At 64.4% G+C, this 55,962-nt stretch carries 57 protein-coding genes (2 of these 57 running past the window's edge); 42 read left to right on the top strand and 15 right to left on the bottom strand.

The window, feature by feature from the left end:
- The 4 genes from CVS48_RS17050 to CVS48_RS17065 form a co-directional block, all read right to left on the bottom strand.
- Nucleotides 1-988: the 5' portion of an acyl-CoA dehydrogenase family protein gene (locus CVS48_RS17050; RefSeq protein WP_050446573.1), read on the bottom strand. The gene continues 179 nt to the left of window position 1, outside the view; the window shows 988 of its 1,167 coding nt (coding positions 1-988); it begins with the start codon at nt 986-988; the stop codon falls past the left edge of the window.
- Nucleotides 988-2,220 (bottom strand): CaiB/BaiF CoA transferase family protein, encoded by a 1,233-nt coding sequence (locus CVS48_RS17055; RefSeq protein ID WP_100855466.1) that lies wholly within the window; start codon nt 2,218-2,220, stop codon nt 988-990. The genes CVS48_RS17050 and CVS48_RS17055 overlap by 1 nt, the downstream gene beginning before the upstream one ends.
- Complete coding sequence (locus CVS48_RS17060; RefSeq protein ID WP_172616190.1) at nt 2,217-3,191, bottom strand: Bug family tripartite tricarboxylate transporter substrate binding protein; 975 nt, start codon at nt 3,189-3,191, stop codon at nt 2,217-2,219. Before CVS48_RS17060 ends, CVS48_RS17055 begins: the two co-directional genes overlap by 4 nt.
- A 68-nt stretch (nt 3,192-3,259) precedes the next feature.
- Nucleotides 3,260-3,676, bottom strand: a complete 417-nt coding sequence (locus CVS48_RS17065; protein WP_100857710.1) for a cupin domain-containing protein — start codon at nt 3,674-3,676, stop codon at nt 3,260-3,262.
- Nucleotides 3,677-3,839: 163 nt separating this feature from the next.
- On the opposite strand from CVS48_RS17065, the gene folC reads away from it, so the two are divergent.
- Genes folC through purF form a run of 4 tightly spaced genes read left to right on the top strand, consistent with a single transcriptional unit; the run spans nt 3,840 to nt 8,083 of the window.
- On the top strand, nt 3,840-5,150 hold the full coding sequence (gene folC / locus CVS48_RS17070) for a bifunctional tetrahydrofolate synthase/dihydrofolate synthase (protein WP_100855467.1): 1,311 nt from the start codon (nt 3,840-3,842) through the stop codon (nt 5,148-5,150).
- Nucleotides 5,151-5,204: 54 nt separating this feature from the next.
- The gene (locus tag CVS48_RS17075) at nt 5,205-6,044 is read left to right on the top strand and encodes an SPOR domain-containing protein (RefSeq protein WP_100855468.1); all 840 of its coding nucleotides are present in this window, start codon (nt 5,205-5,207) and stop codon (nt 6,042-6,044) included.
- Nucleotides 6,044-6,532 carry a CvpA family protein gene (locus tag CVS48_RS17080; protein WP_088588337.1) on the top strand — a complete coding sequence of 163 codons (489 nt, stop codon included), beginning with the start codon at nt 6,044-6,046 and terminating at the stop codon, nt 6,530-6,532. The genes CVS48_RS17075 and CVS48_RS17080 overlap by 1 nt, the downstream gene beginning before the upstream one ends.
- Nucleotides 6,533-6,562: 30 nt before the next feature.
- Complete coding sequence (purF, locus tag CVS48_RS17085; RefSeq protein ID WP_100855469.1) at nt 6,563-8,083, top strand: amidophosphoribosyltransferase; 1,521 nt, start codon at nt 6,563-6,565, stop codon at nt 8,081-8,083.
- Nucleotides 8,084-8,178: 95 nt separating this feature from the next.
- On the opposite strand, the gene dld is transcribed toward purF, so the two are convergent.
- The 6 genes from dld to map all read right to left on the bottom strand — a co-directional run bounded on the left by dld (nt 8,179) and on the right by map (nt 15,546).
- The gene (gene dld, locus CVS48_RS17090) at nt 8,179-9,987 is read right to left on the bottom strand and encodes a D-lactate dehydrogenase (protein WP_242001246.1); all 1,809 of its coding nucleotides are present in this window, start codon (nt 9,985-9,987) and stop codon (nt 8,179-8,181) included.
- A gap of 99 nt (nt 9,988-10,086) precedes the next feature.
- Nucleotides 10,087-10,608 (bottom strand): M48 metallopeptidase family protein, encoded by a 522-nt coding sequence (locus tag CVS48_RS17095; RefSeq protein ID WP_100855470.1) that lies wholly within the window; start codon nt 10,606-10,608, stop codon nt 10,087-10,089.
- Between the two features lie 98 nt (nt 10,609-10,706).
- On the bottom strand, nt 10,707-11,189 hold the full coding sequence (locus CVS48_RS17100; protein WP_100855471.1) for a disulfide bond formation protein B: 483 nt from the start codon (nt 11,187-11,189) through the stop codon (nt 10,707-10,709).
- Nucleotides 11,190-11,241: 52 nt separating this feature from the next.
- The gene (locus CVS48_RS17105) at nt 11,242-11,955 is read right to left on the bottom strand and encodes a MarC family protein (protein WP_050446563.1); all 714 of its coding nucleotides are present in this window, start codon (nt 11,953-11,955) and stop codon (nt 11,242-11,244) included.
- A 144-nt stretch (nt 11,956-12,099) separates the two neighbouring features.
- Nucleotides 12,100-14,706 carry a [protein-PII] uridylyltransferase gene (locus CVS48_RS17110; protein ID WP_100855472.1) on the bottom strand — a complete coding sequence of 869 codons (2,607 nt, stop codon included), beginning with the start codon at nt 14,704-14,706 and terminating at the stop codon, nt 12,100-12,102.
- An 18-nt stretch (nt 14,707-14,724) separates the two neighbouring features.
- Nucleotides 14,725-15,546 carry a type I methionyl aminopeptidase gene (gene map, locus CVS48_RS17115; RefSeq protein WP_100855473.1) on the bottom strand — a complete coding sequence of 274 codons (822 nt, stop codon included), beginning with the start codon at nt 15,544-15,546 and terminating at the stop codon, nt 14,725-14,727.
- Nucleotides 15,547-16,327: 781 nt separating this feature from the next.
- Between map and rpsB the strand changes: the two genes are divergently transcribed.
- The 18 genes from rpsB (at nt 16,328) to CVS48_RS17205 (ending at nt 33,107) form a co-directional block, all read left to right on the top strand.
- Nucleotides 16,328-17,077: a 30S ribosomal protein S2 gene (gene rpsB, locus CVS48_RS17120; protein ID WP_050446560.1), complete on the top strand. Its 750-nt coding sequence runs from the start codon at nt 16,328-16,330 to the stop codon at nt 17,075-17,077.
- Between the two features lie 181 nt (nt 17,078-17,258).
- Entirely contained in the window at nt 17,259-18,137 is an 879-nt protein-coding gene (gene tsf, locus CVS48_RS17125) for a translation elongation factor Ts (RefSeq protein WP_050446559.1), read from the top strand.
- 176 nt (nt 18,138-18,313) lie between these two features.
- On the top strand, nt 18,314-19,030 hold the full coding sequence (gene pyrH, locus CVS48_RS17130) for a UMP kinase (protein ID WP_046807187.1): 717 nt from the start codon (nt 18,314-18,316) through the stop codon (nt 19,028-19,030).
- Between the two features lie 15 nt (nt 19,031-19,045).
- Nucleotides 19,046-19,606, top strand: a complete 561-nt coding sequence (frr, locus tag CVS48_RS17135) for a ribosome recycling factor (protein ID WP_100855474.1) — start codon at nt 19,046-19,048, stop codon at nt 19,604-19,606.
- Nucleotides 19,607-19,783: 177 nt separating this feature from the next.
- Entirely contained in the window at nt 19,784-20,548 is a 765-nt protein-coding gene (gene uppS, locus CVS48_RS17140) for a polyprenyl diphosphate synthase (protein WP_100855475.1), read from the top strand.
- Nucleotides 20,549-20,600: 52 nt separating this feature from the next.
- Nucleotides 20,601-21,458, top strand: a complete 858-nt coding sequence (locus tag CVS48_RS17145) for a phosphatidate cytidylyltransferase (protein ID WP_100855476.1) — start codon at nt 20,601-20,603, stop codon at nt 21,456-21,458.
- On the top strand, nt 21,455-22,654 hold the full coding sequence (locus CVS48_RS17150) for a 1-deoxy-D-xylulose-5-phosphate reductoisomerase (RefSeq protein WP_100855477.1): 1,200 nt from the start codon (nt 21,455-21,457) through the stop codon (nt 22,652-22,654). Before CVS48_RS17145 ends, CVS48_RS17150 begins: the two co-directional genes overlap by 4 nt.
- Before the next feature lie 43 nt (nt 22,655-22,697).
- The gene (gene rseP, locus CVS48_RS17155; RefSeq protein ID WP_100855478.1) at nt 22,698-24,029 is read left to right on the top strand and encodes an RIP metalloprotease RseP; all 1,332 of its coding nucleotides are present in this window, start codon (nt 22,698-22,700) and stop codon (nt 24,027-24,029) included.
- A gap of 53 nt (nt 24,030-24,082) precedes the next feature.
- A complete protein-coding gene (bamA, locus tag CVS48_RS17160; RefSeq protein ID WP_100855479.1) occupies nt 24,083-26,416 on the top strand; it encodes an outer membrane protein assembly factor BamA in 2,334 nt (777 codons plus the stop codon).
- 108 nt (nt 26,417-26,524) lie between these two features.
- Nucleotides 26,525-27,085, top strand: coding sequence for an OmpH/Skp family outer membrane protein (locus CVS48_RS17165; protein WP_046807180.1), 561 nt, complete (start codon nt 26,525-26,527; stop codon nt 27,083-27,085).
- A 17-nt stretch (nt 27,086-27,102) separates the two neighbouring features.
- The gene (lpxD, locus tag CVS48_RS17170) at nt 27,103-28,200 is read left to right on the top strand and encodes a UDP-3-O-(3-hydroxymyristoyl)glucosamine N-acyltransferase (RefSeq protein WP_100855480.1); all 1,098 of its coding nucleotides are present in this window, start codon (nt 27,103-27,105) and stop codon (nt 28,198-28,200) included.
- 67 nt (nt 28,201-28,267) lie between these two features.
- A complete protein-coding gene (gene fabZ, locus CVS48_RS17175) occupies nt 28,268-28,723 on the top strand; it encodes a 3-hydroxyacyl-ACP dehydratase FabZ (RefSeq protein WP_100855481.1) in 456 nt (151 codons plus the stop codon).
- Nucleotides 28,724-29,518 (top strand): acyl-ACP--UDP-N-acetylglucosamine O-acyltransferase, encoded by a 795-nt coding sequence (lpxA, locus tag CVS48_RS17180; protein ID WP_100855482.1) that lies wholly within the window; start codon nt 28,724-28,726, stop codon nt 29,516-29,518.
- Nucleotides 29,515-30,711 (top strand): lipid-A-disaccharide synthase, encoded by a 1,197-nt coding sequence (gene lpxB, locus CVS48_RS17185; protein ID WP_100855483.1) that lies wholly within the window; start codon nt 29,515-29,517, stop codon nt 30,709-30,711. Before lpxA ends, lpxB begins: the two co-directional genes overlap by 4 nt.
- A complete protein-coding gene (gene rnhB, locus CVS48_RS17190; protein ID WP_419191439.1) occupies nt 30,698-31,306 on the top strand; it encodes a ribonuclease HII in 609 nt (202 codons plus the stop codon). The genes lpxB and rnhB overlap by 14 nt, the downstream gene beginning before the upstream one ends.
- Nucleotides 31,303-32,091 carry a TrmH family RNA methyltransferase gene (locus CVS48_RS17195; protein WP_100855484.1) on the top strand — a complete coding sequence of 263 codons (789 nt, stop codon included), beginning with the start codon at nt 31,303-31,305 and terminating at the stop codon, nt 32,089-32,091. Before rnhB ends, CVS48_RS17195 begins: the two co-directional genes overlap by 4 nt.
- 216 nt (nt 32,092-32,307) lie before the next feature.
- Nucleotides 32,308-32,640, top strand: coding sequence for a hypothetical protein (locus CVS48_RS17200; protein WP_242001245.1), 333 nt, complete (start codon nt 32,308-32,310; stop codon nt 32,638-32,640).
- Nucleotides 32,637-33,107 carry a DUF2846 domain-containing protein gene (locus CVS48_RS17205; protein ID WP_100855486.1) on the top strand — a complete coding sequence of 157 codons (471 nt, stop codon included), beginning with the start codon at nt 32,637-32,639 and terminating at the stop codon, nt 33,105-33,107. Before CVS48_RS17200 ends, CVS48_RS17205 begins: the two co-directional genes overlap by 4 nt.
- A 37-nt stretch (nt 33,108-33,144) precedes the next feature.
- On the opposite strand, the gene ppsR is transcribed toward CVS48_RS17205, so the two are convergent.
- A complete protein-coding gene (ppsR, locus tag CVS48_RS17210; RefSeq protein ID WP_100855487.1) occupies nt 33,145-33,972 on the bottom strand; it encodes a posphoenolpyruvate synthetase regulatory kinase/phosphorylase PpsR in 828 nt (275 codons plus the stop codon).
- A 180-nt stretch (nt 33,973-34,152) separates the two neighbouring features.
- Here ppsR and ppsA point away from each other — a divergent pair, with 180 nt between their 5' ends.
- A complete protein-coding gene (gene ppsA / locus CVS48_RS17215; protein ID WP_100855488.1) occupies nt 34,153-36,519 on the top strand; it encodes a phosphoenolpyruvate synthase in 2,367 nt (788 codons plus the stop codon).
- A 95-nt stretch (nt 36,520-36,614) separates the two neighbouring features.
- Here the strand turns inward: ppsA and CVS48_RS17220 are convergent, their stop codons facing one another.
- Both CVS48_RS17220 and CVS48_RS17225 read right to left on the bottom strand, forming a co-directional pair.
- Nucleotides 36,615-37,490, bottom strand: a complete 876-nt coding sequence (locus tag CVS48_RS17220) for a bifunctional transcriptional activator/DNA repair enzyme AdaA (protein ID WP_100855489.1) — start codon at nt 37,488-37,490, stop codon at nt 36,615-36,617.
- A gap of 94 nt (nt 37,491-37,584) precedes the next feature.
- Nucleotides 37,585-38,322, bottom strand: a complete 738-nt coding sequence (locus CVS48_RS17225) for a glutamine amidotransferase (RefSeq protein WP_100855490.1) — start codon at nt 38,320-38,322, stop codon at nt 37,585-37,587.
- Nucleotides 38,323-38,490: 168 nt separating this feature from the next.
- On the opposite strand from CVS48_RS17225, the gene CVS48_RS17230 reads away from it, so the two are divergent.
- The 3 genes from CVS48_RS17230 (at nt 38,491) to CVS48_RS17240 (ending at nt 41,150) form a co-directional block, all read left to right on the top strand.
- Nucleotides 38,491-38,928, top strand: coding sequence for an NfeD family protein (locus CVS48_RS17230; protein ID WP_100855491.1), 438 nt, complete (start codon nt 38,491-38,493; stop codon nt 38,926-38,928).
- Between the two features lie 88 nt (nt 38,929-39,016).
- Nucleotides 39,017-39,943 (top strand): SPFH domain-containing protein, encoded by a 927-nt coding sequence (locus CVS48_RS17235; RefSeq protein WP_100855492.1) that lies wholly within the window; start codon nt 39,017-39,019, stop codon nt 39,941-39,943.
- A gap of 25 nt (nt 39,944-39,968) precedes the next feature.
- Nucleotides 39,969-41,150: a GGDEF domain-containing protein gene (locus CVS48_RS17240; protein WP_100855493.1), complete on the top strand. Its 1,182-nt coding sequence runs from the start codon at nt 39,969-39,971 to the stop codon at nt 41,148-41,150.
- Nucleotides 41,151-41,221: 71 nt separating this feature from the next.
- Here CVS48_RS17240 and smpB read toward each other — a convergent pair whose 3' ends face one another.
- Complete coding sequence (smpB, locus tag CVS48_RS17245) at nt 41,222-41,695, bottom strand: SsrA-binding protein SmpB (protein WP_006219123.1); 474 nt, start codon at nt 41,693-41,695, stop codon at nt 41,222-41,224.
- Between the two features lie 109 nt (nt 41,696-41,804).
- Between smpB and CVS48_RS17250 the strand changes: the two genes are divergently transcribed.
- From CVS48_RS17250 to CVS48_RS17280, 7 genes are all read left to right on the top strand, one after another.
- Nucleotides 41,805-42,239: a type II toxin-antitoxin system RatA family toxin gene (locus tag CVS48_RS17250; RefSeq protein WP_100855494.1), complete on the top strand. Its 435-nt coding sequence runs from the start codon at nt 41,805-41,807 to the stop codon at nt 42,237-42,239.
- Nucleotides 42,229-42,576: an RnfH family protein gene (locus CVS48_RS17255; RefSeq protein WP_100855495.1), complete on the top strand. Its 348-nt coding sequence runs from the start codon at nt 42,229-42,231 to the stop codon at nt 42,574-42,576. Before CVS48_RS17250 ends, CVS48_RS17255 begins: the two co-directional genes overlap by 11 nt.
- Nucleotides 42,577-42,839: 263 nt before the next feature.
- Nucleotides 42,840-43,994 carry an acyl-CoA dehydrogenase family protein gene (locus CVS48_RS17260; protein ID WP_100855496.1) on the top strand — a complete coding sequence of 385 codons (1,155 nt, stop codon included), beginning with the start codon at nt 42,840-42,842 and terminating at the stop codon, nt 43,992-43,994.
- Nucleotides 43,991-45,166: an enoyl-CoA hydratase/isomerase family protein gene (locus CVS48_RS17265; protein WP_100855497.1), complete on the top strand. Its 1,176-nt coding sequence runs from the start codon at nt 43,991-43,993 to the stop codon at nt 45,164-45,166. Before CVS48_RS17260 ends, CVS48_RS17265 begins: the two co-directional genes overlap by 4 nt.
- A gap of 77 nt (nt 45,167-45,243) precedes the next feature.
- Nucleotides 45,244-46,134: a 3-hydroxyisobutyrate dehydrogenase gene (mmsB, locus tag CVS48_RS17270; RefSeq protein WP_100855498.1), complete on the top strand. Its 891-nt coding sequence runs from the start codon at nt 45,244-45,246 to the stop codon at nt 46,132-46,134.
- 15 nt (nt 46,135-46,149) lie between these two features.
- Nucleotides 46,150-46,587 carry a PaaI family thioesterase gene (locus tag CVS48_RS17275; RefSeq protein ID WP_100855499.1) on the top strand — a complete coding sequence of 146 codons (438 nt, stop codon included), beginning with the start codon at nt 46,150-46,152 and terminating at the stop codon, nt 46,585-46,587.
- A 78-nt stretch (nt 46,588-46,665) separates the two neighbouring features.
- Nucleotides 46,666-47,355 (top strand): VIT1/CCC1 transporter family protein, encoded by a 690-nt coding sequence (locus CVS48_RS17280; protein ID WP_100855500.1) that lies wholly within the window; start codon nt 46,666-46,668, stop codon nt 47,353-47,355.
- A 104-nt stretch (nt 47,356-47,459) separates the two neighbouring features.
- On the opposite strand, the gene ygfZ is transcribed toward CVS48_RS17280, so the two are convergent.
- Nucleotides 47,460-48,458: a CAF17-like 4Fe-4S cluster assembly/insertion protein YgfZ gene (gene ygfZ / locus CVS48_RS17285; RefSeq protein ID WP_100855501.1), complete on the bottom strand. Its 999-nt coding sequence runs from the start codon at nt 48,456-48,458 to the stop codon at nt 47,460-47,462.
- Nucleotides 48,459-48,611: 153 nt separating this feature from the next.
- On the opposite strand from ygfZ, the gene mltG reads away from it, so the two are divergent.
- The 9 genes from mltG to CVS48_RS17330 all read left to right on the top strand — a co-directional run.
- Complete coding sequence (gene mltG, locus CVS48_RS17290) at nt 48,612-49,772, top strand: endolytic transglycosylase MltG (RefSeq protein WP_100855502.1); 1,161 nt, start codon at nt 48,612-48,614, stop codon at nt 49,770-49,772.
- Nucleotides 49,769-50,392 carry a dTMP kinase gene (gene tmk / locus CVS48_RS17295; protein WP_100855503.1) on the top strand — a complete coding sequence of 208 codons (624 nt, stop codon included), beginning with the start codon at nt 49,769-49,771 and terminating at the stop codon, nt 50,390-50,392. Before mltG ends, tmk begins: the two co-directional genes overlap by 4 nt.
- Complete coding sequence (holB, locus tag CVS48_RS17300) at nt 50,389-51,438, top strand: DNA polymerase III subunit delta' (protein WP_100855504.1); 1,050 nt, start codon at nt 50,389-50,391, stop codon at nt 51,436-51,438. Before tmk ends, holB begins: the two co-directional genes overlap by 4 nt.
- Before the next feature lie 68 nt (nt 51,439-51,506).
- Nucleotides 51,507-52,277 (top strand): TatD family hydrolase, encoded by a 771-nt coding sequence (locus CVS48_RS17305; RefSeq protein ID WP_100855505.1) that lies wholly within the window; start codon nt 51,507-51,509, stop codon nt 52,275-52,277.
- A 37-nt stretch (nt 52,278-52,314) separates the two neighbouring features.
- A complete protein-coding gene (locus CVS48_RS17310) occupies nt 52,315-53,190 on the top strand; it encodes an ankyrin repeat domain-containing protein (protein ID WP_100855506.1) in 876 nt (291 codons plus the stop codon).
- A gap of 272 nt (nt 53,191-53,462) precedes the next feature.
- Complete coding sequence (locus CVS48_RS17315) at nt 53,463-54,203, top strand: IclR family transcriptional regulator (RefSeq protein WP_100855507.1); 741 nt, start codon at nt 53,463-53,465, stop codon at nt 54,201-54,203.
- Between the two features lie 129 nt (nt 54,204-54,332).
- Nucleotides 54,333-55,076: a transporter substrate-binding domain-containing protein gene (locus tag CVS48_RS17320; RefSeq protein WP_100855508.1), complete on the top strand. Its 744-nt coding sequence runs from the start codon at nt 54,333-54,335 to the stop codon at nt 55,074-55,076.
- A complete protein-coding gene (locus CVS48_RS17325) occupies nt 55,073-55,741 on the top strand; it encodes an amino acid ABC transporter permease (protein WP_050446522.1) in 669 nt (222 codons plus the stop codon). The genes CVS48_RS17320 and CVS48_RS17325 overlap by 4 nt, the downstream gene beginning before the upstream one ends.
- Nucleotides 55,738-55,962, top strand: the 5' end (the start) of a protein-coding gene (locus CVS48_RS17330; protein ID WP_100855509.1) for an amino acid ABC transporter ATP-binding protein. The gene runs 558 nt beyond the window's last position; only the first 225 of its 783 coding nucleotides appear in the window; the start codon lies at nt 55,738-55,740; its stop codon lies off the right edge, out of view. The genes CVS48_RS17325 and CVS48_RS17330 overlap by 4 nt, the downstream gene beginning before the upstream one ends.

Below are 55,962 nucleotides of genomic sequence, written 5' to 3' on the forward strand. Positions count from 1 at the left end.
CTTCGGCCGCCAGGTACTTGGCCGTATTGGCATAGGGGCCGCAGGGCAGGCCGGCGTCGTACAGGCTGGCGGCCTTGAACACCATCAGGTCGGCGGCTTCCAGTTGCATCCAGGCTTGCGCCAAGGGATGCTGGATGCCCTGGTTCTGGCCGATGGGGCGGCCGAACACGGTGCGTTCCCCGGCGTATTTCACGGCGCGGTCCAGCGCGGCGCGGCCAATGCCCACGGCTTCCGCCGCGATCAGGATGCGTTCGGGGTTCAGACCGTGCAGGATGTACTCAAACCCGCGGCCTTCTTCGCCGATGCGGTCGGCCACCGGAATGCGTAGCCCATCAATGAACAGCATGTTCGAGTCCACGGCCTTGCGGCCCATTTTCTCGATTTCGCGCACCTCGATCTTCTCGCGGTCCAGATCGGTATAGAACAAGGACAGGCCCTGGGTGGGCTTGTCTACCTCGGACAGCGGGGTGGTGCGCGCCAGCAGCAGCATCTTGGTGGCGACCTGCGCCGTCGATATCCAGATCTTGCGGCCGTGCACCACGTATTCGTCGCCCTGGCGCACCGCGCGGGTCGACAGCTTGGTGGTGTCCAGGCCGGCATCGGGCTCGGTCACGGCAAAGCAGGCCTTTTCGCGGCCGGCGATCAGCGGCTCCAGCCATCGGCCGCGCTGCTCGTCGGTGCCGAACACCACCACGGGGTTCAGGCCAAAGATATTCATGTGCACGGCGGATGCGCCGGTAAAACCCGCGCCGGATGCGGCGATCGTCTGCATCATCAGCGCGGCTTCGGTCATGCCCAGGCCCGCGCCGCCGTATTCCGGCGGCATCGCAATGCCCAACCAGCCGTCGCGCGCCAGATCGGCGTGCAGCGGCTCGGGAAAGCCGCCTTCGCGGTCGCGTTCCAGCCAGTATTCGTCGGGGTAGCGGTCGCAGATGCGAGAAACGGCGTCGCGCAGCGCCAACTGCTCGGGGGTGAAGGCAAAGTCCATCAGTGGTTTCCATCCTGGGTAATGCCGCGGGCGACCAGCGCGTCGATCCGGGCGTCGTCGTAGCCGGCTTGGGCCAGCACCTCTCGGCTGTGCTCGCCCAGCCGGGGGGCGGGCCGTCGCAGGGACGTGGGCGTGCCTTGGTACTGGCCCAGCGGCGCGGGGGTGCGCAGGGGGCCTTCGCTAGGGTGATCCACATGGCGGATGAAGTCGGTGGCGGTCAGGTGCTCGTCTACCAGCAGGTCGTCCACCGTGTAGAGCTGCGACGCGGGAATGTCCGCGCGGGCCAGGGCGTCCAGCCACTCCTGCGTGGGGCGGGTGCGGATCACGTCGGCCACATAGGCGTAGACCTCATCGATATGCGCGGCGCGTGCGCCGTGCGTGCAAAAGCGCGGATCTTCGGCCAATTCGGACTGGCCGATCAGGTCAAAGAAATTGCGCCAGTGCTTGTCGTTGTAGATCAGCAGGCAAAGGTAGCCATCGGCCGTTGCGTAGGGCCGGCGATGGGGCGCCAGCAGGCGGGCGTAGCCGGTCGGGCCCATGGGCGGCTCGAACGTCGCGCCACCCAGGTGATCGCCCAGCACCAGGTGGGCCATGCCTTCGAACATGGGAATTTCCACCTGCTGGCCGCGTCCCGTCGTCTTGGCGTGCAGCACGGCCGACACCAGGGCGATGGCCACGTGCAAGCCCACCGCCCGGTCGGCCAGCGTCAGCGGCGCGTAGCGGGGCACGTCGCCGCTTTGCTGGGCCGACAGCGCGGCGATGCCTGTCTGCCCCTGGATCAGGTCGTCGTAGGCGGGCCGGCCGGCGTACGGCCCGGCCTCGCCAAACCCGTAGGCGCCCAGGTAGACGATGCGCGGGTTGCGCGCCGCCACCGTCTCGTAGGACAGGCCCAGCCGGGCCATTGCCTGCGGCCGGATGTTGTAGAGCAGGGCGTCGCAGCTTTCTGCCAGCTTCAGGCAGGCCTCCAGCCCCTCGGGCGTCTTCAGGTCCAGCACGATGGACCGCTTGTTGCGGTTCAGGTGCAGATACAGGTGGCCCATGCCGGGATTGCGCATGGGTCCCACGGCCCGCATGTTGTCGCCCGCGGGCGATTCCACCTTGATCACGTCGGCGCCCAGGTCCGCCAGGGTTTGCGTGGCATAGGGACCCATCACGACCGAACTCAGGTCCAGGATGCGCACGCCGGTCAGCGGGCCGGCCGGCGTGGCCTCAGGGGTGGAGGGCGTGGTCATTGCTGTTCGATTCCTGCATCTTTGATCAGCTTGCCCCACAGCGTGCGCTGGTCGCTGACGAACTGCGCGAACGTTTCGGGGGTGCTGGAAAAGGCGTCAAAACCCAGGTCCGCCAAGCGCTTCTTGACCTCGGGCTTGGCCACGACCTGGTTGATGGCGGCGTTCAGCTTCGCCACCACTTCCGGCGGCAGGCCGGCGGGGCCGAAATAGCCGTTCCAGGAATTCAGGTCAAAGTCCTTCACGCCGGCCTCGGCCATGGAGGGCAGGTCGGGCACGATGGCGCTGCGTTCGGCGGTGGACACGGCCAGGGCGCGCAATTGGCCCGACTGCACGAAAGGCAGGCCGGAAGTCAGGTCGGTAAACATGAAGTCCACCTGGCCGCCCACCACATCGGTCAAGCCTTGCGGGGTGCCTTTGTAAGGTACGTGCAGGATGTCGATGCCGGCGCGGTTGGCCAGCGTGGCGCCGGCCACGATGCCGGTGCTGTTGCCGCTGGCATAGGTGATGCGGCCCGGGTTTTTCTTGGCGTCGGCCACCAGTTCGCTGACGTTCTTCCACGGGCGTTTGGGGTTCACGACCAGGATGAAGGGCAGGTTGCCGCCGCGCGCGATCGGGGTGAAATCCTTGACCGGGTCATAGGACACGTTCTTCATCAGCCAGGGCGCGGCCGAGTGCGAGGTGTTGGTGGTGACGAAGAGCGTGTAGCCGTCGGGCTTGGCACGGGCCACATAGCTGGCCGCGATGGTGGCGTTGGCGCCCGGCTTGTTTTCCACAACGATCTGCTGGCCCAGGATGGCCGATAGTTCAGACCCGAATATCCGGCCGACCGCATCGGTGCCCGAGCCGGCCGGGAAGGGCACGATCAGGGTGATGGGCTTGTTGGGATAGTCGGACGCCGCGTGGGCGGCGGGGGCAGCCATCAAGGCCGCGCCGCTGACCACGGCGGCGCTTAGCAAACGGAAAGGGTGCATGGGGTTGTCTCCAGTTTTATAGGGAATTCAGGCGCGGCTCTGCGTCCGCTGCCTGTTGCCGCCTGGTGTCAGGCGGCAGGCGGTGGCGCCGGAAAGTCCCGGATCACGCGATCGGGGGATTCTTCATAAGGGGGGGTGTAGATCACCAGCAGCCTGGCCGGCTCGTCACTGGTCACGGTAAAAACGTGGGGCACGTCGGGCGGGAAATAACAGCAGTCGCCCGCGACCATGTCGGCCGACTCGTCCTGCACCTGGGCGCGCGCGGTGCCCGACAGCAGGTAGCAGACCTGTTCAATGCCCGGATGCGCGTGCGGCAACGCGCCCTGGCCTTTTTCGATGACGCCCAGCAGCACTTCCACGCCACGAGAGCCCACGGTATCGGGCCCGATCAGGCGGCGGTTCAAGGTGCCGGTGTGATTGGCGGGGTGATAGCCGGGCACCTCGGCTTCGCGGACCAGCCAGCTGGGGGAGTTTGCTTGCGTCATGTTCATCCATCTAAATTTTCATACGTAAATTCATTTTCACGTATGAGAAAAACATCGGCAAGCGCTTTTTCGGGTCGGATACTGTGTCGCGCTCTAGGGGATTAGGGAAAACACCGTGCGCGGACTGCTAAAATCCGGCGCTGATCTTCTTTCACGGCCCGCCATGTCTTCCGTTTGTCCGCCTGACGCCTCCGCCACCCTGTCTGATTGGTTGCAATACCTGGAATCCATCCACGCCACGGCGATCGACATGGGCCTGGATCGCGTGCGCGAAGTGGCCACCCGCATGGGGCTTGAACTGTCAGGCGTGAAGTTTGTCGTGGGCGGCACCAATGGCAAGGGCTCCACCTGTGCCATGCTGGAAGCCATTTTGCTTGCGGCCGGCTACAAGGTGGGGCTGTATACGTCGCCGCACCTGATCGACTTCAATGAGCGCGCCCGCGTCAACGGCCAGATCGCCTCGGACGGCGACCTGATCGCTCAGTTCCAGGCCGTCGAGGCGGCGCGTGGCGACATCTCGCTGACGTACTTCGAATTCACCACGCTGGCCATCTTGCGCCTGTTTTCGCAATCGCGCCTGGATGCGGTCGTGCTGGAAGTGGGCTTGGGCGGCCGGCTGGATGCCGTCAACATCGTCGACGCCGATTGCGCCATCGTCACCAGCGTTGACCTTGATCACACCGACTGGCTGGGCGATACCCGCGAGAAAATCGGCTTCGAAAAGGCCCACATCTATCGCGCCGGCCGGCCCGCCATCTGCAGCGACCCGGTTCCGCCGCAATCGCTGCTGGATCACGTGGAAAAAATCGGCGCGGACCTCTGGCTGTTCAGCCGCGACTACAACTATTCCGGCGACCGCCAACAGTGGGCGTATGGCGGGCGCGAACAGCGCCGCAGCGCGCTGGCCTATCCGGCCCTGCGCGGCGCCAACCAGCTGTTGAATGCGTCAGCTGCGTTGGCCGCGCTGGAATCCGTGCGCGATCGTTTGCCGGTGCAGCAGCAGGCCGTGCGCCTGGGGCTGCTGCAAGCCTCGCTGCCAGGGCGCTTCCAGATCCTGCCGGGCCAGCCCACGGTGATCCTGGACGTGGCCCACAACCCGCATGCCGCCGCCGTGCTGGCGCAGAACCTGGACAACATGGGGTTCCATCCGTACACCCACGCGGTGTTCGGCATGCTGAACGACAAGGACCTCGCCGGTGTCGTGGCCAAGCTGGGCACCCGCATCGACCACTGGTATTGCGCGGGCCTGCCCGGGCCGCGCGGCATGTCGGGCCAGGCGCTGGCTGACAAGCTCGCCGCCGCCTTGCCACCATCGCCCGCGGGGGCGGAAAGCCCCAGCATCACCGCCTTCGAAAATCCCGCCCAGGCCTATGCCGCGGCGCGCGAACAGGCGGTCGAGAATGATAGAATCGTCGTGTTTGGGTCGTTTCTCACCGTGGCCTCGGTTTTGCAGGCACTGGGTCGCAAGGCATAGGCAAAAACGGGTCATGGCGGCCCGCCGCCACATTGCCGCAAGGAATTCTCTTCCATGGGTTTTTTCAATCGCAAGGATCCTGCCGACCAGGCGCAGCCCTCCAAACGGGCGGCGGTGCCTAGCGAGGTTCAGGCTGCGGAGCTGCGCGGCCGTGCGCGGCGCAGGTTGGCAGGCGCCGTCGCCTTGGTGCTGGCGGCAGTCATCATTCTGCCCATGGTGCTTGATTCGCAGCCCGTGCCGGTTGCCGACAACATTCCCATCCGCGTGCCAGAACGCAACACCCCGTTCCAACCCCAGGTAAGCGACCCGCAAGCCGCGCCCCAGGCGGGCGGCACCGCGAACGCGCCGGTGGTTGCGGGCAATGGCGCGACGCCCGCGGATTCCACGGTGCCCACGCCGCCGCCCGTGACGTCCACGCCGTCGACCCCGCCTACGACTTCCGCGCCGCCCGAATCGGCAGCCCCGCACACGACCACCGTGCAGGTGACGCCGCCGCTCGTGGCGCCCAAGCCTGAAGTCAAGCCCAAGCCCGAAGTCACCAAGCCGGCCACGCCGCCCAAGCCCGACACGCGCTCCGACGACGGCGCGCGAGCCTTGGCGCTGCTGGAAGGGCGTGCCGCGCCGGCCGCCGCCGCGCCGGCGCCCAAGCCTGCCGCCAAGGGCAATTTCGTATTGCAGATTGCGGCCTACACCACGTCGGAAGACGCTCAATCGCGTCGCGGCAAACTGCATCAGGCCGGCGTCACCAACGCCTTTGTGGAACAAGCCTCCATCGGAGGCAAACAGCAGTACCGTCTGCGTGTGGGGCCGTTCCCCTCGCGCGAGGCGGCGCAGGCGGCCCAGGCGCGGTTGCGCACCTTGGGCTATGACAATGGTTTTATTGCCGCCCAATAGTGACCGGCTTCGACTTCGTCGTGCTGGCCATCCTGGCGGTCTCGGGTGTGCTGGGCCTGGTGCGCGGCCTGCTCAAAGAGGTGCTGTCGCTGGTCGCCTATCTGCTGGCCTTCGTGGCCGCGATATGGTGGGGCCCCACGGTGTATACGTGGCTTGAGCCCTATATTGAAACGACGCTGCTGCGCATGGGAGTCTCATACGCCGTGGTGTTCATCCTAGTGCTGCTCGGTGTGGGTTTGGTCAACATGACGCTAGCCGCCTTGATCCGCAGTACCGGACTCAGCCCCGCCGATCACGGCCTGGGCGGTATGTTCGGGCTGGCCCGTGGTCTGGTGATTGTGCTGGCGTTGGTGGCTGCTGCCGGCTATACGCCGCTGCCCCAAGAGCCGTGGTGGAAGGACGCCATGTTTTCGCATTCGGCCATCGAGGCCATCAAACATATCAAAACGTGGCTGCCGCCGTCTTTGGCGACTTGGCTGCCGTATTGATTAGCTTCAAATCAACCAGGAAATCTCACCATGTGTGGAATCGTAGGGGTCATCGGGCGCGGGCCGGTCAACCAGCTGCTCTATGACAGCTTGCTGCTGTTGCAGCATCGCGGGCAGGACGCCGCGGGCATCGCGACGTCGCAAGGCAACCAATTCAATATGTACAAGGCGCACGGCCTGGTGCGCGACGTCTTCCGTACGCGCAACATGCGTTCGTTGCCCGGTACGTCCGGCGTCGGCCAGGTCCGCTATCCCACCGCGGGCTCCAGCGCCAGCGAGGAAGAGGCCCAGCCGTTCTACGTCAACGCCCCGTTCGGCATCATGTTCGCCCACAACGGCAACCTGACCAACTGGCGTGAACTGCGTGAATCGCTCTACCGCGTCGACCGCCGCCACATCAACACGAATTCCGATTCCGAAGTGCTGCTGAACGTGCTGGCGCACGAACTGCAATCGTCGGCCAACGGCGTGTCGCTGGATGATGACGCCATTTTCCGTGCAGTGTCGGCCGTGCATAAGCGCGTGCGTGGCGCCTATGCCGTCGTCGCGCAGATTTCTGGTTACGGCCTGCTGGCGTTCCGTGATCCCAACGGCATTCGCCCGTTGTGTATCGGCCGCATGGAAACCGACGAAGGCGTCGAATGGATGGTGGCCTCGGAATCCGTGGCGCTGGAAGGCAGCGGCTTTGTCTTCGTGCGCGACGTCGAACCCGGTGAAGCCGTGTTCGTCGACCTGGACGGCCGCTTCGTCAGCCGCCAGTGCGCCGACAACCCGCAACTGGTGCCCTGCATTTTCGAATACGTGTACTTCGCGCGTCCGGATTCGCTGATCGACGGCGTGTCGGTCTACGACGCCCGCCTGCGCATGGGTGAATACCTGGCCGACAAGGTCGCGCGCAACATGCGCCTGGGCGACATCGACGTCGTCATGCCGATTCCGGATTCCTCGCGTCCCGCCGCCATGCAGTTGGCTGCCCGCCTGAACCTGGACTACCGCGAAGGGCTCATCAAGAACCGCTACGTGGGCCGTACCTTCATCATGCCGGGCCAAGCCGTGCGCCGTAAGTCCGTGCGCCAGAAGCTCAATGCCATCGGCATGGAGTTCAAGGGCAAGAACGTGCTGCTGGTCGATGACTCCATCGTGCGCGGCACCACCAGCCGCGAAATCGTCGACATGGCCCGCGCCGCCGGCGCCAACAAGGTGTACTTCGCGTCCGCCGCGCCTCCGGTCCGCTTCCCGAACGTGTACGGCATCGACATGCCCACGCAATCGGAGCTGATCGCCACCGGCCGCAGCGACGAGGAAATCGCCCGCGCGATCGGCGCCGACTCGCTGATCTATCAAGATCTGTCCGACATGCAGCAATCGGTGCGTGACCTGAACCCCAAGATGTCGCGCTTCGAAGCCTCATGCTTTGATGGCGAATACATCACGGGCGACATCACCGCCGAATACCTGGCCCGCCTGGGCCAGTCGCGCGCCGAACCCGGCCAGGACGAAGGCGCAAGCGGCCTGCAATTCAACATGGGCTACGCCGCCAACGACGCCTGAGTTCCATTGGGGTAGGGCTGACAAGGCATCAACAAAAATGCCGTTCACTTGCGTGAACGGCATTTTTTTATGCCCGCTCGGCTTGCTTGCCGCTGCTATGTGGCGTTGGCGCCATCGTTGCCGTCGGCCTGGATACCACTGGCCTGAATGCCGCTGTCCTGAATGCCATAGGCGGCCGGCATGCCTTGTTGCCCGCAGCACGCGCCCCAGTTGAGCAGCTTCGACGTGTGCCCGATGCCCGGGTTGAACGTGTTGGTGGGGTCCAACTCACGATAGAACGCGGCCAGCGCGGGCTTGGCCACATACAAGTGGCCCACATTGTGCTCGGCGGGGTACTCGGCCTGGCGCGCGTCCAGCAAGGTCCACATGCGCTTTTCCATCGCGATCGGGTCCACGCCTTTGCGCACGATGTAGTCCTGGTGGAACACGTGGCAGAAGAAATGGCCGTAATAGAGCTTGTGGACGATGTCGCGTTCCATGTCGGCGGGCAGCGTTTCAACCCAGTCGCGGTCGTTGCGGCGCAGCGCAATGTCCAGCGGCACAATGTCCTCGACCGATGAGCGGTGGGTGTCGCGATAGCGAATCGCCGCGCCCGCGATGGCGAAGCGATGCAGAAAGGCTTTGCGACCTTCGTCGGCGCTGCATTCAAAGAACGCCGCATCGCCGCGTCCGTCGAAATGCCGTTGCAGGAACGCGCGTGTGGCGTCGGCGGTGTCGTTGGACACGCGCAGCAGCAAATGGTGTTCGTAGCGATCACGATAGTCGCGCATGCGGCGCGGCAGGTGCTGGGGCCACAATGCCGTGGCGGCCTGGATCAAGCGGTCGGCCAGGCCGTGCAGCCCCAAGCGCTCGAAAAACCCGTCGACCCGGCTCTTGATCGCAAACGCCTGCGGCACGCGCGCCGTGCCCAGCTTTTCGATCAGCAAGAACACGTCCTTGCCGTAGCGCGCGCCGATATCGAAGGCGTCGCGATGGATGTATTCACCCGCGATGGGCAGGCGCGGCAGCTCGGCCAACAATTGCCGGCGCACGGCCGTCAAATCGTCGGGTTGGTTGCTGCCGATATAAAAGACGGTGCTGGGTTCGCGTTCAAACGTATCCAGGCGCACGGCGAACAGGCAGACGCGGCCGGCGGAACCCGAGGCCTCGAACAGGCGCGACGGGTCCGCATTGAAGCGGGCCGGCGTGGGTTCGTCGATTTGGCGCACGTGCTGCGCATAGCGCGGATCCGACGCGGCGCCCGCGTCATCGCGGATGTCGTCCGGGCCATATTGCCCGGCCTGCAAGCGGGTCAGGATGTCTTCGGGCGTTGCGCCCAGTTCAATGCCCAAGTGGTTCACCAGGCTTAGTGAACCGTCGTCGTCCACGCGCGCGTACAGGGCCAGTTCGGTGTAGGCAGGGCCGCGCCGCATCAAGGCGCCGCCGGAGTTATTGCACACCCCGCCCAACACGGACGCGCCGATGCAAGACGACCCGATCACCGAATGCGGCTCACGCCCCAGCGGCGCCAGCGCCTGTTCCAGGCGATCCAGCGTGGCGCCGGGCAGGCAAACCACCTGCTTGCCATCGCGGATAAGCTGAATGCCCGGAATGCGCAGCGTGTTGATCAGGACGATGTCGCGGTCGTAGTGATCGCCGTCTGGCGTAGAGCCCCCGGTCAGCCCCGTGTTGGCCGCCTGCATGATGACGATGCGGCCGGATTGCACCACGGCCTGCAACACGCGCCATTGTTCCAGCAACGTGCCCGGCCGCACCACGGCCAGGACTTTGCCTTCGCCGGTGCGATGCCCCCTGCAAAAGCGGCGCGTGGCCGCGTCGCTGGTCAGTACATGGGTGGGGCCGACCACGGCGCGCAGTTGCGCCAGCAGGGCGGGGCCCTCGGTCATGTTGGACGAAAGCGTCATGGTAGTGGGGAGGGGCCTGATTCGGCGAAAGTTCGATGGCGAGCGAGGCGTCGCGCGCGGGGCCATCATACCGAAGATTCACGCTAGGGCGGCGGCCAGTCAGCCCTTGGGCGCCCACAACGATTCGCGCGTGGCCTCCAGGTGCGTCAGGTATAGCCGCAGATCGAATTCGTATTGGTGATAGTGCGGCTCCATGCGCAGGCACAGGTTGTAGAAGGCCTTGTTGTGGTCCTTCTCTTTCAGGTGCGCCAATTCGTGCACGGTGATCATCTTCAGGAATTCGGCCGGCACGGTCTTGAACAGCGTCGCCACCCGGATCTCGTGCTTGGCGCGCAGCTTGCCGCCCTGCACGCGCGAGATGTAGGTGTGTTGGCCCAGGGCGTGCTGGATCACATGGATCTTGCTGTCGTAGGCAACTTTATTGATCAGGTCGCCGTTGCGCAGATAGGTGTTCTTCAGGTCCGTCACGTACTGGTACAGCGCGCGGTCCGTGCGGACATCGTGCGGGCCATCCGGGTAACGCGACAGCAGGGCGGCGCCCAGCTTGCCGCGCTCAAGCAGCGTTTGGGCCTGGACGAGCAGGGGTTCCGGATAGCCGGTCAGGTATTTCAGGGTAGTCACAGCTTGAGTAGACCTCCGCGTGGCCGCGCCGCCTTATGGGGGGCAACCGGCGCGGTGTTGTCAGGCGCGGGCCGCCAGGCGCGCGTCCGCGTTTGGATTCAGGCTCGGGCGCGGCTGAAGGCGACGGGTAGCGCCATGAAGAACATGACCACGAAGAGCGCCAGGCTCCACAGGGCGTATTCAAGGCCAAGCACCTGCACCTTGGCGTCCATGCAGGTGGCGAAAATGCCGAATACCCAGGGCACGTTGCCTTCCAGGCCGATGCCGGTCATGAAGCGGTCGGCAAAGGTCTGGTCGCACGACAGCATGTTCGCCGCCACGCTGTGCTGGTACCAGGCGGCGGCAACGCCCGCCACGGCCAGCAGTGCCGTCAGTGCGCCGGCGATGCGAGTCAGCACTCGGCCGCCGCCAAAGCCGCCCACCAGCGCCACCACGCCGATCACCAGATAGATCAGGCGTTGCAGCACGCACCAGGCGCAGGGCGGCATGTCGAAAACGTGTTGAGAAACCAGGGCCACGCCCACTGCGCCGAAGCAAAGCAGGGCAATCAGGCGAAGCAGGTGTTCAGAGCGGGTAGTCATTTTTTAGCTTGTCTTGAGATTGATCGATGCGGGCGCGCGGCCCGGCCAACGCTTAGGCCTTGGGAACCGGAATTGGTTGCATCACCTGCGTCAACAAGCCCAGCATCAGGTCGCGCGCGCCTTCCCAGAAGATCTGCACGCCCAGGCACAGCATGATGAACGCCGACAGCCGCATGAACACGGCCGTGCCGTTGTCGCCCAGGCGGTGCAGCATCTGCGCGGCGAAGCGCAGGCAGACATAGAGGGTCAGGGACACCGCGATGATGCCCGGGATGGAGCCGCCCAGCCGCACCAGGCTCAGCACGTGGTTCTGGTCGCGCAAGGACACGCCCACGGTGATGGCCGCGGCAATGGAGCCGGGGCCGCAGCTGATGGGAAACGTCAGCGGGTAGAACGCGCGGGCCTTCGCCATTTCGGGCGTGAACGATTCGGCCATGCGCGCCACGCGCTCGGTATCGGCGTCGGGCGAATTCACCAGCCGCCAGGCGCTGGCAATCACCAGCATGCCGCCGCCCACGCGCACGATCGACAAGGAAATGCCGAAGAAGCTGAGCAGCACGTTGCCGGCCACCATGGCCACGATCAGCATCAGGCAGACGTTGACTGCCACCCGTTTGGCCAGCACCACGCGCGTGGCCGACGAGGCGCCCTCGGTCAGTGACAGGAAGATCGGCGCAATGGCGGGAGGATTCAGGAAGGGCAGCAGCGTGGCCAGCGCAAAAAAGAAGCTGCCACCGAAGACGCGCAGATAGTCGTTGAGCTGCATGGGAGCGGGTATCGCCTGGCCGAAAACCCGGATTGTATGCGCTTCGGGCGAGGCTTGGTGACCTGATCGGGCGGCCCGATCAAGCGACCCGATCAGGAGACCCGATCAAGCAACCCGATCAGGCAACCCGATCAGGCAACCCGATCAGGCCACCCGTTGTTGCGCCTCGTCGCCGGCCAGCGCGTCAAGAATGTCGCGTTCAAACTGCATCTGGATGCGGGGGCGCGCCAGCGCCGAGCCATCCACGATGAACACGTCTTCCACGCGGTCGCCCAGCGTCATGATCTTGGCCATCAGCAGGTTGATCTCGTGCTGGGCGAACACGCGCGCCAGTGCGTGCAGCAGGCCAGGGCGGTCGGTGGCGGTAACCGACAGGCGCCACGACGTGCTGCGCTCGTCCGGCTGCAATTCGGCTTGCGGCATGACCGGGAACACCCGCGACACGCGCGATTGCCGGTTGCGGCCGTAGTAACCGCCACGGCTGGGTTGCGCCTGGGCGGCCGCGTGCGGGTCCTTCAGGCGTTCCGCCAGTTCGTGTTCCACCAGCGTGGCCTGGGCCCGCAGGTCGCTGGTGCCTTCAGGTAGCAGCACGATAAAGCTGTCCAGCGCCCAGCCATGGCGCGTGGTGTGGATGCGCGCGTCTTGAATCGACAGGTTCTTGGCGTCGAAGTAGCCGCAGATCGCCACGAACAGGTCGGGCGCGTCGCGCGTATAGACCATGATCTGCAGGCCTTCGCCTTGCTCGGTGGGGCGCGCCCTGACGACTGCCTGCGCGGGCGCCACCTGGTGGTACAGGTGGCGCGTGTGCCAGGCAATGTCCGAGGCGTCGTGGCGCAGGAAGTAGGCCACGTCCAACTGGTTCCAGAAGGCTTCGCGGGCGTCGTCGCGCAGGCCGGCCCGGCGCGTCAGGCGGGCCGCTTCTTCCTTGCGTTCGGTCAGCACCGTGTGGGCGTCCGAATGGGCGCCGCCCAGCGCGGCCAGGGTCAGCTTGTACAGGTCTTCCAGCAGCTTGCCCTTCCAGGCGTTCCAGACCTTGGGGCTGGTGCCGCGAATGTCGGCCACCGTCAGCAGGTAGAGCGCCGTCAGATGGCGTTCGTCCTTCACCGTGGCGGCGAACTCCTGCACCACCGCCGGGTCGGACAAGTCGCGCTTTTGCGCCACGGCCGACATCAGCAGGTGCTGGCGCACCAGGAATTCCACCAGCTTGGCGTCTTCGGGATCCATGCCGTGGTCTTGAGCAAACTTGCGCACTTCGCGAGCGCCGAGTTCGGAGTGGTCGCCGCCACGACCCTTGGCGATGTCGTGAAACAGTGCCGCCACGTACAGCAGCCAGTGCCGGTCCAGGCCGGCAATCAATTGGCTGGCCAGCGGGTATTCCTGGGCGTGCTCGGGCATGGTGAAGCGGCGCAGGTTGCGCACCACCGCCAGCGTGTGCTGGTCCACCGTGTAGGCGTGGAACAGGTCGTGCTGCATCTGGCCCACGATGCGGCGGAACACCGGCAGGTAGCGCGGCAGGATGTTCAACATGGTCATGCGCCGCAGCTCGTGCACGATGCCGCGCGGCTGCTGCAGGATCTGCAAGAACAGCTTGCGGTTGACCGGGTTGCGGCGGAACTGCGCATCGATGCGATGGCGCGAATGCCAGATGGCGCGCAGCGTGCGCGCCGACATGCCCGTGAGTTCGGGATGTTGCTGCATCACCAGGAAGGCGCGCAGCAGCAGCGTGGGATTGCGTTCGAAGCCGTCGTCGCGAATGATGTCCAGGCGGTCGCGCAGGTTGCGGAAGTCGTCGTCGATGTCGCGCGCGTCGCTATCGGGGCGCGGGAACAGCCTTTCTTCGATGTTCTGCACCAGGATGCCGTTCAACTGCGTCACCAGCCGCGCTGCCCAGTAATAGCGCTGCATCAGCAGCTCGCTGCCGCGCCGCGTGGCGGTGGCGTGGATGCCGTAGACCTCGGCCAGCGCCGGTTGCAGATCGAACAGCACGCGGTCTTCGCGGCGTTTGGACAGCAGATGCAATTCGATGCGCAAGCGCTTGAAGGCCTGTTCCGCCTTGCGCAGGTCCCGCGCTTCGGAAGAGGTCAGCAGCCCCGCCTGCGCCACCGAGCGCCAACTATTGCCGAAGCCCGCGGCACGCGCCATCCACAAAATGACTTGCAGGTCGCGCAAGCCGCCGGGCGATTCCTTGCAATTCGGTTCCAGCGCGTAGGGCGTGTCGTGATAGCGCGCATGGCGCTGCTGCATCTCGACCCGCTTGGCCTGGAAAAAGGCGCGTGGATCCAGCCGCGACTTGGTGGCGGCGTCAAACTTGCGCATCAGGATGCGGCTGCCCGCCAGCCAGCGCGATTCCAGCAGCGCCGTTTCCACGGTGATGTCGGCATCGGCCTCGCGTTCGCATTCTTCAATGGTGCGTACGCTGTGGCCGGGTTCCAGGCCCAGGTCCCACAACGAGGCCACCAGCCGTTCAATGGCCGATTCCTCTTCGGGTGTGGGGGCGTGCGGCAGCAGAATCAGCAGATCGACGTCGGAATGCGGATAAAGCTCGCCCCGGCCATAACCGCCCACCGCCGCCAGCGTGGCGCCCAAGGGCAGTGGGCAATGCTTGACCAGGTCGCGCAGCGCGGCGTCCACGATGCGCCGTAATTCGGACAGCAATGTGTCCGGACGCTCGTGCTCGCGGAACTGGGTTACCGCGGCGCGTCGGGCTTGCTGAATGCGTTCACGCAGGGAGCTGAGGAATTCGGCGGTCATGGGGCGGGCGGCGGAGCCTTACACGGCGGGAATGACGATGGGCTCGGTGATGAAAGCGGGCGGTTGCGGCATGCCGGGCGACAGCGTCAGCACTTCATAGCCGGTATCGGTGACGCAGACGGCATGTTCCCACTGTGCCGACAGGCTGTGGTCGCGGGTCACGACCGTCCAGCCATCGGCAAGCTGGCGAATTTCGCGGCGGCCGGCGTTGATCATGGGCTCAATGGTGAACAACATACCCGTCACCAATTTCACGCCCGTGCCGGGCTTGCCATAATGCAGCACCTGCGGGTCTTCATGGAAACGCTGGCCGATGCCGTGGCCGCAGAATTCGCGCACGACCGAAAAGCCGTTGGATTCCGCATGCTTCTGGATGGCATTGCCCACGTCGCCCAGGGTGGCGCCGTTCTTGACCTGCTGGATTCCCTTCCACATGCACTCGAAGGTGATCTCGGTCAGGCGGCGCGACAAGATGGACTGTTCGCCCACGGCGTACATGCGGCTGGTGTCGCCAAACCAGCCGTCTTTAATGATGGTGACGTCGATATTGAGCGAGTCCCCGTTTTTCAGCACCTTGTCGCCCGGAATGCCGTGGCAAACCTGATGGTTCACCGACGTACAGATGGCGCCGGTGAAGGGCGGGTAGCCGGGCGGGGCGTAGCCGACCGTGGCGGACTTGACCTTCAATTCGTCAGTCAGGTATTCCAGGCACAGGCGGTCCAGCTCGCCGGTGGTGACACCCGGCTTCACGTAGGGAGTGATGAAATCGAGAACTTTGGCGGCGTCCTGGCAGGCGGCGCGCATCTTGGCCAGGTCGGCCGGATTGGTAATTGTGCCCATGGAGTAACTTGACGATCTCTCGCTTGAATGTCTGCTTGAAAGAATAGTAGAATTATAGGCTTCCCTAAAATTTTGGGGAGCAATCGGGTTACGGCAAGAGCCGATCCTGGCAGCGGTGGTTGAAAATGCACCGCATGAGTTTTGCCAGTCTCTTTGCCCCGAACGATCTTTCATGAGATCGGCAGCATGCCCTGAAGTTTCACCGCAAGCGAAGGTTGTGGAGCGAAATCGGGCAGGTCGCCAGGTACTGAAAGAGCGCAAGGTGCGGAAGGGGTCACGCAGAATTTATGTGGGTATTTGAGATCAGCAAACCCGGGGCACGGCGTGCTTGTAAGCCCGGTCATGTTTTTGAGCGGCGATGCAGGTTCGGTATGGGCGCCAGATTAAGTTCTTGAAAACCTTCGGGTTTTTTGAAGAAATGCCCTGGTGGTCTGATGCGCGGGACGGCGTCAAGCCTGAGCGCGAAGAGCTGGATTTCGCTGCCAACAAAACAAGTCCGGGTGCGCTGAACCCCGGAAACTTCCAGGAATCTCCTGGAGTGTCTGGCTCAGCGCCTGCTTGTGTAGAACAAGCATGAGCAAGTGTGCAGTGCAAGGTTCCTGTCGTGTCGGTCGTCTGGGTTTATCGCGGAAGCAGTAGTTTTATTGCGGCAGTGATCGGTCGGCCCGGTTAAAATTTTGTCCATCCCGCGTGTTGCGGGAAATCGCGCGTCTCACCACCCAGGGTGTCAGCCAAAGGCTGATGCAGGTGCGGCGCAAGAAATCAACCCTTGGAGAATTACATGTCTTTGATGCGCGAAATGCTGGAAGCGGGTGTCCACTTTGGTCACCAAACCCGTTACTGGAACCCCAAGATGGCTCCGTACATCTTCGGTCACCGTAACAAGATTCACATTATCAACCTGGAAAAGACGGTTGATAAGTACCAGGAAGCCACCAAGTTCGTGAAGCAGATCGCTGCTCGCGGCGGCAACATCCTGTTTGTCGGCACCAAGCGCGCTGCTCGCGAGCTGGTCGCCTCCGAAGCTGCCCGTTGCGGCATGCCCTTCGTCGACGCCCGCTGGCTCGGCGGCATGCTGACCAACTTCAAGACGGTCAAGACCTCGGTCAAGCGCCTGAAGGACATGGAAGTCGTCGTTGCCGAAGGCGGCGCCGAGCGCATGATCAAGAAGGAAGGCCTGCTGTTCCAACGCGAACTGGACAAGCTGAACAAGTCGATCGGCGGCATCAAGGACATGAACGGTCTGCCTGACGCCATGTTCGTCATCGACGTCGGCTACCACAAGATTGCCATCGCCGAAGCCAAGACGCTGGGTATCCCCGTGGTCGCCGTGGTTGACACCAACCACTCGCCCGACGGCATCGACTACGTCATCCCGGGTAACGATGACTCGGCCAAGGCCATCGCGCTGTACGCCAAGGGCATCGCCGACGCCGTGCTGGAAGGCCGCGAACAGAACATGAACGGTCTGGTCGAAGAGCTGGGTGAAGGTCAGGAAGAGTTCGTCGAAGTGCAGGACAACCAGGCCTAAGCCTGCTGTCATGTCCGGCGGTTAGTGTCCGGGAGCGGCTTTTGAAACAGAACCGCTCCCGCCTCGCCGGCACTGCGAAGGTGGGCTCCCATCTTCCTGGCCCGCCACTGGCGGGCGTCCCATCGAATCAAATCACTGCCCCGGCGAGCCGGGGCGTGTCTTAGCAAAATTTGGAGCAAACATGGCTGAAATTACCGCTGCCCTGGTCAAGGAACTGCGCGAGAAGACCGACGCGCCCATGATGGAGTGCAAGAAGGCCTTGACGGAAGCCGAAGGCGACCTGGTTCGCGCCGAGGAAATCCTGCGCGTCAAGCTGGGCAACAAGGCCAGCAAGGCCGCTGCCCGCGTCACCGCCGAAGGCCTGATCGGTCTGTTCATCTCCGCCGATGCCAAGCAAGGCGCCGTCGTTGAAATCAACTGCGAAACCGACTTCGTCGCCAAGAACGACGACTTCGTCGGCTTCGTGAACAAGCTGGCTGAACTGGTCGCCACGCAGAACCCGGCCGACGTCGCCGCTCTGTCGGCCCTGCCGTTCGGTGAAGGCACCGTTGAAACGACCCGTACCGCCCTGATCGGCAAGATCGGCGAAAACATCTCGATCCGCCGCTTCGAGCGCATCGAGACCCCGAACGCGCTGGCCAGCTACGTGCACGGCGGCAAGATCGGCGTGCTGGTGGAATACTCCGGCGCCGAGGAAGTGGGCAAGGACCTGGCGATGCACATCGCCGCCACCAAGCCCAAGGCCCTGAACGCCGACGGCGTGAACCCGGCCGATATCGCCGCCGAGCGTTCGGTTGCCGAGCAGAAGGCCGCCGAATCCGGCAAGCCGGCTGACATCGTCGCCAAGATGGTTGAAGGTTCGGTTGCCAAGTTCTTGAAGGAAGTGACCCTGCTGTCGCAACCTTTCGTCAAGAACGACAAGCACACGGTCGAACAGCACCTGAAGGCCAATGGCGCTTCGATCAGCAAGTTCGTGCTGTTTGTTGTCGGCGAAGGTATCGAGAAGAAGACCAGCGACTTTGCCGCTGAGGTTGCCGCTGCCGCCGCCGGCGCAGCCTAACCGTCAGGGGTAGTGCTTAAAGGCCGGCACTAGATTAAATTCTAGTCCGGCCTTTTTACGCCGCGGGGCCGGTCCAAGGGGGAAACCTCGTGGGCAGAGGGCGAATCCGCGGCATTGAGGGGCTTCCCTCATTCTTGTCTTACACTTTCGTCGGATTGTTCTTCGGGATATCACCTATGAGCAGCAGAGCATACAAACGGGTTCTTCTCAAACTTTCCGGCGAGGCGCTGATGGGCGAGGATGCTTTTGGCATCAACCGTTCCACCATCGTCCGCATGACCGATGAGATCGCCGAAGTCGCCGCCACCGGCGTCGAACTGGCCATCGTCATTGGCGGAGGTAACATTTTCCGTGGCGTCGCCCCGGGAGCGCAGGGCATGGACCGCGCCACCGCCGACTACATGGGCATGATGGCCACCATCATGAACGCGCTTGCGCTGCAAGACGCACTCAAGCACAAGGGTATCGACACCCGCGTACAATCCGCCCTGAACATCGATCAGGTCGTCGAACCCTACATCCGCCCGAAGGCTTTGCGTTACCTCGAAGAGGGCAAGGTCGTCATCTTCGCCGCGGGCACGGGCAACCCCTTCTTCACGACCGACACCGCCGCCGCCTTGCGTGGCGCCGAAATCGGCGCGGAGATCGTGTTGAAAGCCACCAAAGTGGACGGCATCTACAGTGCGGATCCCAACAAGGATCCCACCGCGACGCGCTACTCGCGCATCAGCTTCGATGAAGCGATCGTGCGCCGTCTGGAAGTCATGGACGCCACGGCCTTCGCGTTGTGCCGTGACCAGAAACTGCCGATCAAAGTGTTTTCGATCAATAAGTCCGGCGCGCTCAAGCGAGTGGTCAGCGGCGAAGACGAAGGCACGTTGGTACACGTTTAAAGAAAAGGAAATTCCATGAGCGCAGCAGAAATCCGCAAATCCGCCGAAGCCAGGATGGCCAAGTCGCTTGATACGCTCAAGATCAACCTGGGCAAGATCCGGACGGGCCGCGCCCACACCGGCATCCTGGACCACGTTCAGGTCGACTACTACGGTTCGCCCGTGCCGGTCGGTCAGGTCGCCAACGTCAACCTCGTGGACGCCCGCACCATCAGCGTGCAGCCCTACGAAAAGCAAATGGCCGGCCCGATTGAAAAGGCTATCCGTGAATCGGATCTGGGTCTGAACCCGATCTCGATGGGCGACACCATCCGCGTGCCGATGCCCGCCCTGACCGAAGAGCGCCGCCGCGACCTGACCAAGGTCGTGCGCAGCGAAGGCGAAGACGCCAAGATCGCCGTGCGCAACCTGCGCCGCGAAGCGAACGAAGCGTTGAAGAAGCTGGTCAAGGACAAGGAAATCTCCGAGGACGACGAGCGTCGCGCCCAGGACGATGTCCAAAAGCTGACCGATCGTGCCGTGACGGACATCGACAAGATGGTCGTCCAGAAAGAAGCAGAAATCATGACCGTATAATCCGTGATTGTTTCGGGGTAGACGGATAGCCCGTTTTCCCCGGCGTCAGGATTTTCTTGCCTATGCGCCGTCCTTACCATTGCCTCGCAGCACCACTATGCAGCAATGGAACGACGGCGCAGGTTTTTCTCCCGTATTTCTGATTTTCGCCGGCCTTCCGCGCGCAGTCCCACACCCATGGCAACCAGTTCGACCCAGGCGGTTCCCGATACTCGCGACATACCCGAACACGTCGCCATCATCATGGATGGCAACGGGCGATGGGCTACGCGGCGGCTGCTGCCTCGCACTGCCGGCCATGCCAAGGGCGTGCAGGCCGTGCGCCGCGTGGTCGAGGCCTGTGGGCGCGCCGGGGTGCGCTACCTGACGTTGTTCGCCTTCAGTTCCGAGAACTGGCGCCGGCCCGCCGAAGAGGTCTCGCTGTTGATGCGCCTGTTCGTGCAGGCGCTGGAGCGCGAAATCGGCAAGCTGGACGAACAGGGCGTGCGCTTGCATGTCATTGGAGACCTGAGCGCCTTCGAACCCCGCCTGCAAGAGCTGATCATGGCCGCGCAGGCACGCACCGCGCACAACGACCGCCTGCATCTGACGGTTGCCGCCAACTACGGCGGACGCTGGGACATTCTTCAGGCCACCCGCGCGATGCTGGCCGCCGAACCCGAGCTTGCGTCCCACCCCGAACAAGTTAACGAAGAGCGCCTGGCCCGGCATCTGTCGATGTCGTGGGCGCCCGAACCCGATCTGTTCATCCGCACCGGCGGTGAGCAGCGCATTTCCAATTTCCTGATCTGGCAGATGGCTTACGCGGAGTTCTACTTCACGGACCGCTATTGGCCGGATTTTGGCGCCGCCGAGCTGCAAGCGGCTTTTGACTGGTATCGCACCCGCGAACGCCGCTTCGGCCGCACCAGCGCGCAAGTCAGCGAAAGCGGCGCGCAGTAAGCAGACGGCGACAAGCGCGTCTTTCCAGAGCAGCACACGAGGAGACCGTCATATGTTGGGCCAGCGTATCGTTACCGCCGTCATTCTGTTGGCCATTCTGGCCGCCGCGATGATCAGCGCCAACCCCTGGTGGTTCGTCGCCTTGCTGGCCTTGGCCGCCGCCTGCGCCAACTGGGAATGGCTGCGCCTGACGCTGCCCCAGCCCCCGTCCCCCCTGATTTCCATCGGCCTCGCCGTGCTGTTGTTCGGCGGCATGCTGGCGCTTGCCTCGGCCTGGCTTGCCGGTGGCGGCGCGGGTTGGCGCGATCCGGCCTGGGTGATGCGCTATGTGGTGCCCGCCGTCGCCGCCGTCTGGCTGTTCGGCGGGGTTACCGCCGTGGTTCGCGGCCGTTCCGATGCGCCGCCCGCCAGCCTGGGCTGGTCTGTCTTTTCCGTACCCGCCGCCTTTGCCGCCTGGGCCGTGCTGGCGCAGATGTTCGTGGCGCGCGGCGCGGGTTTTGTGGTGTCGCTGCTGGCGCTGGTCTGGGTGGCTGACATTGCCGCGTATTTCGCCGGACGCGCCTTCGGCAAGCGTAAGCTCGCCCCTAGGGTCAGTCCAGGCAAGACCATTGAAGGCGCCATCGCCGGTGTGCTGGGCGCGGTGGTCTGGATCGGGCTGTCCAGCCTGTGGGCCGGCTCATTCGGCTACGCGCTGGTGGAACGCTGGAGCTTCTGGCTGGCCCTGCCTATTGCCGCGCTGCTGGGCGTGGTGTCCATCGTGGGCGACCTGTTCGAATCGCTGCTCAAGCGCCGCGCGGGTCGCAAGGATTCCAGCACGCTGCTGCCCGGCCATGGTGGGGTGTATGACCGGATCGACGCGATTCTTCCCGTCGCGCCGTTTGCGCTAATTTTGTCTGGAGTGCTGTTTTGACGGTTTTTCAACGCGTCGTCGTGCTCGGGTCGACCGGATCGATCGGTGAAAGCACGCTGGATGTGATTGCCCGCCACCCCGAACGCCTGGGGGTTTATGCGCTGTCCGCCCACAGCCGGATGGAGCGTCTGGCCGAGCAGGCCCTGGCCTGCCGCGCCGCCGTCGTGGTGGTGCCGGATGTGGCCGCCCGCAAGCGATTCATCGCAGCCTGGACGGGCGCGCAGCCCATGCCCGACATCCGGGTGGGCGCGCAGGCGCTGGCCGACACGGCGGCGGACCCGCAGTGCGATTCGGTCATGGCGGCCATCGTGGGCGCGGCCGGCTTGCCCGCCGCGCTTGCGGCTGCCCGTAGCGGCAAACGTGTGTTGCTGGCCAACAAGGAAGCGCTGGTCGCCGCGGGCTCGCTCTTCATGCGGGCCGTGCGCGACAACGGCGCGGAACTGCTGCCGATCGATAGCGAACACAATGCCATTTTCCAGTGCCTGCCTCACGGCGGGCGGGCCCAGGCGCCTGATGCGCCCGCGCCGGGCGTACGCCGCCTGTTGCTGACGGCCTCCGGCGGCCCGTTCCGGGGGCGCGATCTCGAAGACCTGCACGATGTGACCCCCGCCCAGGCCTGCGCCCACCCGAACTGGAGCATGGGCCGCAAGATCTCGGTGGACTCCGCGACCATGCTCAACAAGGGCCTGGAAGTGATCGAAGCGCATTGGCTGTTCGCCATGCCCGCCGACCGAATCGAAGTGGTGGTGCACCCGCAAAGCGTCGTGCATTCGATGGTTGAGTACGACGATGGCTCCGTGCTGGCGCAGTTGGGCCAGCCCGACATGCGTACCCCCATTGCCTACGGGCTGGGCTTTCCCGAGCGCCTGGAAAGCGGCGTCGGGCCGCTGGACCTGACCCGCCTGGGCCGCCTGGATTTCGAAAAGCCTGATCTGGCCCGGTTCCCTTGCCTGGCCTTGTCTTTTGACGCCTTGCGCGCCGGGCAGGGCGCCTGCGTGGCGCTCAACGCGGCCAACGAAGTTGCCGTCGCGGCGTTTTTGGACGGCCGCCTTCCCTATACCTGGATCGCGCGAGTGATTGAAGCCACCCTGGAGTGGCAGGCAGGGCAAGCATCTGTTACGCTCAACAGTCTTGACGAGGTGCTGGCGCTGGACGCTGATGCGCGCACCTTCGCAGGAAACCTTGGGCTGGCCTGACGGCTGGCCCCGCTTGCTTCTGATTCCCTAGATCCCGATCCCCATGCTTTTCACCCTGCTGGCCTTTGCCGTAGCGCTTGGCTCACTGATCACCTTCCATGAGCTGGGACACTATTGGGTGGCCCGCCTGTGCGGCGTGAAAGTGCTGCGGTTCTCGTTGGGGTTCGGCAAGGTCATCCTGCGCCGCACTGACAAGCATGGCACCGAATGGGCGGTGTCCGCCTTGCCGCTGGGCGGCTACGTAAAGATGCAGGACGAAGCGCCCGCCGGCGCCACGCCGGCCGAGGCCGCCAGCGCGTTCAACAACAAGCCGGTTGGCCAGCGCATCGCCATCGTCGCGGCCGGCCCGCTATTCAACCTGATCCTTGCCGTCTTCCTTTATGCCGGGCTGAACATGGCCGGCACGGACGAACCGCAGGCCATCATCGCCCAACCCACGGCGGAATCGCCTGCCGCGCAGGCCGGCCTGCTGGCCGGCGACCGCATCCTTGCCATCGATGGCCAAGAGGTCGCGTCGTGGTCGGATGCGCGCTGGCGCCTGATGGACGTCCTGTCCACCGGTGGCCGCGCGCTGGTTGAAGTCAGCACTCCGTCTGGCTCGGTCCAGCAACGTGAGCTGAATTTGCCGCCCAACGCCATGGATCCTTCCGCCGGCGACCCGCTTGCCGCGGCCGGTATCCGCTTGGCTCAGCCCAAGCCGGGCGTGCGCGCCGTCAACGATGGCGGCGAAGGCCAGGCCGCTGGCCTGCGCACCGGCGACACCATCGTCGCCATCAACGGCCAACCCACGCCGGAAACGGGCTCGGTCATCAAGCAGATCCAGCAAAGCGCCGGCCAGACGCTGACGCTGACCCTGCTGCGCGACGGCGCCAATATTTCGCTGAATGTGACGCCGCGCCCCGAACTCGTGAACGGTCAGGAAATTGGCCGGCTGGGCGTCCAGTTGGGCGGCGACGTGCCCATGGTGGCCGTGCGCTATGGCTTGTTCGAAAGCGTGTGGCTGGGTGCGGTACGCACCTGGGACACGGCCTGGTTTTCGCTGCGCATGATGGGCCGCATGGTCACGGGCGATGTCTCGTGGCGCAATGTCAGCGGTCCGGTCACCATCGCGGACTACGCCGGCCAGACCGCCAGAATCGGCATTGTTGCGTATATCGCCTATATTGCGTTGATCAGTATCAGCCTGGGTGTATTAAATTTGCTTCCCATTCCTATGCTGGATGGTGGCCATCTGCTGTACTATCTCGTCGAAATTGTGCGGGGTAGCCCGCCGCCAGCGAGGTGGATCGATATTGGACAACGCGCCGGCATAGGTTTATTGGCAGGCCTTATGGGGCTTGCGCTGTTTAACGATTTCACGCGTTTATTCACCTAATCGCGATTTAGCATAAAATCCCCCGCCATTTGCACGACCGAGGATAGTCAAGGATGTCTTTTCGCCGGATGTTTCATCACAAAAAGGGTGTACTGCCGGGTCTCATCGCCGCATTAATGCTGCCGGCCATGGCCCAAGCCTTCGACCCTTTTGTCGTGCGGGATATCCGCGTAGAAGGGATTCAACGGACTGACGCCGGCACCGTCTTCGGTTATCTCCCCGTTAAAGTGGGCGAGAAATTCACTGAAGAAGAAGCGACCGAGGCCATCCGCCGCCTGTACAGCACGGGCTTTTTCACCGACGTGCAAATCCAGACGGACAACAACGTCGTTGTGGTCGTGGTGCAGGAACGGCCGACCATCGCTTCCGTCAATTTCAACGGCATGCGCGAATTCGACTCCAAGGCGATCACCACATCGCTGGGGCAGGTCGGTTTTGCCGAAGGCCGCATTTTCGACCGCTCCATGCTTGAGCGCGCGGAATACGAACTGAAGCAGCAATACCTGTCCAAGGGCAAGTACGGTGTTGAAGTCACGTCCACCGTGACACCGCTGCCGCGTAACCGCGTTGGCGTGAGCTTTGACGTGTTCGAAGGCGATGTTGCCCGCATCCAGGAAATCCGCTTCGTCGGCAACAAGGCTTTCTCGGAAAGCGATCTGCTCGACGAATTCAAGCTGACCACGCCGGGCTGGCTGACCTGGTACACCGATACCGACAAGTATTCCCGCGAAAAGCTCGAAGGCGACCTGGAACGCCTGCGCTCGTTCTACCTGGACCAGGGTTACCTGGAGTTCTCGGTCGAGCCCCCGCAGGTCACGATTTCGCCCGACCGCAAAGACATCCGCATCACGATTACCGTTCACGAAGGCGAACCCTACAAGGTGCGCAGCGTGAAGCTGGCCGGCAACCTGCTGGGTCTGGACAAGGAAATCAACGCGCTGGTGCAGGTCAAGCCGGACGAGACCTTCTCGGCGGCCAAGGCCAACGATTCCGCCAAGGCCATTACCGATTACCTGGGTGAACTGGGCTACGCGTTTGCCAACGTCAACCCGAACCCGCAACTGGACCGCGCCAAGCACGAAGCCGACCTGACGTTCTACGTCGACCCGAGCCGCCGTGTTTACGTGCGCCGCATCCAGATCGGCGGCAACACCCGCACGCGCGACGAAGTCGTGCGCCGCGAAATGCGCCAGCAGGAAGCCGCCTGGTACGACGCCAAAGACATCAAGACCTCGCGCGACCGTGTCGACCGCCTGGGCTACTTCAGCGACGTCAACGTCAAGACCGATCCGGTTCCGGGCTCGCCCGACCAGGTCGACGTGAACGTCGACGTGAAAGAAAAGCCTACCGGCATGATCAACCTGGGCGTGGGCTACGGTTCGTCTGAAAAGGCGATTCTGTCGGCCGGTATCAGTGAAGACAACGTATTCGGCAGCGGCACCAACCTGACGCTGCAGTTGAACACCAGCAAGACGAACCGCGCGATCGTACTGTCGCACACCGATCCGTACTGGACCAAGGACGGCATCAGCCGCACCACGTCCGCTTACTACCGTGTGACCGAGCCCTGGAACAACAACGACGGTGACTACCGCGTCAAGGCCATCGGCCTGGGCATGAACTTCGGTATCCCGATTTCCGAGTACGACCGGATCTTCCTGGGCGCGAACTTCGAGCACAACCAGATCGACCTGTTCACGAATTCGCCGCAGGCCTACAAGGACTTTGTGGGGCAGTACGGCGATTCGACCAACTCGGTCATCTTCAGCACCGGCTGGTCCAACGACACGCGCGACAGCGCGCTGGCGCCGACCAAGGGCTCGTATACCCGCCTGAAGGCCGACGTGTCCACGGTGGACCTGCAATACACCATGCTGACGGGTCAGCAACAGTACTTCGTGCCCTTGGGCGGTTCCTACACGCTGGCCTTGAACGGCATGGTGGATTGGGGCCGCAGCTACGGCAGCAAGAACTACCCGGTTATCAAGAACGTCTATGCCGGCGGTATCGGCACCGTTCGCGGCTACGAAGGGTCGTCGCTGGGTCCGCGCGATACGCTCACGGGCGACTATCTGGGCGGCACGCGCCGTATCGTGGCCAACGCCCAGTTGTATCTGCCGTTCCCGGGCGCCAGCAAGGACCGCACGCTGCGCTGGTTCATCTTCAGCGACGCCGGCCAGGTTGCGGCCGGCAGTGGTCTGAGCTGCACCCGCGGCCGCGACAACACCGAGGTCGAAGATCCTTGCGGCTGGCGTTTCTCGGCGGGTGTCGGCCTGTCGTGGCAGTCGCCGATGGGACCGTTGCAGTTGTCTTACGCCCGTCCGCTTAACTCCAAGCAGGGCGACGACAAGCAAAGCTTCCAGTTCCAGATCGGTACCGGATTCTAAGCGCGCCGTTACGCTTGAAAACAAGGGAGGGGCCCCGTGGCCCGGCTCCCTTGCTGTTTAGTGGCACAATACACACTTTGGCTTTGCCTTACGGAAGGTGAGATTTTCATGATGTCTGATTTCGCACTTAAATCATCGAATACGCCGCGCGCCAAGCGCCGTGGCAAGCTGGGCGGCTCCATTGCCCTGGTGGGTGCGCTCATTCTCGGTTCGGCTGCTGCGATTCCCGCGCAGGCTCAAAACACCAAGATCGGCTTCGTCAACACTGAACGGATTCTGCGTGAATCGGGTCCGGCCAAGACGGCGCAAAGCAAGATCGAAGCCGAATTCAAGAAGCGCGACGACGAACTCCAGCGCCTGAACAACAGCCTGCGTTCGCAAGCCGAGAAGTTCGACAAGGACGCGCCCGTTCTGTCGGAGTCGGATCGCGTGAAGCGCCAGCGCGAGCTGTCCAATCTGGATACCGACCTGCAACGCAAGCGTCGTGAATTCCAGGAAGACTTCAACCGCCGCCGCAATGAAGAATTCTCGGGCATCGTGACGAAGGCCAACGAGGCCATCAAGCGCATCGCCGAGCAAGAAAGCTACGACCTGATCATCCAGGACGCCGTGACGGTCAACCCGCGCATCGACATCACCGACAAGGTGATTCAGAGCCTGGGCAAGTAAGCAGTACCCGTCGCACCATGCCGGTTTTACTGGATCTTGCCCGCGCGCCGACCCTTGAAGCACTGTTGAGCGCCGCCAATACCCAGGGTATGGACTGGCGCATCAGCGCGCCTCCCGGCGTCGAACCCTTCAAGGTCCGCGGTATCGGGACCTTGTCTTCGGCAGGTAGCCAGGAAATCACTTTCCTGGCCAACCCGCGCTACCAGAGCCAACTTGGGTCCACGCAGGCGGGGGCGGTCATCGTCTCGGCTGACGTGGCCGAAGCGCTGGAAGCCGAGGGGGCCGTGCGGCCTCCCTTTGCGCTGGTCGTCTGCAAGCACCCCTATCTGCTGTACGCCCGCGTGGCGCAATGGTTCGACGCCGCGCGTCGGCCGGCGCTGCCGGGGTCCACGCATCCTTCCGCCGTCGTGGCGCCTGATGCCGTCCTCGAAGAGGGCGTGCGTATTGGCCCTAATTGCGTGGTGGAAGCGGGTGCGCGCATCGGTCGCGACACCATTCTTGGGCCAGGCTGCGTCGTGGGGGTGGGTTCGTCCATCGGCGCGGGCAGCCTCCTGCACGCACACGTCACCCTTTACGAAGGCGTGAAAGTGGGCGAACGGGCCATCATCCACAGCGGCGCCGTGCTGGGCGCGGACGGTTTCGGCTTTGCGCCGGACCCGACGCTGGGGCAGGGCGCTTGGGGCAAGATTCCCCAATTGGGCGGCGTGTCCGTAGGCAACGATGTCGAAATCGGGGCCAACACCACCATCGACCGGGGCGCCCTGGACGACACCGTGGTGTCCGACGGCGTCAAGCTGGACAACCAGATCATGGTGGCGCACAACGTGCGCATCGGCGCGCACACCGCGGTAGCGGCATGTGTCGGCATCGCCGGGTCCACGACCATCGGCGAACGCTGCACCATCGGCGGCGCCTCGATGCTGTCCGGCCATTTGACCTTGGGCGACGACGTGCACATTTCAGGTGGCACGGCGGTCACCTCAAGCATTAACAAGCCAGGCCGCTATACGGGCGTGTTCCCGTATGCCGAGCATGGAGAATGGCAGCGCAACGCCGCCGTGATACAACAGTTGGCGCAACTGCGCCGCCGCGTGCGCACGCTGGAAAAAGATTAAGGGGCGCGATTGCCGCCTCGGCGTGCACGCGCCAAAATAATTTCATCTCGCAGGAAAGCATAGAAAAATGGAACTCGACATCAAGGGGATCATGGAGAGGCTGCCGCATCGTTATCCGATGCTGCTGATTGATCGTGTCGTTGAAATGGTGCCCGGCAAGTCTATCGTCGCCATCAAGAATGTCTCGATCAATGAACCGTTTTTCAACGGCCACTTTCCCCACCATCCGGTGATGCCGGGCGTGCTCATCGTGGAAGCCATGGCCCAGGCCTCGGCGCTGTTCTCGTTTACCGACGAAAACGGCGGGCTGAAGTGCGATAGCTCCAAAACCGCCTACTACCTGGTCGGCGTCGATGGCGCGCGCTTCCGCCGCCCCGTTGTGCCTGGCGATCAACTGCGCATTGAAGTCGAAGCCGAACGCCTGAGCCGCAGCATCTGTAAGTACGCCGCGCGCGCGACGGTTGACGGACAAGAAGTGGCGGCCGCCAAACTGATGTGCGCGATTCGTAGCCTGGAAGAGTAAATGGCAGGAAACATCCACCCTACCGCGGTCGTTGACCCGGCGGCAAAAATCGACCCGAGCGCCGTAATCGGCCCGTTCGCCGTGGTGGGGCCAGACGTCACCATCGGCGCGGGGACCGAAATCGGCCCGTACTGCATGGTTGATGGCGTGACCACCATCGGGCGCGATAATCGCTTTTATCGCTACTGCTCGATCGGCGGCATGCCGCAAGACAAGAAGTACGCAGGCGAAAAAACGCGCTTGACGATCGGCGACCGCAATACCGTGCGCGAATTTGTCACGCTGAACACGGGCACCGTCCAAGACGGCGGCGAAACCACGCTCGGCAACGACAACTGGATCATGGCGTATGTGCACGTTGCACACGATTGCCACGTCGGCAGCCATACGATCCTGGCCAACGCGGTGCAACTGGGCGGACACGTGCATGTGGGTGATTGGGCCATCATCGGCGGCCTGACCGGCGTGCATCAGTTCGCGCGCGTGGGTGCGCACACGATGACGGGCGGCAACAGTTCGCTCATGCAGGACTCGCCGCCTTTCGTGCTGGCGGCCGGCAACCCGTGCCGCCCCGTCGGCATCAACGTCGAAGGTCTGAAGCGCCGCGGCTTTACGCCAGTGATGGTGTCGGCGCTGCGCGAAGCCTACAAAATCATCTACCGCCGTGGTTTGCCCCTGGACGCCGCGCGCGCCGAGCTCCACAAGCGCCAGCAGGAAATTCCCGAAGCGGCCGAGCATCTGCAAACGATGCTTGATTTTCTGGACGTCGCATCGCGCGGCATCATTCGTCCATGAATACGCGGATCGGCATGGTGGCCGGCGAGCCTTCGGGCGACTTGCTGGCCGGTCGTATCATTGCCGGTCTGCAAGCGCGCGATGCTGGCGTGCGCTGCGAAGGCATCGGCGGGCCGCAGATGCAGGCGCGCGAATTCGATACCTGGCATCCCATGCATGCGCTGACCGTGTTCGGCTACGTCGATGCACTCAAGCGCCTGCCCAGCTTGCTTTCCACGTATCGCGACGTCAAACGACGCTGGCTGGCCGAGCCGCCCAAGGTGTTCGTGGGCATCGACGCGCCTGATTTCAATTTGCGGCTGGAACATCAACTGCGCTTGGGCGGCACGCCCACGGTGCATTTCGTGGGGCCGTCCATCTGGGCGTGGCGCTACGAGCGCATCCACAAGATCCGCGAGTCGGTGTCGCACATGCTGGTGCTGTTCCCGTTCGAGGAAGAGATCTACCGGAAGGAAAACATTCCGGTGACCTATGTGGGCCATCCGCTTGCCGGCGCCATTCCCATGCAGCCGGACCGCGCCGCCGCGCGCGCCAGCCTGGGGATCGATCCGAACGCGCGCGTGCTGGCCATCCTGCCGGGCAGCCGCGCGTCTGAGATCCGCCTGCTGGCGCCGCGCTTTCTTCAAGCGGCGCAATTGCTGCTGAAAAAAGACCCTGCCTTGCAGTGCGTCGTGCCCATGGTCAACGACCAGCGGCGCGCCGAATTCCTGGCGATTCTGGCCGAGCATCCCGTGCCCGGCCTGCGCTGCATTACCGCTGATGATCTGCACGGCGCAGGCGGCGATCGCAAGGCGCCGGTGGCGTGGTCGGTCATGGAAGCCGCCAATGCCGTGCTGGTGGCCAGCGGTACCGCCACGCTGGAAACGGCGCTGTACAAGCGGCCCATGGTGATTTCCTACGTGTTGTCGCCGTGGATGCGCCGCATCATGACCTGGAAGTCGGGGCAGCAACGGCCGTATCTGCCGTGGGTGGGCCTGCCCAACGTGCTGCTGCGCGACTTCGCGGTACCCGAATTGCTGCAAGACGATGCCACGCCGGAAAAACTGGCGGAGGCAAGCTGGGCGTCGTTGAGCGACGATGCGTTGATTGCCCGCGTCGAGGTCCGCTTTACCGCCATGCACCAGGAATTGCTGCGCGACACGCCGGCCCTGGCTGCCCAGGCGATCCTGGAGGTGGCGGGTGGAGCAGCCTGACCTGTTCGCGGCCCCGGTGCAGCCCGCCATGGTGACGGCCGGCGTCGACGAGGCGGGCCGTGGCCCCTTGGCGGGCGCCGTCTATGCGGCGGCGGTGATCCTGAACCCCGCGCGCCCCATCGACGGGCTGGCGGATTCCAAGGTGCTCAAGGCGGCTACCCGCGAAGCCCTGGCGCTTGAGATCCAGGAATACGCATTGGCCTGGTGCATTGCCAGCGCCAGCGTAGAAGAGATCGACACCCTGAATATTCTGCGCGCCACCATGCTGGCGATGCAGCGGGCAGTGCAGGGGCTGTCCATACCGGCGCAGCTTGCGCTGGTGGATGGCAACCAGGCGCCCAAGCTGGGCTGCACGGTGCAGACCGTCATCAAGGGCGACGCGCTGGTGCCCGCGATTTCGGCGGCGTCCATCCTGGCCAAGACCGCGCGTGACGCCGATCTACTGCGCCTGCATGGCCTGTATCCCCAATATGCGTTCGACCAGCACAAGGGCTACGGCACGGCGCTGCACTTGCAGATGCTGCGTGAACATGGCCCCTGCGCCGAACATCGGCGCAGTTTCGCGCCCATCAAGGCATTCGACCTGGCGTCATGAAGCACATCAGTTCCCGCGAGAACCCGGCCGTCAAGGCGCTGGCCAAGCTGGCCGGTACGGCCGGCAAGCGCGGCGCGCCCGTCCTGCTTGATGGCGTGCACCTGTGCCAAGCCTGGTTGCAACACCATGGCGCGCCCGATCAAGCGATTTTCGATGTTGATCGCCTGTCACAACCCGATCTTGCCGCGCTTGCCGCCGCTGTGCCCGATGAGCGCTGCCTGGCGTTGGACGCGCGCTTGATGCAATCGTTGGCCAGCGTGGAAAGCGGGCAGGGCGTGGCGTTTCTGGTGACCCCGCCCATTCTGGACATGCCGGTCACCGTGGAAGAAAACTGCGTGCTGTTCGATCGTATCCAGGACCCCGGCAACGTCGGCACCTTGTTGCGCACGTGCGCCGCCGCCGGTGTGAAGCGTGTGTTCCTGGCAACCGGCACGGCCGCTGCCTGGTCGCCGAAAGTCTTGCGCAGCGGGCAGGGCGCCCATTTTTCGCTGTCTATCCACGAACACGTTGATCTGACGGATCTGCTTGCGCAGTTGCGGGTGCCATTGGTAGCCACGGCCCTGGACGGCGCGCAAAACCTGTATTCCGGTGCCCTGCCGCAACGGTGCGCATGGGTCTTCGGGCATGAAGGCCAAGGCGTGGCGCCAGCGCTGCTGGCGGCGGCCAGCCTTAAAGTCTGCATCCCGCATGACATGGACGCCGTTGAATCGTTGAATGTCGGCGCGGCCGCCGCGGTTTGCCTGTTCGAGCAGCGCCGTCAGGCGCTGGCCTCCCCAGCTCACTGACAAGGCGCGCTGACAAAGCGCAATCCCGCACCGCCATCATGGAAACTGTCGCGACGCGGCATGTTTTGTAAAAGCCTGTCGTACTCATATACTTCACGCTTTTGCAAATCCGAGGTGGCTATGGCGTCATCGCTGTTTCATAGATTTCAGGCGCGCGTTACGCGCAGGGCGCAGGGCCTGCTGCTGGCGTCTTGCGTGGTTGGGCTGGCGGGATGCATGTCGGTCAGTACGCAGAAGATCGGCATGGTGCCCGTGGCGGCGGCAGATCCCGTCTACACGATTCAACTGTCCAGGATGGTCATTGCGTCGTTGCCGAACGAAAGCAGCGTAACGCTGCGTTCGGGCTCGCAATGGCGCCGTGTGGGTGCCCTGCCGCAAGGCGATGTCTATCGCGCCCAGGACGGCTTGTTCACGATTCAAACCCGGCGTCAGGGCGAGGCCTATCTGGTTGCCTCGTCTGGCCGACTGCTCGGTTTTTATTTGCCGGGCGAAAGCGCATACCTGCCGCTTACTCGTCCTGTCACCTTGCCCGTGGAGATGCGTCAATGAAATCGTGGTTCAAAGGCCTGGCGGCAACCGCCATCGTGACCGTGCTGGCGGGTTGCGCCGGCGGCAAGTATGAAGCGCTGCAAGGCAGCATCCCGCCCATTGCCCAGGGTAATGGCCGCATCTATTTCTATCAGCCGCAGCCGACCAATCTGGCAGCCGCGCAGCAAAAGATGCGCGTCAATGGCGAAGTGGTCGGGCGCAACAAGCCGGGCGCGTTTTTCTTTGTTGACCGGCCCGCCGGCAGCTACGTCGTGACCAACCTGTATTGGACCGGCGACGGCGTGAGCTTCATGCTGGACCCCGGCCAGACGCGCTATATCCGAGTCATGGCCGAGGTGTATGGCGCCACGGGAGCCGTGGGCAAATTGTCGATGCACTTGGTTGATCCACCCGAATTGGCGGAAAACGAAATGCGCGGCCTGCGCTATTGGGGAGCCGCCAGCCCAGAACGGGTGCCAGGCCTGTAAGGCCCGGCGCTCAATTTGTTCTGCCCGCTCACACCGCTCAACCCCGATCCAGCCCCACTTCCTGCAGCACCGTCGTGGCGATCTCTTCGATCGACTTGGTGGTGCTGGACAGCCACGAAATGCCCTCGCGGCGCATCATGCGTTCGGCTTCCGCCACTTCGTAACGGCACTGCTCAAGTTGCGAATAGCGGCTGTTGGGGCGGCGTTCGTTGCGGACTTCGGCCAAGCGTTCGGGCTGGATGGACAAGCCAAACAGCTTGCCGCGGTGCGGCGCGATGGTCGAGGGCAGGGTGCCGCGTTCGAAGTCATCAGGCGTCAGCGGGAAGTTGGCCGCCTTGATGGCGTACTGCATGGCCAGGTACAGGCTGGTGGGCGTCTTGCCGCAGCGGGACACGCCCACCAGGATGACGTCGGCCTGGTCCAGTTGATTCACGAACTGGCCATCGTCATGCGCCAGGCTGAAGTTGATGGCGTCGATTCGGTTGCGGTATTTTTCCGAATTGGCCTGCATGTGCGAGCGGCCGATGGAGTGGCTGGACTTCAAGCCCAGCGCCTGCTCGATATGGCTGACGAAGGTGCCGAACAGGTCCATGAAAATGCCGTTCGCCTGGCGAACACGCGCCAGGATCTCGGGGTTGACCAGGGTGCTGAACACAATGGGCGGCACGCCGGCTTCAAGCGCGCTGCGGTCGATGCGCATGGCGACCTCGGCCGCCTTCTCCAGCGTGTCGACAAAGGGCAGCCGGATGGGCTTGAATTCCACCTCTTCGAACTGGGACAGCACCGACTGGCTGAAGGTCTCGGCGGTGATGCCGGTACTGTCGGAAACGATGTATACCGTGCGTGCGATCGGGGTAGATGTCATGTGTAAAAAATTCCAACCAGTCAGATAGCCGAGGGTACTCCACCGAGTACAATCAGGCCCCTATAAGTCACCCCAAGGGCGGTCCAAGGCCAGTTTGGTCAGCGTCTGAAAAAGCGGATTTTTCCGCCGATTCGTGCTTTGACCTAACTCGCTTTCATTCCATTGTAAAAGGTGACTTCAATGTCGTACGTTGTTTTGTTCGAGCAGCTCCGCATGACGGACGTGGACTCGGTAGGAGGCAAGAACGCATCACTAGGCGAAATGATCAGCCAGCTGTCTGGCGCGGGTGTCCGCGTACCGGGCGGCTTTGCCACGACCGCCGACGCTTTCCGCGATTTTCTGAAGGCCTCGGGCCTGGATCAGCGCATTGCTGAACGCCTGACGACGCTGAACCCCGAAGACGTGCGCGAGCTGGCCAACGCCGGCGCGCAGATCCGCCAATGGATCGTCGAAGCGCCGTTCTCGGCTGAATTCGAAGCACAAATCCGTGCAGCCTTTGCCAAGCTCGATGCTGACGGCAAGGGCTCGTTTGCCGTGCGCTCGTCCGCCACGGCGGAAGACCTGCCCGACGCGTCCTTCGCCGGCCAGCAGGAAACCTTCCTGAACGTTGTGGGCATCGATGACGTGCTGGACAAGATCCGCCACGTGTTCGCGTCGCTGTACAACGACCGCGCCATTTCCTATCGCGTGCACAAGGGCTACGCCCACGCCGACGTCGCCCTGTCGGCCGGCATCCAGCGCATGGTGCGTTCCGACAAGGGCAGCGCCGGCGTCATGTTCACCATCGACACCGAATCGGGCTTTGAAGACGTTGTGTTCATCACGTCGTCCTACGGCCTGGGCGAAACCGTGGTGCAAGGCGCGGTCAACCCCGACGAGTTCTACGTCTTCAAGCCCACGCTGGCCCAAGGCAAGTTCCCGATCGTTGGCCGCCGCATCGGTTCCAAGCTGATCAAGATGGAATTCGACCCGGAGCGTCCGGAAGGCCGCGCCGTGCGTACCGTTGACGTGCCCGTGTCCGAGCGCAACCGCTATTCGCTGACCGACGACGAGGTCAATGAACTGGCCCGCTACGCCGTCATCATCGAAAAGCACTACAAGCGCCCGATGGACATCGAGTGGGGCCGTGATGGGGTCGACGGCAAGATCTACATCCTGCAAGCGCGCCCGGAAACGGTGAAGTCGCAGCAAGGCGTGAACGATGTGCAGCAACGTTACCGCCTGAAGGCCACCGGCCAGGTCCTGATCACCGGCCGCGCAATCGGCCAGAAGATCGGCGCCGGCCCGGTCCGCGTGGTGGGCGACATCTCCGACATGGACAAGGTCCAGCCGGGCGACGTGCTGGTCACCGACATGACGGATCCCAACTGGGAACCCGTGATGAAGCGTGCCGCGGCCATCGTGACGAACCGTGGCGGCCGTACCTGCCACGCCGCGATCATCGCGCGCGAACTGGGCATTCCGGCGGTGGTGGGTTGCGGTAACGCCACTGACCTGCTGAAGGAAGGCCAGGCTGTGACCGTGTCTTGCGCGGAAGGCGACGAAGGCCGCATCTATGACGGCCTGATCGAAACCGAAGTGGAAGAAGTGCGCCGTGGCGAAATGCCCGCCATCGATCTGAAGATCATGATGAACGTGGGCAACCCGCAACTGGCGTTCGACTTCGCGCAGATTCCAAACGGCGGCGTCGGTCTGGCGCGCCTGGAATTCATCATCAACAACAACATCGGCATCCACCCGAAGGCAGTCCTGGACTACCCGAACGTGGACGGCGAACTGAAGAAGGCCGTGGAATCGGCCGCTCGTGGGCACGCCAGCCCGCGCGCGTTCTTCGTCGAGAAGATGGCGGAAGGCGTGGCGACGATTGCCGCCGCGTTCTACCCCAAGCCGGTCATCGTGCGCATGTCGGACTTCAAGTCCAACGAATACCGCAAGCTGGTGGGCGGTTCGCGCTACGAGCCCGAGGAAGAGAACCCGATGCTGGGCTTCCGTGGCGCATCGCGCTACATCGCCGAGGACTTCGCCGAGTGCTTCCGCATGGAATGCGAAGCGCTGAAGAAGGTCCGCGACGACATGGGCCTGACCAACGTTGAAATCATGGTGCCGTTCGTGCGCACGCTGGGTCAGGCCGAAAAGGTTGTGAACCTGCTGGCCAAGCACGGCCTGGCGCGCGGTGAAAACGGCCTGAAGCTGATCATGATGTGCGAAGTGCCGTCCAACGCCATCCTGGCCGACGAATTCCTGCAATTCTTCGACGGCTTCTCGATCGGTTCCAACGACATGACTCAGCTCACGCTGGGCCTGGACCGCGATTCCGGCATGGAGCTCCTGGCCGCCGACTTCGACGAACGCGACGAAGCCGTGAAGTTCATGCTGCGCCGCGCGATCAAGGCATGCCTGGCCGCCAACAAGTACGTGGGTATCTGCGGGCAAGGCCCCAGCGACCATCCGGACTTCGCGCAGTGGTTGAAGGACGAGGGCATCCTGTCGATGTCGCTCAACCCGGATACCGTTGTCGACACCTGGCAGCGCCTGGCCAAGCAATAAGCGGCTGGCGGTTCCAACAAAAAACCCCGCGTCCGATCAGGACGCGGGGTTTTTGCTTGTGGGCGCGAAGAACGGGCGCGAAGAACGGGCGTGTACTAGGCCGCTTTCATTTCACGCGCGATCAATTCGCGCTTGCGGTCGATGCCCCAGCGGTAACCCGCCATCGACCCGTCGGTGCGCACCACGCGGTGGCACGGAATGGCCAGGGCGATGTTGTTGGTGGCGCAGGCGCGGGCCACCGCGCGTACGGCGCGGGGCGCGCCGATGCGTTCGGCCACCTGCGTGTACGTGGCCGTCGTGCCCACCGGAATGTCGCGCAGCGCTTCCCACACACGGCGCTGAAAGGCGGTGCCGCGCACGTCCAGCGGCAGGTCCAGCCCGCGCGACGGGTCTTCGACGAAACTCACCACGGCGGCCACCCAGGTTTCGAATTCAGCGTCCGCGCCGATCAGGCGCGCGGCCTTGAAGCGGTCTTGCAGGTTGCGAACCAATTGTTCGGGGTCGACGTCCAGCGATATGTCGCAGATGCCCGTGCCCGTGGCCGCCACCAACAGCGCGCCCAGCGAACATTGCGCCACGGCGAAACGGATGTCGATGCCCGCGCCGTTCTTTCGAAAGGCGGTGGGGGTCATGCCCAGGATGGCGGGGGCGGCTTCGTAGAACCGTCCGCTGGAGTTGAAGCCAGCGTCGTACATGGCGTCGGTGACGCTGGCGCTGGTTTCCAGTTGTTGGCGCGCCCGGGCGGCGCGCAGCGCGTTGGCGTAGGCCTTGGGCGTAATCCCCGTGGCCGCCTTGAACACGCGGTGAAAGTGAAAGCGGCTCATGCCGGCCTGTTCGGCCAGCGTGGTCAGGTCGGGCGGCTGCTCGGCCTCCAGGGCGCGGCAGGCGCGTTCGACCACGCTGGCGTGTTGCTTGCTTAACAAGGCGGCGGTGGATTGCTGTGTGCTCGAGAGGGCTGCGGCGGGGCTCATCGATGACTCCTGACATGCGCGTAATGGATTGCGCTTTAGGTTCATGGTCTCAGGTGCCGTCCAGCCCCGCACTCCGGATGTTGCGCGCGGCCGCTCAGGCGGGCGCGTAGGCGTCCAGGAAACGGCGCAGCAGCCCGCCCGCCACGGGGGTCGCGCGCACGTTTGCCGTCAAGTCGGGCATGTCCAGGTTTTCGGCGGCGTAACGGCGACTGTAGCGGTCCAGGTGGGCGCGCACAAAATCAGGGCCGAATTCGGGATGGAACTGGGTGGAAAAGACGTTGCGGCCGATGCGGATCATCTGGTGCTCGTCCAGGTCCGAGCGCGCCAGCACGGCCGAGCCGGGGGGCGGTTGCAGCACGGTCTGGGCATGCAGCATCTGCGCGGGGAAGGTGCGGGGCAGGCCGGCCAACAGCTTGTCGCCGGAGGCGGTGGGCAGCAGTTCGACGGTTTGCGTGCCGACTTCGCGGCCCGCCGGGTTGTAGCCCACCTTGCCGCCCAGCGCATACGCCAGCAACTGGTGGCCGTAGCACACGCCGAACATGGGTAGTTCAGCGGCAGCGGCGTCGCGCAGCCAGGCGGCGGTGTCTTCGCTCCAGGGTTCCTTGTCCGTGACCATGGCGGGCGAACCCGTGATCAGCGCGGCGCGGTAGTGGGCGGGGGGCTGGGGCCGTTGGCCCTCGTGTACGGAGACGATTTCGACGGCGTCGGCGGCCAGTCCGGCCGCTTCTTTCAATTGTTCGGCATAGCCGCCGAACTGGCTTTTAAGCATGTCTTCCGGATCGCCGGTGTGCAGGATCAAGACGGGCAGGGCAGGGGATATTGCAGCGGTCATGGATAGGTGTGCTTGGAATAGGCCGACGCGGGCAATCCGGGTGGGACCGGCGCGTCAGGGCACATCATAATCCAGCGCAAACTTTCTTGATGGCGGCTGCCTTACCGTTGCGTCCCGGAAATACGTACAATCCGCACACGACTCATCCTTTCGGGCGGCATTACAACTATGTGGATCTGGCTGGGACTGGCCGCGCTGGCCCTTATTGGGGAATTGGCGACGGGTACTTTCTATCTGCTGCTGGTGGCCTTGGGCCTGGCAGCCGCCGGGGCCGCCGCCTGGTTCGGCAGTGGCCTGGAATGGCAATTGGTGGCGTGCGGCGTGGTGTTGCTGCTGGGCTTGCTGGTGTTGCGCAAGACGCGCGTGCTGAAAAAGCGTGAAGTCAATTCCGCGCGCAACGCCGACGTGAATCTGGATATCGGCCAGACGGTTTCCGTGGAATCGTGGTCCGAACACGGCACCACCCGCGTCTGGTATCGCGGCGCCCATTGGCAGGCCGAACTGGCGCCGGGGCAAACGCCCGCCGCCGGCGAATACATCATTACCGAACTGCGCGGCTCGACTCTGGTGCTGACGCCCATGGGCGCGCCGGGTACGGCAAGGTAGAACCGGATCGCGCCATGCGCGGTCCGCAAGGCGCTCTTGGCTTCTGGCCGGAGCGCCATCGCATTTACTCCAGGAGAGGTTCCAAATCATGATCGATACATCCACTATCGTCCTGCTCGTTGTTGTCGCGCTGGCGGTCCTGATCGTTATCAAGTCGATTGCCATCGTGCCCCAACAGCATGCTTGGGTGGTCGAGCGCCTGGGTAAGTTCGACCGCGTCCTGTCGCCCGGCGCGGGCTTTGTCATCCCCTTCATCGAGCGCGTGTCCTACAAGCATTCGCTGAAGGAAATCCCGCTGGACGTGCCCAGCCAGGTTTGCATCACGCGCGACAACACGCAGTTGCAGGTTGACGGCGTGCTGTACTTCCAGGTGACTGACCCGATGCGCGCGTCGTACGGTTCGTCGAACTACATCTCGGCCATCACGCAGTTGGCGCAAACCACCTTGCGTTCGGTCATCGGCAAGATGGAACTGGACCGCACCTTTGAAGAGCGCGACTCCATCAACAGCAACATCGTGTCGTCGCTGGACGAAGCCGCGCTGAACTGGGGCGTGAAGGTGCTGCGCTACGAGATCAAGGACTTGACGCCGCCCAACGAGATCCTGCGTTCGATGCAGGCGCAGATTACCGCCGAACGTGAAAAGCGCGCGCTGATCGCGGCCTCGGAAGGCCGCCGCCAGGAACAGATCAACATCGCCACCGGCGAACGCGAAGCCGCCATTGCACGTTCGGAAGGCGAGAAGCAGGCCCAGATCAACCAGGCGCAAGGTGAAGCCGCCGCGGTGCTGGCCATTGCCGAAGCCACCGCCAAGGCGATTACGCAGGTGGCCGACGCCGTGCGTCAGCCGGGCGGCATGGAAGCCGTCAACCTGAAGGTGGCCGAGCGCTACGTCGAAGCGTTCGCCAATGTGGCCAAGGAAGGCAACACGCTGATCCTGCCGGCCAACATGTCGGACGTGGGCGGCATGATCGCCTCGGCCATGACCATCGTGAAAGCCACGCGCAACACCTGACCCCGCGCTTCGCGGCGCGCCACCCATGATCGCTCCCGTTAATTTGCTTTTGATAGCAGCACTGGCGGGGGTGCTATCGCTCTGCGTGCTGGGGTCGCTGGCTCGCAGCGGCATGGCCGGCATCCGCGAAACCATACGCGCCAACTTGCTCACGCTGTTGGCGTTTTTTACGTTTGCGCTTCAGAACACGTCGGCGCCCTGGTGGTTGTCGGTGGTGGTGCCGAACGCGGCGATCGGGCTTGCGCTGTTCTCGTACTACTCGGGCGTGCGGCGGCTGTTGGGGCTAAGCGTGCCCAAGCACCTGATGACGTTGGCTTGCCTGCTGGCGCTGGTGGTGCTGCTGGTCTACACCTATGTGGATTGGCGGGTCGGGCCGCGCATCGTGGCGATGTCGCTGCTGCAAATGGGCTTTCTGCTGGCGGTGGCCGTCACGGTCCAGCGCAACATGCCGACGCAGCGTTCCCGCTATAGCTACCGCTTCGTGTGGGCGGTGTCGGTCATTTCTGCGGCGCTCTGCGCGTTGCGGGCCGCCGTCTATCTGCTGGATCTGGCGGTGCCGCTACCGTTGCTGGAACCCAGCGCCTGGAACATTGCCTTCCTGACCCTGGGCGTGCTGATCATGCCGTGCCTGACGCTGGGCACCATCATGATCATCCACGACCGCATGCTGGCTGACCGCGAGCAAGAGGCGAATACGGATTTCCTGACGGGGCTGATGTCGCGCAAGGCGTGGTGGATGCAGGCCGAGCGCTATTGCGCGCAGGCGCTGCGCACGCGCCGTCCCTTGACCTTGCTGCTGCTGGATGTCGATTATTTCAAGCGTATCAACGATACGCATGGGCACGTGGCGGGCGATGCCGTGCTGCGCCATTTCGGTTTGCTGGCCACGGCCACGTTGCGCACGGGTGACCATGTCGGCCGCGTGGGCGGCGAGGAATTTGGAGTGTTGTTTCCGGACATGCGCGGTGACGCGGTCATGGACGTGGCGGCCCGGCTGCTGGATTCCGTGCGCCGCACGCCTTGCGCGCATGGCGGCAGCACCATTTCCTATACGTTCAGCGCGGGCGTGGCCGAGTGGGTGCCCGGCGAAAACTTGCAGGTGTTTTTCGAACGCGCCGACCGCAAGCTCTACAGAGCCAAGGAGGCGGGGCGCAACCGCATCGTCGGGCCGGGCGAGCCGGCCGAGCGATTGCCGGCGGCGGCCTGAACCGATCGCCCTTGTCGAAGCGGACTTGTCGAAGCGAACTTGTTCAATCGCCCTCGTTCAAACGGACGGGTTCAATCGTCTTTGTCTTTGCGCGGGGCGCGCGTGTCGTGCTTCATGATGCGTTCTTTTTCACGCTGCCAGTCTTTTTCGCGCGCGGTATCGCGCTTGTCGAACAGCTTCTTGCCACGGCCCAGCGCGAAGTCCAGCTTGATGCGCCCGTTCTTGTAGTGCAGGTTCAACGGCACCAGCGTGTAGCCGCGCTGCTCGACCTTGCCGATGAGCTTGCTGATTTCCTCGGCCTTGAGCAGCAGCTTGCGCGTGCGCATGGCGTCGGGGTGGATATGGGTGGAGGCGGTGGGCAGCGGGCTGACGTGCATGCCCAGCAGGTACAGTTCGCCATCGCGTACGATGACGTAGCTTTCCTTTAGCTGCACGCGGCCGTCACGGATCGCTTTGACTTCCCAGCCTTGCAGGACAAGGCCGGCTTCGTAGCGGTCTTCAATGAAATAGTCGTGCGAGGCCTTGCGGTTGTCGATAATGCTCATAACGCCTTTTTTGCTGATAACGCCAATTTGCTCGCTGCGAAGCGCCTCATTAGGCTCATGGTGCGCGGTGCCGGTAAAATCTTGCCATTCTAGCCATTTGCGATAGTCGATGCACAAAGTACAACGATCCGTCCTGGTGCCCTACAGCGCCGCCCAGATGTTCGACCTGGTTGCCGACGTGGAGAAGTACCCCGAGTTCATGCCGTGGTGCGGCGGGGCCGAGGTGCAAAGCCGCGATGAACACGGCATGCAGGCCTCTATCCTGATCAGTTTTGCGGGCATGAAGCAGCGCTTCACCACGCGCAACACCCACGTCTATCCCGACCGGATCGACCTGGAACTGGTGGATGGGCCTTTTTCCAGCCTGATCGGGCATTGGGAATTCCAACCCTTGGCGGAAGACGCCTGCAAGGTCCTGTTCACCATGGAGTACGCATTTTCGAACCGTGCGCTGGAAATGGTGGTGGGGCCCGTCTTCAACCGTATCGCCACCAGCTTCATTGATTCCTTCACCAAGCGGGCGCAGGCCAAGTATGGCGAGTGAGCCATCCGTGGCCGCGCTGATCAACGTCAGCGTCTGCTATGCCTTGCCGGGCCACGTGTGGTTGCGCGAACTGCGTGTGCCCGACGGCGCCACCGTGTCCGACGCGCTGGCGGCCAGCGGGTTCGCGCAGGCGTTTCCCGTGGTGCAGCCCTGGGAGCGGGGCGTGGGTATTTTCGGCAAGGCCACCGAACCGCAGTCCAGGCTGGCCGAGGGGGACCGCGTTGAAATCTATCGTGGCCTGAGCTTCGACCCGAAGGAATCGCGCCGCCGCCGCGCCGAACACCGGCGCGCCAAGACGGCCAGGAACGGCCGGGTGCGGCCTGCCGGCTTGCTGTAATCGGACTGCTGTAATCAAGCTGCTGTCATCGGACGGCTGTCATCGAGCGGCTGTAATTGGCCCGGTGCTGCCCACGCGCGTGGGCTGTCCGCCCTGGCTGACATTGTCACTAATAAGACAAATCCCGCCCGGCCATCGGGCGTAACATAAACGCGGTTTCATATTTACGTTTACGTTAACGTCATGCCAAAATCGACCGGCGGGCGTTCACGAGACCACCCGCAACGCCAACAGATAACACCGACACCATCAGGAGACAGGCTGTGGACTTGGAACTGACCGACGAGCAGCGCGCGTTTGCGCAGGCCGCCCGCGACTACGCAGAGGGTGAACTGGCCCCCCATGCCGCGCGCTGGGACGCCGAGGGCATCTTTCCCCGCGAGGCCTTCGCGCGGGCGGGCGAGATGGGCTTTTGCGCGATCTATGCCAGCGAAGACATCGGCGGCCTGGGCCTGCCGCGCCTGGACGCCACCCTGGTGTTCGAGGAAATGGCCGCGGTGGACCCGTCGACCACGGCCTTCCTGACCATCCACAACATGGCGACCTGGATGGTCGGCAAATGGGGGCAACCCGCCTTGCGCGAGGCCTGGGGCCCGCTGCTTGCCAGCGGCCAGAAACTGGCGTCGTACTGCCTGACCGAACCGGGCGCGGGGTCCGACGCCGCGTCCCTGTCCACGCGCGCGCAGCGCGATGGTGACGATTACGTGCTGAACGGCGCCAAGGCCTTTATTTCGGGCGGGGGCGACACCGACCTGCTGGTGGTCATGGCGCGTACCGGCGGCGAGGGCGCAAGCGGCATCAGCGCATTCGCGGTGCCCGCCGACACCCCGGGCATCAGCTATGGCCGCAAGGAAGAAAAAATGGGCTGGAACAGCCAGTCCACACGCCCCATCACGTTCGAGAACGTGCGCGTGCCGGCCGGCAACCTGCTGGGCCAGGAAGGCGAAGGCTTCAAGATCGCCATGAAAGGGCTGGACGGCGGCCGCATCAATATCGGCACCTGCTCGGTGGGCGCGGCCCAGGGCGCGCTGGACGCCGCGCGCCGCTATATGGACGAACGTCGCCAGTTCAACCGCCGCCTGGCGGAATTCCAGGCCCTGCAATTCAAGCTGGCGGACATGGCCACCCACCTGGTCGCGGCACGCCAGATGGTGCGCCTGGCCGCGTGCAAGCTGGATGCGGGTGCGCCGGATGCGGCCACCTATTGCGCCATGGCCAAGCGCTTCGCCACCGACATGGGCTTTCAGATCTGCCTGGATGCGCAACAGATACACGGCGGCTACGGTTACTTGAAGGACTATCCCTTGGAGCGCTTGGTGCGCGATACTCGCGTTCATCAGATTCTGGAGGGCACCAACGAGATCATGCGCGTGATCATTGCCCGCCAATTGTTGGAAAAAGGAGCCGACATAAGATGAATGCACCGGTGTTGTTCGAAGAGAGAAGCGCCACGAATGGCGTGCGGTTCGGCATTGCGACGCTGAACGCGCCGCAGACGCTGAATGGCCTGTCGCTGGAAATGGTGGACTTGCTGGCGGCGCGCCTGGACGAATGGGCGCGAGATCCCGGCGTGGCGCTGGTGGTGTTGCAAGGCGCGGGCGAAAAGGCGTTTTGTGCGGGCGGCGACCTGCACGGCCTGTACCGCAGCATGAGCGAAAACCCCGGCAAGAGCGGCTGGAGCAACGCCTACGCGCGCCGCTTCTTCGAGCACGAGTACCGCCTGGACTACCGCATCCATACCTATCCGAAGCCCGTGCTGTGCTGGGGCCACGGCATCGTCATGGGCGGCGGCATCGGCCTGATGATGGGCGCCAGCCATCGCGTGGTCAGCGAAAGTTCGCGGCTGGCGATGCCGGAAGTGTCGATCGGCCTGTTCCCGGACGTGGGCGGCAGTTGGCTGCTGAACCGCATGCCGGGCCGCATTGGCCTGTTCTTGGCGCTGACCGGCGCTCAGATGAACACGGCGGACGCCTTCTTCGCGGGCCTGGCGGACTTCCGCCTGAATCACGCGGACTGGCCCAAGTTGCTGGCGTCGCTGGAAGAGCAGCCCTGGGCCGGGCTGGCTGCGGGCGCATCGGAAGAAGCCATGGCGCCGCGTTCCATCAACGACGGCCTGCTGCGCCGCGCGTTGACCGCGCTGGAGCCGCAGACGCCGTTGGACCCTGGCCACCTGCGCCAGCATTCCTTCCTGATCAACAACCTGTGCAACGGCAACCGCCTGGACGAGATCTACGAAGAGCTGGCGCTGCTGAAAGATCACGCCGACCCCTGGCTGGCACGCGCGGCATCCACCATGCTGGCCGGTTCGCCGGGCTCGGTGCGCCTGGCTTTCGCCTTGCAGCAACGCACGCGCCTGCGCTCGCTGGACGACGTGTTCCGTGCCGAGTACATCGCGGCGCTGGCGTGTACCGCCCATGGCGATTTTGCCGAAGGCATCCGCGCCTTGCTGATCGACAAGGACAAGAATCCCCGCTGGAATCCCGCCGTCATCGACATGGCCACCGACGCCTGGGTACAAAAGTTTTTCGAAGAACCCTGGCCCGAGGGCGAAGCGCATCCGTTGGCCGATCTGGGCCAGGAAGGGCGCTGACGCACTTGCCCGGTCCCCCGTCATGCAGGTCACGATGAATCCATACCTATAGCAATAGCAACAGGAGACAAAACATCATGAGCAGTATCGCGTTTATCGGTTTGGGCAACATGGGCGCGCCCATGGCATTGAATCTGGTCAAGGCCGGCCATAGCCTCACGGTCTTTGACCTGGTCCCGGCGGCCGTCAAGTTGTTGACCGATGCCGGCGCGCGCGCCGCCGCTTCGGCGTCGGAAGCCGTCAAGGGCGCCGACGTCGTCGTGTCGATGCTGCCGGCCAGCAAGCACGTGGAAGGGCTGTACCTGGGCGAAGACCTGCTGGGCAAGATCTCGTCCAGCGCGCTGGTCATCGAATGCAGCACCATCGCGCCGGATTCGGCGCGCAAGGTGGCGCGGGCGGCCGAGGTGCGCGGCATCACCATGATCGACGCGCCCGTCTCGGGCGGCACCGGCGGCGCGGCAGCGGGCACCTTGACCTTCATTGTGGGTGGCCAGGCCGAAGCCCTGGAGCGCGCGCGTCCCGTGCTCGAGAAAATGGGCAAGAACATTTTCCACGCCGGCCCGGCGGGCGCGGGCCAGGTGGCCAAGATCTGCAACAACATGCTCTTGGGCATCCTGATGGCCGGCACGTCCGAAGCGCTGGCGCTGGGCGTGGCCAACGGGCTGGATCCGAAGGTGCTGTCCGACATCATCGCCAAGAGCTCGGGCCGCAACTGGGCCACCGAACTCTACAACCCGTGGCCGGGCGTAATGGATCACGCACCTGCCTCCAAGGGCTATGCCGGCGGCTTTGGCGTGGACCTGATGTTGAAGGACCTGGGCCTGGCCGCCGAAGCGGCGCTGTCGGCGCGCGCGTCCATTCCGCTGGGCGAACTGGCGCGCAACCTGTATTCGCTGCACAGCTCGGGCGGCTCGGGCAAGCTGGACTTCTCCAGCATCGTCAACCTGGTCAAGCGCGAGCAAGACTGACATGAGCGCACAGCAATGAGTGCACAACAGGCGCCGTCCGACCCCGCCGCGCGGGTCAAGGCCAGCTTCGACCGGCAAAGCGTCATGCGCTTGCTGGGCGCGGGGCTGGACGTGGTGGAGCCGGGCAGGGTGGACATCGTGCTGCCTTACCGGGCCGATCTCTGCCAGCAAAACGGCTTTCTGCACGCCGGTATTTCCACCACGATCGCCGACAGCGCGGGCGGTTATGCCGCCTACACGCTGTTCGGGCCGGGCGAAGACGTGCTGACCTCGGAGTTCAAGATGAACTTCCTGGCGCCCGCCAAGGGCGACCGCTACGTGGCCAGCGGCCGCGTCGTCAAGCCGGGCAAGCGTTTGTCCATCTGCCAGGTTGAAGTGCATGCCTACGACGGTGAACAGGCCACGCTTTGCGTGATAGGCTTGCTCACCGCGGTGCGCGTGACGCCGCGATGAATCCGGCGCGCCGCGCGTGTCGCCCTTGACGGGGCGGGCGCGCGGCGCGCTTGTCACGCGCTGCATGGGTACAGGGCAATGCCTGCAAAAGAACACCACCGAATTTTCCGCAGCAACTGGCTGCGCGCCGCTGTGCTGGGGGCCAACGACGGCATCGTTTCCACGGCCAGCCTGATTACCGGCGTTGCCGCCGCGCAGGCCTCGCATGGCGCCATCCTGACGTCGGGCCTGGCCGGGCTGGTGGCGGGGGCCTTGTCGATGGCGGCCGGCGAATATGTGTCCGTGCGCTCGCAGGCCGATACCGAGGCGGCCGACCTGCGGATGGAGCAGCGCTCGCTGAAAGGCAATTCAGAAGAAGAGCTGGCCGAGCTGGTCGACATCTATGTGGGCCGTGGCCTGACGCGCAATCTGGCGACGCAGGTGGCGCAACAACTGACCCGCCACGACGCGCTGGATGCCCACGCGCGCGACGAACTTGGCATTTCCGTGCATAACCGCGCGCAGCCCGTGCAAGCGGCGGTGGCGTCCGCCGCCTCGTTTGCGGCCGGCGCGGCCTTGCCCTTGGTGGTAGCGGTGACGGCGCCCCTGCCGCATTTGATCGCTTGGGTGATCGGTGCATCGGTGGTGTGCCTGGCCGCGCTGGGGGCATTGGCCGCGGGGGCGGGCGGCGCGCCCAAGGGGCCGGCCGCCTTGCGCGTGACGATACTGGGCGCGTTCGCCATGGCGGCCACGGCCGCCGTGGGCGCAGTGTTCGGCGTGGCGGTCTAGCGCGGCCGCCCGTTGCTGGATGCTGGGTGAGCAGGCTGCCGGTGCTGGGTTGGCAGACTGCCAGCGGGATGCCGGGTTGGCAGGCTGCCCGCTGGAACGCTGGTTCAGGGCGTAATAGAGTAGGGCAGCGGCGTGGTGCTAATGCGCGGCCCGTCTTCCGCGCCCAGCCGCAGGTCGCCCTGGGGCAGCGCGGCAAGCGTGGTCTCGAACAGCACGGCGGCCACGCCCGCGTCACTGGCGCCATCCACGATGCGGCCGATGGGCTCGCCCGGCTGGGTGGCGTCGAATACGTCCACGCCGGCCAGCGCCGCGCCTTGCACGCTGGCGTCGGCGATGGTGCCGTAGGCCATGCGCCGCTTTACGGTGCCCCGGTAATGGCTGCGCGCCACCACTTCCTGGCCCGGATAACAGCCCTTGGTGAAACTCACGCCCTGCACCAGTTCCAGGTTGACCGTTTGCGGGATGAATACGTCTTGCGTGGCCGTGGCAATCCAGGGGATGCCGGCGGCCAGATCCGCCATTTGCCATTGTGAGGCGGGCGCCAGGCCAAGCACGCCGGCCAAGGCCTGGGATTGTTCCAGCTGTTCGTCGGACGCAATCCACCACCAGCGCAACTGGGCATCCGCCGAGGGAGCGGCGATCCAGGTGCCGGACGGCAGGTCCACCCGCTGCCAGTCCGCGCGCGGCAAGGCGCCGGTGACGGCTTCCAGCGCGGCGGCCTGTTCCGTTGTTGCCTGCACGCCGGCCACGTTCAGCGCGGTGGCGGCAAGCTTGACCTTGGCCCGCAGCACGAACATGGACAGGCGCTTGAGCAGGGCTTGGGACAGGTCCTGGCGTACCAGGCCGTACAGTTGCGGGCCATCTTCCGCGCCGGGGGCGGCGCGCCACATGACCAGGGTGGCCAGCAGCCGGCCCTTGGCCGTGCAATAGCCCGCCAGGCGGGCGGCATCAGCGGGCAGGCCGGTGACGTCTTGCGTCAGTTGGCCGTGCAGAAAAGTCAGCGCGTCGGCGCCGGACGCGCTGAAAACCAGAAAGTCATCCAGCGGCGCGCATGGCGCGCAACCTTCGGCGCGGACAGGAATCGAAGAATAGAAAGCGTGCATGGCGGCGGTGTGATCACGTCATCAAAGTGCAGATGATAGCCGCCTTCCCGCAGGCAATGGCCCATGCCCCCGATGGACAAAGGGCCGTGCCATGGGCGCTGGCCCCGTTTTTGCCGCGCCAGATTCTCGCGATCCATTAAACTTCCGGGACTTATGAAAAAGCGACTCAGTTTCTACGTCTTGTGGTCATTCCTGCTTATCGTGATCGCCGCCGCGGCAGCGGTGGGCGCCGCCTGGAGCTGGATGCATCGGCCTATGCATCTGTCGGCTGACAGGATCGATTTTGTGGTGGACCCGGGCAGCAGCCCGCGCACCGTCGCGCGCGCGCTGAACGCCGTGGGCGTGCCGATCTGGGAGCCCGGCTTCGTCTGGATGGCTCGCCTGTCCGAGCAGGACAAGCTGCTGAAGGCGGGCGGTTATCAGGCCATCAACGGTGACACGCCGTGGCTGCTGCTGGAACGCATGGCGCGCGGCGACATGACCCAGCGCCAGATCACGTTCCTGGAGGGCTGGACGTTCCGCCAGATTCGCCAGGCGCTGCGCGATAACCCTGACGTCAAACAAACCCTGGACGGCGTCAGCGATGAAGAATTGATGGCGCGTCTGGGTTCAGACATCAAGCATCCGGAAGGCCTGTTCTTTCCGGACACCTATGTCTTCACGCCCGGCAGCACTGACTACGACCTGCTGCGCCGCGCCTACCAGGAAGGCCAGCGCATCCTGCAGGACACCTGGGCCAAGCGCCAGCCGAACCTGCCGGTGTCCACGCCTTATGAAGCGCTGGTGCTGGCGTCCATTGTCGAAAAGGAAACGGGGCATGGCCCCGAGCGCCGCCGCGTCGCCGGTGTGTTCACGAACCGCTTGAAGATCGGCATGCTGCTGCAGACGGACCCCACCGTTATCTATGGCATGGGCGAGGCCTACCAAGGCCGCATCCGCAAGCGCGACCTGCAGACCGATACGCCCTGGAATACGTACACGCGGCCGGGCCTGCCACCCACGCCGATCGCGGCGGCGGGGCGCGCCGCGCTGCTGGCGGCGGTGCAGCCCGAGCAGCACAAGTACCTGTTCTTTGTGTCGCGCGGCAACGGCACCAGCGAATTCGCCGAGAATCTGTCGGGGCACAATCGCAACGTGTCGCGCTACATCCTGGGGCAGAACAGCCGCCCCAGCACCACCCCCGCGCCCGCGGTCACGCCTGCGACGCCGCCTGCCACCGCACCGGTCACGGCTCCCGCCGCTGCCGGGGCCGACGCCAGCCCGGATTCCGCTTCCGGGTCCACCCCCGAATCAGCACAAGGACAAGATCAATGACCTCTCGCGGACGCTTCATTACGCTGGAGGGCGTTGACGGCGCGGGCAAAAGCACGCACACCGTCTGGATTGCGGATTTCCTGCGCGGCCAAGGGCTGGAAGTGATCTCCACGCGCGAACCGGGCGGCACGCCCTTGGGCGAAAAGTTGCGCGCCCTGGTGCTGACGGACCCGATGGGCCTGGATACCGAAACGCTGCTGATGTTCGCGGCCCGCTGCGAACATGTACGCCAGGTGATCGAGCCGGCGCTGGCGCGCGGCGCCTGGGTGGTATGCGACCGCTTTACCGATGCCACCTACGCCTATCAGGGCGGGGGACGCGAGCTGGGCGCCGAGCGTGTGGCGGTGCTGGAGCAATGGATGGGGGCGGGGCAGCCCGACCGCACCTGGCTTTTTGATGTGCCGCTGGAAGTGGCACGCGCCCGCCTGGCTGATGCGCGCGAGCCGGACCGTTTCGAGCGCGAGGGCGCGGCGTTCTTTGAGCGCACCCGCCAGGCCTATCACGCGCGCGCCAAGGCCGATCCGGGCCGCATCCATATCGTTGATTCCACCCAGTCCATTGCCCAGGTACGCGCGGCGCTCGAAACCGGGCTGCGGGCGCTGCTGGCCATTCCGGCATGAGCGCACCCCAGTTTCTACCCTGGCAAATGGAGACGGCGCGCGCCTGGCTGGGCAATCGCGACCGTTTCGCGCATGCGTGGCTGGTGCATGGGCTGGCCGGTATCGGCAAGCTGGACTTCGCCGTGGCAGCGGCCGCCAGTCTGCTCTGCGAAACGCCCGAGAACGGCCTGGCCTGCGGCCATTGCGCCGCCTGTGCCTGGTTTGCCAGCGGCAACCACCCCGACCTGCGCCGCATCCGGCCCGAAGCGGTCGCCGTGGAAGAGGGGGCGGATACCGCCGAACCTGCTGAGGACGCCGAGCCCGCCTCGGGCACCGCCAAGCGCGCCCCGTCCAAGGAAATCCGCATCGACCAGATCCGTTCGCTGGAATCCTGGTTCAACACCGCGACCCACCGGGGCGGTTGGCGTGTGGCGTTGCTGTACCCGGCGCACGCGTTGAATGTGGTGTCGTCCAACGCCTTGCTCAAGGTGCTGGAAGAGCCGCCGCCGCATACCGTTTTTCTGCTGGTGGCGGATGCGCCTGACCGCCTGCTGCCGACCCTGGTGTCGCGCTGCCGTCGCTTGCCGCTGCCCGCGCCGGACCCCGATACCGCGCTGCAATGGCTGCGCGCCCAGAACGTGGAGCCGGCGCGCGAATGGTTGGCGGCGGCAGGCGGCGCGCCCTTGGCCGCCTTGCGGCTGGCGCAGGCTGGCGACACGCCGTGCCCGCCCTGGCTGTCGCAATTGATCAGCCCCTTGGCGCAAGGGCAGGCGCCTGACGTCGGCACCTTGGCGGAAAGCCTGGAAAAGGTGCCCGCCAGTGAATGGATCGACGCCTTGCAGCGGATTTACACAGACCTGATGCTGGCCAGCGCTGGCGCACCCGTGCGCTACTTTCCCACGCTGGGCACGGGCGTGGCCCAGGTTGCCGCGCGCATGAACACGGCCCGCGTGGCCGAGGCCGCGCGCTGGCTGACGCGGCAGCGCGCGCTGGCCACCCACCCCCTGAACGCCAAGCTTTTCGCGCACGCCACCCTGCAACGCGTGGTGCTATCCTGCCAGGCGTAAGTCTCTGATCCAGCGGCGTTTTGCCTGCCCGCAGGCCAGGCGCCGCGGTCACTTTATGTAGTCACATCATGTACGTTGATTCGCACTGTCATTTGAATTTTCCCGAGCTGGCGGCCGATCTTCCCGGCATTCTTGACCGCATGGCCGCCAATCAGGTCACCCACGCGCTGGTCGTCAGCGTGAACATGCCCGAGTGGCCTGGCCTGATGTCCCTGGTTGAGCCGCACGCCAACTTGTGGGCCTCGGTGGGTGTCCACCCTGATTACGAAGACACGCCCGACCCGTCTCCGGAAGAACTGGTGCGCCTGTCGGAACACCCCAAGGTCGTGGCCATCGGCGAAACGGGGCTGGACTACTACCGCCTGTCGGAACCGCTGGACTGGCAACGTGAACGCTTTCGCCGGCATATCCGCGCCGCGCGCGACACGGGCCTGCCGCTGATCGTGCATACGCGCGCGTCCGCCGAGGACACGGTGCGCATGCTGAAGGAAGAAAAGGCGGCGGAAGTAGGCGGCGTCATGCACTGTTTTACCGAGAACTGGGAAGTGGCCCAGGCCGCGCTGGACCAGAACTTTTATATCTCCTTGTCGGGCATCGTCACCTTCAAGAACGCCCAGGTGGTGCACGAAGTGGCCACCAAGGTGCCGCTGGACCGGCTGCTGATCGAAACGGATTCGCCGTATCTTGCGCCCGTGCCGTATCGTGGCAAGCTCAATGACCCGTCCAAGGTCATCCACGTGGCCGAGAAAATTGCCGACCTTAAGGGCATTCCGGTGGCGGACGTGGCGCGCGCGTCGACGGATAATTTCTTTAAGCTTTTCAATAAGATAAAGAAGTAAGTTCACTTTAAATATTAATGTTGATTCCAGGATAGCCATGGCCACTCGCACGCTGACTTCCCGTTTGTTCCTGTCGCGTTGCCGAGGCGCGCTGTTGGCGTTGGCCATCGGGCTTGCCGCGCCGACCGCGCACGCCGCCAAGCCAGGCGACTGGTGGGTGTACGTGGCCAACGACTATCCGGACGACGTGAAAAGCCTGCTTGCCCAAGGCGCCGACCCCAACGTCCGCTACCAGAACGGCCAGCCCGCCTTGATGCGTGCGGTGGTGGACGGCGCGTGGAAGGTGTTTGACGTGATCGCGGCGGACAAGCGCACTGACGTCAATGCCGAAAACCCGGCCGGCGAGACGCCGCTGATGTACCTGGCGATAGCCGGTCAGACCGAACGCGCGAAAAAGCTGATCGCCCGGGGGGCGCAGGTCAACCGCCTGGGTTGGACGCCGCTGCACTATGCCGCGTCCAAGGGGCAGATGGAGATGGCGCGCATGCTGTTGGGCAAGAAAGCCATGGTCAACGCGCCCGCGCCGGGCGGCGAAACGCCGTTGATGATGGCCGCCTTGGGCGGCAATCGCGACATGGTGGACCTGCTGGTGAAAGCCGGGGCGGACGTCACCACCCGCGACCTGAAAAGCCAAAGCGCCGCCGACTGGGCCCGCAACGGCAAGTCGGCGTCATTGGCGACTTACCTGACTTCCCTGGTGGCCAAGGCGGATGACGCCAAGCGCGCCCGCCGCGCGGCAGGCGCCGCGCCGGTCGAGGCCGAAAGCGTGTCGGCACCCGCGACCGCCGCGCAGCCGGCCCCGCCGGTTACCGCGCAGCCGGCTCCGTCCGCGGCGCCCGCCCCGTCGACGCCTAGCGTGGGCGGCGTGTCCGGCGTGCGCTTGAACAACTACGACACGCCCGCCGCGCCCTGATTGCGGGATATTTGGCGCCCCGGGCTGTCGCCTGGGGCGTTCTCAACATTGCCCGAACGCGGCAACATCGCGACCACAACACGTCGCACAACGCGACTGCAAGACGAGCGCAACGCAACACCCCACCAGACCGCCCCAGCGGTCTTTTTTTGTACCTATTTTTCGTACTTATCTGGGGTTTTCCCTGCTTATTCTCATTATTCGGGAATAAATCAAAGCCGAACCACCACAAATTGATAATCTCGGCCCCTCATTGCTTGGAGCTGAGTTTGATGTCGGAACCCTCGGTTGGGGCGGGCGCGGATCGTGTCCTGTACGTGTTGGCCACCTTGGCCCGGCACGATGGCCCCCTGACGATTGCCGCGCTGGCCGAAAAAACCGGCCTGGCGCAAAGCACCCTGTACCGTCAGGTGGCATTGCTCAAGCGCTGGGGGTTCGTGGCCGAGCACGAAGGGGAATACGGCCCGGGCCCGCTGTGCGTGCAACTGGCCTGGGGCTTTGACCAATCTTCCTTCCTGATCCACGAAGCGCAGCCCGACATGGCGGCGCTGGCCGCCGCCTCCGGCGAAACCATCGGCCTGCTGGTCGCCGTCAAGGACCAGGCCGTTTGCCTGGACATGGTCGAAAGCCAGCACCCGCTGCGTTGTTCGTTCACGAAAGGCCGTGGCCTGCCGCTGGCGCGGGGCGCTTCCGCCAAGTCGCTCTTGGCCTTCATGCCGCTGGCCCGCTTGCAGACCGCGCTGGACTATCTGGCGGCCGAGGCCGGCGTGGACGCCGCCCGCCTGAGCGACGAGCTGGAGCTGATACGCGGGCAGGGCTATGCCGTCACCGACAGCGAAGTGGACGCCGGCGTATGGGGTGTCAGCGTCCCGATTTTCCAGCGCCCCAACCAGGCGGTTGCCTCGATCACGCTGATGGCGCCTTCCACGCGCGCGGCCCAACGCCCGGACGCCCTGATCGCCATGACCGTCGCCGCGGCCCGCCGCATCTCTGAACGGCTGAAGGTGCACTGATACTGACGGCGCGCTGTTTGCCAATGACCACACCTTGATCCGATCTTCCCCCGAATTCCACGCTGTACCGCATCCCGGCTTCAACCTTCCGACGTACCCACCGCCGTATCCCTACGCATAGGACTGACCATGACCACTCGCCGCACACTGCTGACCGCCGCCCTGACGCTGGGCCTCGCCTGGAGCGCGGGCGCCGCGCACGCCCAGGAAACCATCCGCGCCGTCACCGACGCGACCTTCCCGCCGATGGAGTTTGTCAAAGACGGCAAGCGCACCGGTTTCGACATTGAATTGGTGGAAGCGCTGGCCGGCGCAATGGGCAAGAAGGTCGAATGGATCGACATCGACTTCAAGGGCCTGATTCCCGCCTTGCAAGCCGGCCGCGCGGATATCGCCGTGTCCGCCATCTACATCACGCCAGAGCGCGCCAAGGTGGTGGATTTCACCGACCCGTACTACGCCGGTGGCCTGGTCGTGCTGACCAAGACCGACGGCCCCATCAAGACTCTCAAGGACCTGGACGGCCGCAAGGTGTCGGTGCAGGTGGGCACGAAGTCGGTCAACTATCTGAAGGACCATTTCCCGGCCGTGCAGCGCGTGGAAGTCGAGAAGAACCAGGAAATGTTCAACCTGGTGCAGATCGGCCGCGCCGACGCCGCCGTGACCGGCAAGCCGGCCGCCAAGCTGTTCGCGCAAAGCACCAAGGACCTGACGGTGCTGGGCGACCAGATCACGACCGAGGACTACGGCATCGCCGTGCCCAAGAACAAGCCCGAGCTGACCCGCGACCTGAACGCCGCGCTGCAGAAGATCAAGGGTGACGGCACGTACCAGGCCATCGTGAACAAGTGGTTCGAGGCTCCCAAGAAATGAACCTGGAATTCGCCCCCGTCTTCGCCGACTTCGACGCGCTGCTGCGGGGCGCGGTGGTCACCGTCGAGGTGACTGCCGGCGCCTTGCTGCTGGGCTGCGTCATCGGCCTGCTGGTCGGCGTTGGCCGGCTCAACCCGCAGCGCTGGATCGTCTACAACCTGTGCAGCGTCTACCTGCTGTTTTTTCGCGGCACGCCCTTGCTGGTGCAGTTGTTCATCTGGTTCTTCGGCCTGCCGCAGTTCGGCCTGACCTTGCCGGCGTTCGCCTGCGGGGTGCTGGGCCTGGGCATGTATTCGGGCGCCTATGTGTCGGAAATCGTCCGCGGCGCCATCCAGTCGGTGGACCGTGGCCAGACCGAGGCGGCGCGTTCGCTGGGCATGTCGTCCGGCCAGGCCATGCGCGTCATCATCCTGCCGCAGGCAGTGGTGCGCATGATCCCGCCGCTGGGTAACGAGTTCATCGCGCTGATCAAGAATTCGGCGCTGGTCTCGCTGCTGACCATTCACGATCTGATGCACGAAGGGCAGAAGATCATCAGCGTGTCGTATCGCTCGCTGGAAACCTATCTGGTGGTGGCCTTGATTTATCTGGTGCTGACGACCACCGCCATGCTGATTTTGCGCAGGGTGGAACATCGCCTGCGCGCCGGGGGGATGGTGCAATGAACCAGTTTGGCAAACCGCAGGAAATGATCCGTATCCGCGGCCTTGAAAAGTCCTTCGGCGACCATGCCGTCCTGAAGGGCATCGATTTCGACGTGCTCCCTTCGCAGGTGGTCGTGGTGATCGGGCCCAGCGGATCGGGCAAAAGCACCTTGCTGCGCTGCTGCAATGGTCTGGAAGTGGCCCAGGCGGGCACCGTGGATATCTGCGGGCAGACCTTGCTG

Source organism: Achromobacter spanius (genome assembly GCF_002812705.1).
GTDB classification, from domain to species: domain Bacteria; phylum Pseudomonadota; class Gammaproteobacteria; order Burkholderiales; family Burkholderiaceae_B; genus Achromobacter; species Achromobacter spanius.

Coding starts and splice junctions, on each gene's coding strand:
- CVS48_RS17055 (WP_100855466.1), bottom strand. CDS start 2,220: ATGACCACGCCCTCCACCCCTGAGGCCACGCCGGCCGGCCCGCTGACC.
- CVS48_RS17060 (WP_172616190.1), bottom strand. CDS start 3,191: ATGCACCCTTTCCGTTTGCTAAGCGCCGCCGTGGTCAGCGGCGCGGCC.
- CVS48_RS17065 (WP_100857710.1), bottom strand. CDS start 3,676: ATGACGCAAGCAAACTCCCCCAGCTGGCTGGTCCGCGAAGCCGAGGTG.
- folC (WP_100855467.1), top strand. CDS start 3,840: ATGTCTTCCGTTTGTCCGCCTGACGCCTCCGCCACCCTGTCTGATTGG.
- CVS48_RS17075 (WP_100855468.1), top strand. CDS start 5,205: ATGGGTTTTTTCAATCGCAAGGATCCTGCCGACCAGGCGCAGCCCTCC.
- purF (WP_100855469.1), top strand. CDS start 6,563: ATGTGTGGAATCGTAGGGGTCATCGGGCGCGGGCCGGTCAACCAGCTG.
- dld (WP_242001246.1), bottom strand. CDS start 9,987: ATGACGCTTTCGTCCAACATGACCGAGGGCCCCGCCCTGCTGGCGCAA.
- CVS48_RS17100 (WP_100855471.1), bottom strand. CDS start 11,189: ATGACTACCCGCTCTGAACACCTGCTTCGCCTGATTGCCCTGCTTTGC.
- CVS48_RS17105 (WP_050446563.1), bottom strand. CDS start 11,955: ATGCAGCTCAACGACTATCTGCGCGTCTTCGGTGGCAGCTTCTTTTTT.
- CVS48_RS17110 (WP_100855472.1), bottom strand. CDS start 14,706: ATGACCGCCGAATTCCTCAGCTCCCTGCGTGAACGCATTCAGCAAGCC.
- map (WP_100855473.1), bottom strand. CDS start 15,546: ATGGGCACAATTACCAATCCGGCCGACCTGGCCAAGATGCGCGCCGCC.
- rpsB (WP_050446560.1), top strand. CDS start 16,328: ATGTCTTTGATGCGCGAAATGCTGGAAGCGGGTGTCCACTTTGGTCAC.
- tsf (WP_050446559.1), top strand. CDS start 17,259: ATGGCTGAAATTACCGCTGCCCTGGTCAAGGAACTGCGCGAGAAGACC.
- pyrH (WP_046807187.1), top strand. CDS start 18,314: ATGAGCAGCAGAGCATACAAACGGGTTCTTCTCAAACTTTCCGGCGAG.
- frr (WP_100855474.1), top strand. CDS start 19,046: ATGAGCGCAGCAGAAATCCGCAAATCCGCCGAAGCCAGGATGGCCAAG.
- uppS (WP_100855475.1), top strand. CDS start 19,784: ATGGCAACCAGTTCGACCCAGGCGGTTCCCGATACTCGCGACATACCC.
- CVS48_RS17145 (WP_100855476.1), top strand. CDS start 20,601: ATGTTGGGCCAGCGTATCGTTACCGCCGTCATTCTGTTGGCCATTCTG.
- rseP (WP_100855478.1), top strand. CDS start 22,698: ATGCTTTTCACCCTGCTGGCCTTTGCCGTAGCGCTTGGCTCACTGATC.
- bamA (WP_100855479.1), top strand. CDS start 24,083: ATGTCTTTTCGCCGGATGTTTCATCACAAAAAGGGTGTACTGCCGGGT.
- CVS48_RS17165 (WP_046807180.1), top strand. CDS start 26,525: ATGATGTCTGATTTCGCACTTAAATCATCGAATACGCCGCGCGCCAAG.
- lpxD (WP_100855480.1), top strand. CDS start 27,103: ATGCCGGTTTTACTGGATCTTGCCCGCGCGCCGACCCTTGAAGCACTG.
- fabZ (WP_100855481.1), top strand. CDS start 28,268: ATGGAACTCGACATCAAGGGGATCATGGAGAGGCTGCCGCATCGTTAT.
- lpxA (WP_100855482.1), top strand. CDS start 28,724: ATGGCAGGAAACATCCACCCTACCGCGGTCGTTGACCCGGCGGCAAAA.
- lpxB (WP_100855483.1), top strand. CDS start 29,515: ATGAATACGCGGATCGGCATGGTGGCCGGCGAGCCTTCGGGCGACTTG.
- CVS48_RS17195 (WP_100855484.1), top strand. CDS start 31,303: ATGAAGCACATCAGTTCCCGCGAGAACCCGGCCGTCAAGGCGCTGGCC.
- CVS48_RS17200 (WP_242001245.1), top strand. CDS start 32,308: ATGTCGGTCAGTACGCAGAAGATCGGCATGGTGCCCGTGGCGGCGGCA.
- CVS48_RS17205 (WP_100855486.1), top strand. CDS start 32,637: ATGAAATCGTGGTTCAAAGGCCTGGCGGCAACCGCCATCGTGACCGTG.
- ppsR (WP_100855487.1), bottom strand. CDS start 33,972: ATGACATCTACCCCGATCGCACGCACGGTATACATCGTTTCCGACAGT.
- ppsA (WP_100855488.1), top strand. CDS start 34,153: ATGTCGTACGTTGTTTTGTTCGAGCAGCTCCGCATGACGGACGTGGAC.
- CVS48_RS17220 (WP_100855489.1), bottom strand. CDS start 37,490: ATGAGCCCCGCCGCAGCCCTCTCGAGCACACAGCAATCCACCGCCGCC.
- CVS48_RS17225 (WP_100855490.1), bottom strand. CDS start 38,322: ATGACCGCTGCAATATCCCCTGCCCTGCCCGTCTTGATCCTGCACACC.
- CVS48_RS17230 (WP_100855491.1), top strand. CDS start 38,491: ATGTGGATCTGGCTGGGACTGGCCGCGCTGGCCCTTATTGGGGAATTG.
- CVS48_RS17235 (WP_100855492.1), top strand. CDS start 39,017: ATGATCGATACATCCACTATCGTCCTGCTCGTTGTTGTCGCGCTGGCG.
- CVS48_RS17240 (WP_100855493.1), top strand. CDS start 39,969: ATGATCGCTCCCGTTAATTTGCTTTTGATAGCAGCACTGGCGGGGGTG.
- smpB (WP_006219123.1), bottom strand. CDS start 41,695: ATGAGCATTATCGACAACCGCAAGGCCTCGCACGACTATTTCATTGAA.
- CVS48_RS17250 (WP_100855494.1), top strand. CDS start 41,805: ATGCACAAAGTACAACGATCCGTCCTGGTGCCCTACAGCGCCGCCCAG.
- CVS48_RS17255 (WP_100855495.1), top strand. CDS start 42,229: ATGGCGAGTGAGCCATCCGTGGCCGCGCTGATCAACGTCAGCGTCTGC.
- CVS48_RS17265 (WP_100855497.1), top strand. CDS start 43,991: ATGAATGCACCGGTGTTGTTCGAAGAGAGAAGCGCCACGAATGGCGTG.
- mmsB (WP_100855498.1), top strand. CDS start 45,244: ATGAGCAGTATCGCGTTTATCGGTTTGGGCAACATGGGCGCGCCCATG.
- CVS48_RS17275 (WP_100855499.1), top strand. CDS start 46,150: ATGAGTGCACAACAGGCGCCGTCCGACCCCGCCGCGCGGGTCAAGGCC.
- CVS48_RS17280 (WP_100855500.1), top strand. CDS start 46,666: ATGCCTGCAAAAGAACACCACCGAATTTTCCGCAGCAACTGGCTGCGC.
- ygfZ (WP_100855501.1), bottom strand. CDS start 48,458: ATGCACGCTTTCTATTCTTCGATTCCTGTCCGCGCCGAAGGTTGCGCG.
- mltG (WP_100855502.1), top strand. CDS start 48,612: ATGAAAAAGCGACTCAGTTTCTACGTCTTGTGGTCATTCCTGCTTATC.
- tmk (WP_100855503.1), top strand. CDS start 49,769: ATGACCTCTCGCGGACGCTTCATTACGCTGGAGGGCGTTGACGGCGCG.
- holB (WP_100855504.1), top strand. CDS start 50,389: ATGAGCGCACCCCAGTTTCTACCCTGGCAAATGGAGACGGCGCGCGCC.
- CVS48_RS17305 (WP_100855505.1), top strand. CDS start 51,507: ATGTACGTTGATTCGCACTGTCATTTGAATTTTCCCGAGCTGGCGGCC.
- CVS48_RS17310 (WP_100855506.1), top strand. CDS start 52,315: ATGGCCACTCGCACGCTGACTTCCCGTTTGTTCCTGTCGCGTTGCCGA.
- CVS48_RS17315 (WP_100855507.1), top strand. CDS start 53,463: ATGTCGGAACCCTCGGTTGGGGCGGGCGCGGATCGTGTCCTGTACGTG.
- CVS48_RS17320 (WP_100855508.1), top strand. CDS start 54,333: ATGACCACTCGCCGCACACTGCTGACCGCCGCCCTGACGCTGGGCCTC.
- CVS48_RS17325 (WP_050446522.1), top strand. CDS start 55,073: ATGAACCTGGAATTCGCCCCCGTCTTCGCCGACTTCGACGCGCTGCTG.